The organism is Novosphingobium sp. 11B, assembly GCF_054589055.1.
Genome location: NZ_BAAILP010000195.1, coordinates 2,859 through 60,529, shown reverse-complemented (window position 1 = coordinate 60,529; position 57,671 = coordinate 2,859). Strand labels below are relative to the sequence as shown.

Here is a 57,671-nt window from a genome sequence, read left to right as displayed (position 1 = left end):
AGCCTGTAGTTCGATAATGACGCAACCAGCGCAAGGCAATTTGCGTTACTCAAGTTAATGATCGAGCATGCATCCAATAAGACATTCATTTCAAACGTCTCATTTGATGACTTGCAATCATTTCAGATATTGAAATGCCTAAGCGATCAGCAGCCCAGCCTGCGGAGATAGATCCTTCATCAAGCGCTGCAATAATCGCCTCGGCTAGCCAGCGACTGGTGAACTGAAAATCAGGATCCACTCGTGGCGGCAAACCAAGCTCATTTGCTCTTTTCTCGGGCGATCCGTGACGTTTGCGCAACTCGTCAGCGAGAGAAAAAGCCCCTCCGCTGGGCAACAACTCCAGATCTTCGCAACGCTTTGCTGCCACATCGAAACTGACACCAAAAAATCTAGCGAGTAGCAAAATCTCGATATCGCCGAGAGGTGCAGCGCTATCAATTTCGTACTGCGATCGTACGTATCCAAGAAATCGCAAAATTCCTTCTTCCGGGACAAGAATGCTGCCAGCAATCAGATCGACGAAGCGCTCATTACGACCCGATTTCTTATAGTTACCTATCTCAGACGCACCCTCAATTAATGCTTCCCCTTCTTTTACCTGCCCGGCAATGCAATGTCCTAATTCATGAGCTAAGGTAAAAAGCATTCTTGCTTTAAAACGAGGAGATACAAATATGAAAAGATAGTTCCCGGAAATCAAAGAAACGCCTTCAAAACGCGAATCTTTTAGCAAAGATATAATAACGCCATCAATACTCCCCACTTTTGAAAACAAATCTTCCAGCGGTGAGGCGCTATCCAATCCAAAATTCATCCGAAATTGCTCTGCAAGCAACTTGGCTCTGTGAGCAGACGGCTCGAATTCATTTTGGGGTAATATTTCCGGTAACTTACTTCTCGGAGGTAAAATCGCCAAAGCGGCGTCAACGAATTCAGTTACTCGTTCGACGGTAGGGTTATAATCAACCGTTGACCTCTTGGTTGATCGGAATTGCATCGACGTAGGCGAAATGCTTCGTTTAGAAATATTTGGCGAGAAATATCGAACTGGCAAACGAAGGCCAGCACTCAAGGCTCGAACTTCCGATAATTTAGCAGACCCGCCAGAATATAAAACGCGAACGCGCTCTACAGCCAGCTTAGATCGGCTAGCTATTTGCTCGGGGCTTAAGCCAACTGATTTCAAGGCTGATGAAATATTAGTCAATCTTGGCTACCCAGCAGCAGTTAATTTTATTCCTTCAAGCCAACCAACTACATCATTGACTTGCATAGAATCCAATTTGGACCAACGCCCAAATATATCAATCGGCCTGTTACCTTGCTTCCCAAAAAGATCACTCAGCTTATTGAGTGATTGCTTCCTTCCGAGCGCGACTTCATTGGCACTTTCCAGCGAAACTGGGTTAGTTCCAACAATAAAATTTTTTATTCTATTTTCAAAGGTATCAGATGGATGCGTATCAAGCTTGTGTTGCGATCCGTCCGCATCGACAATTATATTGCCTTTGACCAGCCCATCATTGCCAAGCCGCAATCGATTTTTTGGAAATCTCGTATAAGCTTCTAAAGTGGAGATTTTCTCTCCAACCTGCATACCGCCTATCACATATTGCTGAACGCCCGACGTACGACCCGAAACGACAAAGATGTAATCGCCTTGCTCTACAAAACGTCGGATGTTGGGCATACAAGCCCCAAGGCTTGGATCTTCGCCAAAAATCGGATCATTCAGGTTGTTCCGCAGCGCAGGGTCAGCCCCAGTGCTTGTGATATATATGTACCCCTTCATCTACCCTCACTCGGCTCGCTTTGATCGATGCAATTTCTTTAACTCAGAAATAGTGTCAACGAAAGGATTTGAAACGAGCAACTTGCGACGACCTTCCGCCCTAAACGTCTGCCCACAGTCACAAGTTCGCACATTTCGCGGACGAAATGCCGCGTCGCCGCGATCAAACTGCGCACGATGGCATGCAGGGCAGCGCACAGACTGAACCTTGTTGCGAAGGTAGGCCAACGTGTTTTGAGCCATGTAGTGGCGCAATTGATCCTCGTCCAAACGCAACCCATCAATCTCGACCAAATCGAAAGTGTCATCTAAGTCAGGCTTGCCTTTTAACCGTCCCTTCCAGCCATGAACGTGTATCCCCTCCTCTTCAAATAGGCGCGACGTCCAAAGTAATGCAGGATTAGAAGCCCAAATCTGCAATCCTCCTGGATAATCCGATTGAGCAATACTGATAGATTTCTTCGCCCGGCGGGGGCGCCGTTCGACCGGATTACCGAATTTAAACTGTACTGCCGATAAGGGATTTGAAACACTCCTATCATCTCTAACAAATATCTGATTGCAGCTATGACAGAGATGCCTCTTGTGGGGCTTTACTGCAAACCAATCAGAGTCTAAATGCGGCTCGCCGCACTTATCACAAAAAAGATGCTCAATTTTTCGCTTTAGAAATCGGCTTATATAAAATGCAATTGCAGTTTCTTTAGTTATTAATACTGCCTCTTCGCTAAGCAGATCCTTACGAACCACGACTTCCACGGCGTCATAGTTTCTATCTATTTCTTTTTTTCCACCGGGTGCGCGTCGCGCGTGAACGTGAACACCCATATCAACAGCGGCGCCAGTGGAATCGTAGACTGGTTCAACAGCACCCCACAAAGCGACCCCACCCGGATAACTGCTAGGGTCCAAAGCAAACCGCCGGATCTCAGAGATGGTACGGTAAGCCCCTTCGCAGCGATCAAGCTTTCCACCAAACCGCGCCGTAGCAGAAGAGTTATGCGACAAGCACCAATACTTCGGTCTTCCGCCATCAGGATGGGCGAAGCGATAAATATGGCAGTCGTCGCTATTAGACATTTTCATATCAGCGCTCTCCAAGCGCCACACAATTAACGGCAATTATTGAAAAGAAAATAAGATCTAATAATTTGTCTCGAAATGGGTCGTTAACGGGCCGTTTTCCGGGGCCATAACGAAATGTAGGGGCGGCGCCATTCAGCGCCGCCCCTAATTTCGATGAGCCTTTGCGATCCGAAGAAGGTCTATGCAGCAGCGCAGTACCGCTTCACCGTTGCTGGCGACAGGTTGAAATGCGTTGCCGTCCCTTGGATGCTTGCTTTGTTTTCGGCGCGCCAGAGGGCCACAGCCTTCGCATCGTTTGCCATTGGTCGCCCAAGGCTGGCCTTACCCCTATGGGTCTTGCCGGTTGCGGCAAGGGCAGCGCGAGCAGCTACTCGCCCAGCATCGCAGCGCTCTCTTATCCGGTTGCGCTCCATATCGGCAATCTGCGCGAGGACGGCGACGATCAGTTCACCAACGCCCTTACCGATTGCACCAAGTCCCAGGACTTCGACGGTTACGCCCTTCGCTATAAGGGTTCGGACGGTGGATTGAATATCGAGCGCGTCGCGACCTAGCCTGTCGATCGCTGCGATATGGACCACGTCCCCCTCGCGGGCATAAGCGAGCAGCGCTGCAAATCCGGGTCGGTCGGCGGCTGGAATTGCGCCGGAGACGCCTTCATCCAAAAACTCTTTATCGAAAGGCCCCGGTAGCGATGCCCGTTGCGCGTCGATGGTCTGATTGTCGGTGGAGCAACGTAGATAAACAAGCTTCGACATAACACCCCTTCGACTCGCTCATAAGATACCGATATATTATTGAGCTAGGTCATATATGCAAGAGGGTATCTTCTAAGCCGTCCAGAAGCGGATTTTGCGATGGGCTCATCACTTACAACTTTCGAGCCAACAGCAGATTAGGCATCCGTTGACCTATATCGACGATCATATTCCGAGGAGGCAGCGACATTACCAGCATAGGCATGGAGGGCAGGCACCGGCATCCACTTCCATCGCCAGCATGAGCATGGCGAAGGTCGTAGGAATAGCCATTGCGGCTGGCGTGATGATCGCCGCAGGGATTGTGGCGTTTGAAAAAGCCGAAGCTCGCAGTGACGCCCGCGCCGCTGCACTTGCCGCCCTACCGCTAGGCTATGAGTTCCGGGGTGCAATGAGGTCCGTAGGCTTGGCCTTGACCCCCTCTACAGCAATGAACCCGGATATTCCGTACATATGGATGGCGATGGCGATGGGATCGCCTGTGAGCGTTGCTGACGACTACCAGCAGCGGAACGTCGCCTTACAAAGATTTAATCCCAAAACTTGCCGAAAGGCCTACCGCCTATTGTGAACGCCATTCTTATCCTCGAAAACCAAGATAAGTGCGCGGCCTCGATCTGGATCGGTCTTGGAGGGAGGGGGATGAATGCTTTTGCTGTTTCTTGCCGCAGTCTTGGCCGATGCCAGCAGTCAAGCTGGGCATCAACATAGAGAGTTTTACGCCTCAAAGAGTCACAAAACGGGCTCTTATGCTCCCCCGACGCGGATTAGTAACGTTAGGCGTACCGATACCCCGGATCAGGCTTGCGGTACTCGGCGATACGGCAGTGACAAGGATTTGTGCGCGCAGTGGAAGGCGGCCGACGCGGCGTCTGACAGCGCGATATGGGCGCGCGCTGCCGGTTTACTCGGCATTGCCAGCTTCATAGGTACTGTATTGGCGGTCGGTCTCGCATTTCATTCCAACTGGATCGCGAGAGATACTGCTAGGCGTCAATTAAGAGCCTATCTAATGATAAGTTATGGAGGACATCGGAGAATAAAAGAGGGTAAGCCACTGGTAGTTCGTGTCGGGATCAAAAATGTCGGCCAAACCCCAGCTTTGCGTTTTTGGGGTAGTATCAACACGTATATCCGTCCGACAACCAATCCGCCGCGACCTATGGTAAAAATAAACGTAGACGACGCAGAGGGCGAGTTTCTAGGACCTACTAAATGCAATGAATTCAGAAACGAAGTTTCAAATGAACTGAGCCATGAAGATTATATGGCCTTAAAAAGCGGTGAAAAAGCAATTTTTACAGTGGGGCTCTTTCGATACAAAGATATATACGGATGCTGGCACCTGTTCGAAATAAACCTTCGCAATGATGAGGACTTGAAAATAAGAGGATTTATGTCTTTTGGTTCTGGTGTCCGAGAGCATCGAGCGAAGGCCGACAAACCGAGTGCATTAAATCTGAATTCCTCTGGTTGGAGAACGTGGATCGCCCGAAAGATATTGGGCCTGCCACCTCGCAAGCCGAAATGACGCTTGCCCTCTACGATTGCCTTCCAGCCGAGGATCAAGAAATCCGGAGGTCTGCACGGGCCATGCCCAACCTCGAATTTCTATTGAAAGGCCCGGCTCCCTTGTTCGCCTTACAGCAGGCGCTAGGACGCTCTTGATAGCAGACAGACAAAAGGGCAGTCAAAGAGGCAAAGATAGCTGGTCGCGGTCTGCGTCCCTTTGCCGGGATATGCCTTGCGCAACATGGTCCGCTAAACTGGAAACGGACTCCAACCGCACCCTGCGCGATGGTGCCGTAATGCCAACACGAACCCATCCGGGCGCAGACATGATAAGGTCTGCGATAAGCTCCGATGTGCTTGATGATGCCGACTCTAGCCATAGGGCATTTCTAGAACAAAAGAAGAACAAACGGCAAGGATGTTTACGTCTCCATGCCTATGTTGCCGGTCAGGCCTTGAAGGAGCGCAGTTGGGTCCAGCCCAAGCAAGGCAGCTACATCATAGAACTCTACGGCATCTAGGCGACGTTGCCCCCCTTCGTACCGTGACACAAATTGCTGGTGTCGGTTTAACCGGGCGGCAAGGGCCTCTTGCGTTAATCCAAGGCTTTTCCGCGCTGCTTTCAGCTTCGCCAATAGCTCCCGATAGCGAGGGTCATGAGCCTTATCGCCCCGTACTGTCGATTGCGCCTCCATCCGAAGGCTATTCGACCGGGTTGAAATTTATACAAAAAGTGTATGAAAGAGGTGGCTTACCAAGGGGGGAATCATATGCGCTTACGGAATGCTGTCGCGGCTGGTGCGACATTGCTCTCGATATGCGGGTGGGTATCCCCTGCGATCGCCGGACCTAAGGCTATCCAGCGCTATAAAGCCGTTGTCGAAGGCGAAGCCTTTAAGGTCATCCGATACGAAAACGGCACTGTCAAAATCGTAGATGGCGGCATGTTTGGTCCCAATTACAGCTTCAAACAGCGAGATCGAATGCGCCGGGCTGCCAAGCAGGCTACCGGTTGCGATGTTGACGATGACTTCGATCAGGACGGTAAGCTCATCGGCAAGCTGGTATGTGGAACGGCATCCGCATCATGAGTGAGGAAAGCGGCGGCAAGAAGCACACAGGCTGGTGGGACCGAATGTTTGACGATGGGTCCGCTGCCAAGTGGGGCTGCACAATTCCGCTTGGGGCAGGCGCAATCCTCCTTTTCGGCTACATCATCCACTCGAACCAACAAGCGGCGCTGCAAAGGGTCGCAGATGAACAAGTTGCTGCGGCTGAAAAGGCATCCCGTGGGCCTAACGAAATCGACACAGGCGCTATTTGCGACTTGGCGGTGAAGGGCGCTTTGGTATCGGAAGACTCATTCGATCCCGAATGGGGCGGCTCCTTCCATGCGGAAGGCGATATCGGAGTCATGTCGAGGAAGTTTGATTCCACCAACGCTTTGGGAGCGAAACTTACTTCGCGCTACACCTGCAAGTGGAATTCGAGGACCGACACTATCGTATCCCTTGAGGTTACCGACCCGTTCGGTGAAACGAAAAAGCTCAAATGAGGGTTGGCGGGATGCCCCTGCCGATGCGTGATTACCTACAAGACCGATGGAGATCAGATAGAGGTCAGTGAGAGGTTTTGATCGGTCAATGTGCGGCATGGGATGTCTTAGCCATATGGGTTAATGGCCATATCTTTGCGCTTCCACTCGCCGCCCCATAATTCCCGAAATTCACACCGGAATACCCAAGCCATTAAATCCCGCGCTTGAAGCCTTTCTTGCTCTTCAACGCATCGAAAATCTACCTACCCATCTGGAATATAGCTTAAATTGTCCGCTAAGCCCCGTACAGCGACTTTACACAACCTTAGGCTCGTTGCACCTTTCATAAGTAGAAAGCGCTGTACGGGCTCGATACGGGCTATTTGACTGTCAGAGTTGGGCATGTCCCCACATGCCGCTCAAAACAGGACGATAAAACCCTCTGTACAAGTTCTGCCTTCGATTTTGGAACGATGACGGCATCATGCAAAGGCAAAGCAGGGACGCCATAGCGTGTTGCCAATTCATGGATCGTATCCACCACGGCACTGCTTTCAAGGAATTGCAAATCTGCCCAAGTAATTGGATTTGAAGGCCAATCTTTCAGCAGGGTTAGCGATTCCAGGATTTTCCGCTGCGTCTTCCTGAACGGATAGTCCCTTTGAAGATCAGCGGGTCCGTTCTCATGATTACTCGTATACCGACGCTTTGCGGCTTCGGGCCAGCGGCTATGAAAGCCGGCATGCCCTAGGGTGATAGTTGCCCATATCTTGACGACCTTACGCGGTACGCCGGGAATGTCATAAGGATCGGCAGGCAACGGCACCCCCATTAAGGTGTGCAGGATGGTCAGATAGCTTGCCGAGATATCGACCTCCACCACGCTTTCGCCGTTGATGGTGATATCCTCCCGTCCAGTATACTCCTTGCGTTCAGGGCGGGCCACATGCGGCATCTGCTGATAGGATTTACCGAAGGCGTAGGAGTAGAGTCGCGCGCCCTTGTTCCAACGAAAATCAGGGTGATCGCCTTGGGCAAATATCCGGGTGAATGCGAAATGACACTCGGCAGGTTGGATATCCTGATCCGCCATGAAGGCGTTAATATCGTGGACCTGCTTCGCATACCGGGCAGCAGATTGATCGGATGGATCGAAGTCCATTTTGCCGCCCTTGTTCTTTTTCCGCTTTTTGTCCGTCCATGAGTCAGCCCGGAGTTGGATGGGCTCCCTAACCCGCTTGGGCTTGGGCAACATGGTGAAATGCGATGCCCAATCGGACAGCCTTATGCCGTACTGCTCGGCAAGGGTGATGAGCTTTGGTGTCGCCCGGAACCGCGTCGCAATGCCTTTGTCATGGATGTTCGTGGACTCTTTGAAGCCAGTGATGACTTCTAGATATCCGCTTTTCTTAAGGCCGATTTCAGCGGCTTTGAATGGACGGTATCCAACTGGACTATCTGTTAAGATATTATTTTTGAATGAATCTCTCCCCATAGACCGGAAGAGATAGCCCTCTGGCCTGATAGACGCTTCCTTTAGGAGAGCCGCTACAATCATCCCTAAGGTTTGATGGAATTGCATAGAGGGCTTCTTCCTACGCCCCATGTCAGGAGCAACCTCTTCCAATAGAAAAGAGATTAGAGAAGAGGATTCAATAGAGGTGTGGATAAATAATAGAGAAAGATACCCTGCCTCTATGATGAGGGGGTTGAAACTTAATATAGACATAAATGCAATAGAAATTCTAATAATATTGATATATAGGTATTATAGTATACGTGGTACACTTTCGCGTTACGTAAACAGATCATGGGGTGGAGGGCTTTCGCCAGCCCGAAGCCGCAGATAGCGCATCGATTTCGCAGCGCAACCGTTAGTGCATTACTTAGGGAACAGCTTCTTAAACTGACCTGTCTATATTTAGGTATGTTTAGGTAACTATATGAAATACAGTGATTTATAAATTTAACCCGGATAAAAATCCGTTTAAAATCTGGAAAAATTCACAAGTCGTCATAACGGTAGCGCCGGGAACCCTAGGGTTTTGGACGGGTCATCGAAGGTCGAAAACGCTCAATTTCAGCAATACATGAGCATTTTCTCAACGATCACGCTTACGGCACAGCCACAACGCTACCGCCGAGCCAGATGAGAAGGATAAACCCTCGGTTACCGCGACGGATAAAGGTGACTAAACGCCACACCTTCGAATTTCGCGGAGTTGATGATTTCAGACAAGCGCGCAGCAGTCCCCTGTCGTAGGGTCCCATATCCACTTGTGACGCTTGCCTGCTGATGCCCTAGCACAACCGCTATTTCGGAATCATGGTATCCTGCGAGGCGCAGTTGATCGGCCATTCCGTGACGAAATGAATGTGTTCCATGACCGTCCGCGCCTTCTTTGACACCGATCCTCGCAAGGTATGTCCGCCAAAAGCGTGAAGCTCGCCCATGTTGCTCGCGTTCATTCAACATAAGTTCGGGGAAAAGCCTTTGATCTCCTGATCCAAACGCGCGCTTCTGTTGATCCTGCGCAAACTCGACAAATCCGATCTTTTCCAAAATGGAATGCATCGGCGCAATGCGGCTTTTTCCGTTCTTCGTCCGCTGACCGGTTCGTTCTGAATGCCGGATATGAATGAACCAATGCCCTTCGTGGCATTCGACGTCATCAACGCGCAATTGGGCGATCTCGCCTATCCGAGCCCCTGTGAACAGGCAAATCAGCGGTATCCAAAAGCGCCAGTCGCGCGTGCTTTGGTTACCCCGTTTATGCTCTTGCCCATCCTCAGCGAAGCCGACGAACAACGGGCTTTTTAGCATCGCGTTCAACTGATCGACGGTAAAGGGTGGACGAGGGTTTTTCCGTTTATCAGCATCATAGCGAAGACCATCGCAAGGGTTACCCTCGGCATAACCTTCACGCTTCGCCCATACGAAGAAGGACGACAGGCCAGAGAGATTTTTGTTGACCGTAAGGAGGCTTGGCTTCTTCGCGCCAACCTTAGCTGCCACCTCTACCGCCTGCCTGAGCGACAATCCGCTAAAGTCCTTTCGCTTCCGATAACCTACCGGCACCGATGCCATAGCATTGCGCCATTCTCTTACTTCGATCGGCATCACCGAGCGAAGGTTGCGATCGGAACCGATAAACTCAACAAAGCTCGAAACCGCTATGCGGTCCTGTCGAAGTGTATCATCTCCTTTTTTGCCCTCAGAGCGTCGCTGAGCAGCATAAGTGTCGAATAGGTCCAAAATGCGCTCCCCTTGCTTTGCGCGCTCCTGACGCCTCGTAGAAAGCCCTCGGGTATGCTCACTAGGATGGAAATCGACGATAGGGTTTCGCAGGTTTTCAACTGCTTTGCGGAAAAGGTCCAAACCGCACAACGACAGTTGCTGGATGAGAAAGGCAAACTCGGGCGAAGCCTCCGGCAAGTCCCATTGCCGATGGTTGACCATCTTGATCGCTCGCTCCCTCCAATAGTTGTCTTCACCTGCCAATTGCCTACGGCATAGATCAAGGTATCTCCGTTCGAATTCATCTTGCATCTGCGCGAAGGCGTCAGGTCCGAGCTTAGCCTTAGCTCTGATGAGCGCTTCCAATCTGCGGCTGGACTCGTCGAAGCCAACCCAAAGCGCCGCATCTTCAATCTCCGCTTTGGTAGGCTGGTGCTTTGCTCCGCCGAGAATGCCAAGATCGTCATTGACAGCGCTTAGCTGAAAGACACGGATTTCCTCTCGCCAGCCCGCCAGAATTGGGAGCGCAAGGGCCTCCGCTTCCTTACGATGGGGAGTACCCAAGGACATGATAAATTCGCGCTTGCCGATAGCCTTTCGGAGAGGCTGGGGGACCATCATCCGGGCATAGTAATTTTGCGACCCACGCCGCTTATGAATGAGTTTTACGCGGCCCATAGACACCGCCGAGGAGAAGGATAACGTATCATAGGAACGCCGCATGCCACGAAACGGAACGGCGGAAAACCGCTAGTCCAAGGCATTCTGCGGGGTGAAGAACCGCAGTGCTACATCAACTTTTACCTCCTGTCTCCCCGACCAACTTCTAACGTCTCGCAGCAGCTCGTACCGCTCCCAATTGTCTCAAATTTCGAGTCATTTGCGAGCCAAGAAGCAGCCGTTCACGAAATCATGAGAACGGCTCCTGCCTTGCCAGGCTGGCGATTGCCACCGAGCAGTAGCCCAGTGCGCCTATAAGGTTCTACTGGGAATTAAATTACTATAATTTCTTGTCTTTTTCGGCTTCCGACTTGCCTGTAAGCTCGACTTGCACCTTGTGGATTGCGCCCGGAAACGGACCATTGGCCGCATAGTCCGTGGATACAGGCGCACCGGTGTCGATGCCGATGTCCATAGTCTCGCCCTGGCCCGCATCCTTGACGTCGGCATAATCGAGATGGCCGCACCCTGCCTCGGCACCATTCACGGTCATGCACATCGTACCGCCCGCTTTGCCGGCTCCGTCCGGAGTGAATGCGAACCCGATGTTCGAAGCGCCACGACCAAGGGCGATCTTGCCGACGATCTCGGCCTGATCCTGCGGGCGCTGCGTATAGGCCTGACGCACAACGGGCACGCCGTCGCGCAGATAGAACGCCCAACCGCCAAAGCGGCTGCCGCGCGCCAGGATCGGCGCGGTGGCGCGCTCGACGTCGAGCGTCACGTCGGCGGAGATGGTGAATGCACGGCTGCGGAAGCTGGGCGCCTGGTTCTCGCTGATGCTCAAGTTCCCGCCCCAGTACGCAAACGAGGTGCGCCCCGAGGCATAGTGGGCATGCGAGGCGCCGAGCCGCGACTTCGCGAGGTTGTCGTCGAGCGGCAGCACGTGGTTGCGCCGCGCCTCCTCCAGCCACAACGCCTGCATCTGCGCCAGCTTGGCGGGATTGGCGGTGGCCAGGTCGCGGGACTGGCTAAAGTCCCTGGCGAGATCGTAGAGTTCCCATTTGTAGTCGGTGTAGGGGTTGCCGCCGGGATTGCCCATTTCCCAGGGCATCCGGCGCGGGGTGGTGTTCGCCATCCAGCCGTCGGCGTAGATCGCGCGGTTGCCGAACATCTCGAAGTACTGGACCTTGTGCTGCTCGGGCGCGCGGGGATGGGTGAAGGTGTAGTCGAGGCTCACACCGTCGACCGGCTGTTGATCGATGCCGTTGACCTGGCGAGGGACCGGCAGGCGCACGGCTTCGAGGATGGTCGGGAAGATGTCGGTCACATGGGCGAACTGCGTGCGCACTGTCCCGGTATCGTTCAGGTGCCCCGGCCACGACACGACCATGCCGTTGCGGATGGCGCCGAGGTGCGAGGACAACTGCTTCATGTAGCGGAACGGCGTGCCCATCGCCCAGCCCCACCCGGCGGGATATAGCTCGATGGTGTCCGGCCCGCCCATCGTGTCGATCACCCCGGCCACTTCCTCGGCGCTCTGCTCGAAATCATGGCTCATGTGCTGGACCTGATTGAGCGTCCCGGTCGGTGCGCCCTCGCCGCTGGGGCCGTTGTCGCCCACGAGGTAGAGGACCATGGTGTTGTCGGACTGGCCCATGCGGTCGAGTTCGTCGAGGATGCGGCCGACCTGCGCGTCCTGATAGGCGATCATCGCCGCGAACACTTCCATGTAGCGGGCATAGACCCGCTTCTGCACGGGGGTAAGCGAGGACCACGCCGGGATTTCGGCCGGGCGCGGGGTCAGCGTGGCATTAGCCGGGATCACCCCTTCGCGCTTCTGGCGCTGGAAGTTCTCTTCGCGCAGCGAATCCCAGCCCCTGTCGAACCGGCCCTTGAAGCGGGCGATCCATTCGGGCGGGGCCTGGTGCGGCGCATGGGCACTGCCGGGCGCGAAGTAGGCGAAGAACGGACGGTCCGGGCCAGTCGCCTTCTGCTGGTGGATCCAGTGGATCGCGTCATCGGCCAGCGAGAAATCCAGCGTCTGGCCCTGCGGCAGCGCCGGTGCGTCGACCGAGAGGGTATTGCGATAGAGGCGCGGGTTCCACTGGTTGGTATCCCCGATCACGAACCCGTAGAAATAGTCGAAGCCCAGCCCGGTAGGCCAGTGGTCGAACGGGCCTGACAGCGAGGATTCCCACGAGGGAATGTTGTGGTGCTTGCCGAAGAAGGCGGTGTTGTAGCCGTTGTCGCGCAGCACTTCACCGATCGAAGCGGCGCTGCGCGGGATGATGGAACTGTAGCCCGGATAGCCCGACGCCACGTCGGTCACCGCGCCGCTGCCCACCGCATGGCTGTTGCGCCCGGTCAGCAGCGCCGCGCGGGTGGGCGAGCACATGCCGGTGGTGTGGAAGTTGTTGTACCGCACGCCCCGCTTGGCGAGGCGATCGAGATTGGGCGTGGGAATGGCGCCGCCGAACGCGGAGGTCGCCGCGAAGCCGACGTCGTCGGTCATGATCAGCAGGACATTGGGCGCCCCGGCCGGTGCGGCGACAGGCACCGGCCAGTCGGGACGCGATTCGGCAACGGTGGTCCCGGTAACGCCGCGAAACGGGCTGTCGACGATCGGCAATACTTCGCGCGAGCGGCCGTCAGGCGTGCTGGTCTGGATGTTCGACGCGGGTGCCACGGGTACGTTGGTCTGGGCACAGGCCGCGGCGACAATGCCGCAGCTTACGGTCAGGATCGCACTCGATCGCGCGAGTGCCTTGCGCAGAGATCCGTTGCCAAACATGCCTGCCTTCACTCCTTGTTGTCTCGTCCGGTGGGGCACCGCGCCTGCCGCGGCACGGCGCCCCCGTCAGGTCAGAACTTGAACTTCGCGCCGACCCGGAAGGCGCGGCCCACTTCGTCGAAGTAGGCAACATTGGTTACCGTCGTCGTCTGCGGCGCGATCGAGGGATCGGTGTCCAGCAGGTTGTTGACGACGCCGTAGATCTGCACCGAACCGTCATCGGTCAGGTCGTAGCGCAAGTTGAGGTTGAGGTAGAACCGCGAGGACACGGTATTGTCGTTGATATCGACGCCCTCGACGAAGAGGTTGTCGTACTTGCCCGCCCCCACGAAGCGCCCGACCAGCGAGCCGCCGACGCGGCCGTGCTGGTAGGCGATGGTCGAGTTGCCGGTCCAGCGCGCTACGCCCGCGCCGTTGAACTGGTTGGCAAGGTTGGTGACGACCGCGCCATTGCTCTGTTCGAACTTGTCCACGTACGTCAGCAGGTTGCGCCAGGAGAACCGGCCGCCCAGCAGATCGGTCGAATACGACAGCTCGAAATCGACGCCGGCGGTGGCGAACGAGGCGAGGTTGATCTGGTTGATGTTGATCTGCGAGATCGTACCACCCGAACGAACCACCAGGCCGCACAGGCTCTGGTCGCCGGCATAGCAGCGATCGACGATGTTCTGCGCCGTCAGGCTGGTGATGGCGTCGTTTATCTTGATGTCGTAGTAGTCGACGGAAAGCTGGACGCCATTGATCCAGGTCGGCGCGTAAGTGACGCCGGCGGTGAAGGTGTTGGCTTTCTCCGGCTTGAGCGCGGTGCTGCCCGAGGTCAGCGTGGGAATGAAGATCGAGGCATTGCCGTTCTGCGGGTCGGTCACGCTGGTGATGCGTGTAACGGACGAGGCGTAGAGTTCGGAGATGTTGGGCGCGCGAATGTCTCGCGATCGGGTGGCGCGCACCATCAGGCCCGACCCGATATCCCAGGTGCCGCCCAGCTTCCAGGTCACGTAGCCGCCACTGGTCGAATAGTCGGCGTAGCGGACCGCGCCGTTGAGGTCGATCGCCTTGGCAAACGGCAGGTCGCGCACGACCGGCAGTTCCATTTCGAGGTACGCCTCCCTGACGCTGTAGCGACCGTCGATCGGCTTGTAGTTGCCGGCCGCATAGGCGCCGGCGATCGAAGCGGCATCGGCGGTGGCGCTAGCTTGTTCGTGGCGGTATTCGGCGCCGAGCGATGCGGCCAGCGGGCCGGCCCACAGTTCCGCGACGGGGCCGGTGAAGTTCACCGCCGCGACGTGCTGCTGGGTGACGAGGTGATAGTACTGGTCGCCCGTCACGTATTCCTTGGCGGCGGTCGAATTGGTATCGCCGAACGGGTTGTAGGCGATGCAGCCGTTGCCCGGCGCCGTCAGGGTCGATCGGCACACCGCCTTGCCGGTGGCGGGGTCGATGACCGAATCTATGGCAGCCAGGTAGCGTGCATTGTTGCGCACGCCGTTGAAGCGGCCGACATAGTCGGTCTTGCCGTACTGATAGTAGGCGTCCCACTTCCAGGCGCCGATGCGGCCCTTGGCGTCGGTGACCGAGCGGTAGGTTTGTGTGGTGTTGTCGGACGTGTTCGGCCCGACGTCGAGCGACAGGCGCCCGAAGGCGAGCTTGGTCAGGCCCTTGGCATCCATTGCTGCCGCAAGCGCGGCGGGCAGGTATGCATTGTCGCGCTGGATCGTCAGCGTGCCGAAGTCGAATGGCGCGATCGCCTGTCCCGACGCGCGCGAACGGGCGTAGTAGAACGCGGTGCCGAACTCCAGCCCGTCGCCAGCGTCATAGTGGATGTCGCCGCTGGCCAACTGGCGCGAGATGCGCGGTGCGAGCGAGAAGTCGCTGAGGAAGCCCTGGCCAGCGCCGTCGCCGCCGATCATATACTGCGAACCGGCCAGCGTGCCCTGATTGAAGGGCACCGGGGTCCCATCGGCCGCGAACTGGATGCGGCGGGCGTCGGTGGTCCCGGTCAGGTCGCCGTAGGTCAGACCCGAGGTGACGAGACCGTAAGGCGTCATCGTCGAAGTGCGGACATGGTCGGAGATGATGCGCACCGGCAGGCCATTGGTGGCGCGCGCGGGATTGGTCAGGATGCCGTATTCGCGCCGCCCCCAGTCACGCGTATACATGCTGCCGATACCGTCGTTGTGGAACACCTCGACCGCGCCGGAGACGTGAAGACGGTCCTCCAGGAAGGCGGTGCCGCCATGCAGCGCGAAGCGATAGCCTTGCGCATCGCCCACTTGCGCCACATCGTACTGCGCATCACCTTCCAGGCCCGTGAAGTTCTTCTTGTAGATGAGGTTGACCACGCCCGCGACCGCATCCGAACCATAGACCGCCGAAGCGCCGCCGGTGACGACCTCCACCCGGTCGATCAGAAGCGTCGGGATCATGTTGATATCGACCTGGCCGGTGATCGCGGTGGACACGTGGCGCTTGCCGTCGACGAGCAGCAGCGTGCGGTTGCTTCCAAGGCCGCGCAGATCGAGGAAGTTCGTACCGGCCTGCGTCGCGGTGGAGCTGGTGCTGGCCGACGAGGTGGTGGCGCGGAACGAAGGCAGTTCATTGAGCGCATCGGCGACGTTGCTGGTCGCCCGGGCAGCGAGGTAGTCGCCGCCCAGTACGGTGAGCGGCGTGGGAGAAGATGCACCATCGCGGGCGATGCGGGTGCCGGTTACGACGATATCGCCGGCAGGCGCCGGGCTTTCGGCATCGGTTGCAGCGGACTGTGCCCCCACCGGCACTGCAACCTGCGCCGTCGCAGGACTGGCCAGAGCGACCGACAACGCAGCGAAACTGGCCGTGCAGCTCAGAACGTCGTACCTCAGATGCAATTTGGAAAGCATGATGTTTCCCCCCATTTGTCCAAGAGATGAATGCGCGCCTTGCCTCGCGCTGGCACCTTGAGCTCCGCCCCCGTTTTATTTCAGCATTGAACTATATAAGCCCGACGCCGGAGCGTCGGGCCTTCCCGGTCAGGCGTGCGCGGCGACCTTGCGCGCGGCCTGACCGGCCTGCGCGAACCCGTGCAGGAGAATGTCGACGTCGTTCGCGGCTACGGTCATGGCGTAGCCCTGTTCGATCCGCGCTGCGGCGGCTTCGGCAGTCGTGGTGAAGATACCGCACGGCGTATCGGCACGCTTGCAGGCTTCGAATACGCTCTGGCATGCCTGCTCGTGGCGCTCGTCGATCTGCGGGAAGCAGCCGAGCGACAGCGCCAGGTCGCCGGTCCCGATGAAGACGAAATCGACCCCGTCGACCGCCGCGATCTCGGCCGCATTGTCGACGCCGGCGGAAGTCTCGATCATCACCCCGATCAGCGGATTGATGCTGCGCTTGTGATAGCGGGTGAAGCCTTCCGCAAGCGGGCGCACGCCGCCGCCCGAACGGATGCCGTCCTTCGGGAACGTGGCTGCAGCCACCGCTGCGCGGGCCTGCTCGGCCGTTTCGACCAACGGCACCAACACGCCCTCGGCGCCGCTGTCGAGCGCTTCGCCGATCGCCGGCATGGTGTTGGCAGCCACCCGCATGATCGCCGGCTTGGGGCCCAGCACGCTCACGGCGAGGTGCGAGGTCATGCGATCCCACAGGCCATGCTGGAGATCGATGATGGCAGCGTCGAAATAGTCCATCGCGCCGATCTCGATCAGCGGCACCGAACCCATCGCGAACCACGATGTGATCATGCCCCCGCCCTTGAGAGCCGCGCGCATGTCGCTCGCATTGGCGAGCACTGGATTGAGGGTGGTCATGTACATCCTTGAATAGATCCGGCTTGAATGGGGTCCGGCTGGAGGCGAATTCAGAGAGCTCCGCCCGAGACAATGTCCTTGTTGTCGAAATCGGCCCGCGTCTTCTCCATCAGTGCGAAGAAGCGCCCCTGCGCGACATCGACGAAGCGGGTCATCGAATCGTAGACGGCGATGGAATTGCGGACGCGGAAGCCTTCCAGCAGGTCGGTCAGCAGCGCGATCACCACCATCTGCGTTTCCTTGTCGTGGAGCGTGCCGATCCGCACGGTCTGGACGTGGTCGACGAAGCGGCCGATCGTCGCGGCCAAGCGGGGGTTAGGCACGGCGTTGAGCCAAGCCTGGCGAAAGCGCGTGTTGGCCTGCATCAGGGCGAGCGGCTCATCCTGCTCCACCGCGTCGCAGGCCATGCGATAGGCCGCTTCGAGATCGGCCACGGCCTGCGCGTCAAGATTGTATGCGGCAGCCGCCGCAGCGCGCGGTTCGAGCATCTTACGGATCTCGAAGATGTCGGCGATGTCCTTCTGGGACAATTCAGGCAGCATGAAGCCGCGCGTGGTGCCGACGAGGTATCCTTCATGGACCAGCCGCAGCAGCGCCTCGCGCACGGGCATACGCGACACGCCCAGTTCCGTGGCCAGCGCGGTATCGACCAGCTTGTCCCCCGGCCCCACGTCGCCGCGCTGAATGCGGGCGAGCACCTCCATGTAAGCGGGCGTTCCGCGCGCCCCACGATCGAGCTGATGCACTGTCATATCCGTATTCTCTTTCAAGACACGCTGCCTAGCAAGTGAAAAACAGAATACGGTTCATAAGCGGCTTGTCCATGCAAAAATGCTCAATTTTGGTGTTTTCGGCGAAATAATTACGAAATGCGCCCTTGACGGCCACCCAAATCCATATTCTGTTATGCCAATCAGTATTCGAAACGATGAGGGAAGTTTCCAATGCATACAGGGATCGCACATAACCGCTGGCTCGGAGCCAGCGCACTTGCACTCACACTGGCCGCAGCCACACCTGCGCTGGCGCAGGAAGCGTCCGCGCCGAACCCCGAGATCGCCGAGGCGCCCGCCGGCGACATCGTCGTCACCGGCTCGCGCATCGCCCGCGACGGCTCCAGCGCACCCACTCCGGTCACCGTGCTCGGCGCCGACTATATGAACCAGCGCGGCCAATCGAACGTCGCCGATGCGCTCAACGAACTGCCTTCGTTCCGCCCGGCGCAGACGCCGCAGGGATCGTCGAACCGCTCGCAGATCGCAGGCTCCAACTTCGTCGATCTGCGCGGCCTGGGCAGTTCACGCACGTTGCTGCTGGTCGACGGCAAGCGCTTCGTGCCGTCCGCCGGCACCGGCCAGGTCGATCTCAACAATATTCCCTCGATCCTGATCGATCGCACGGAAGTTGTGACCGGCGGCGCTTCGGCCAGCTACGGGTCGGATGCCGTGGCCGGCGTGGTCAACCTGATCCTGAAGAAGGACTTCACGGGGATCCAGGGCGATATCCAGTATGGCCAGTCGCAGAAGAACGACGCCAACGAATACCGCGCCGCGCTGCTCGTCGGCGGCTCGCTGCTCGACGATCGCCTGCACATCATGGCCGCCGGCGAATACTACGACAACGAAGGTGCGGGCGACCAGTTCACCCGCGACTGGGGCCGCCGCCAGCCCGGCCTCGTCGTAAACCCGACTCCGGGCAACGGCACGCCGACCCGCGTGATCACCAACAACGTCCACGATTCGCGCCAGACCGACGGCGGCCTGATCACTTCGGGCCTGACCTGGGGCTCGCTCACCGGCACCAGCGATTCGCGCCTCGTGCAGTTCGCCGCCGACGGCACGCCCACGCCTTTCACCGTTGGCCAACTGGCCGGCAGCCAGCTGATGATCGGGGGCGACGGCGCCAGCTACTTCTACCGTGGCTTCGACCTGCTGCCGAAGATGGAGCGCAAGATCGGCTACGGCCGGGTGGCCTTCGACGCCACCGATTCACTGCGCCTGTTCGCCGACGTGTCCTATTCGGACAGCCAGGTGAACGGCCAGAGCGCCAACGCCTACAACTACGGCAACCTGAAGATCGCGGTCGACAACGCCTTCCTGCCTCAGGCGGTCCGCGATGCGATGGTGGCGAACAACCTGTCGTCGGTCAGCTTCGGGCGCTGGAGCGGCGATATCGGTCAGGTCACGACCGAACTGTCCACCCGCACTTTCCGCACCGTCCTGGGTGCCGAAGGCAAGATCGGCTCCGACTGGACCTATGAAGCCTCGTACGAATACGGCGAGACCAAGTACGAATCGCAAATCCACGGCCTGCGCCAGTCCGCCCTGTTCAGCCAGGCGCTCGATTCGGTGATAGACCCGGTGTCCGGCAAGCCCGTGTGCCGCATTGCGCTGACCAACCCGGGCACGTCCTGCCTGGCGTTCAACCCGTTCGGCGTCGGCAATTTCAATCCGGCCTCGACCGACTACTTCACCGGCACCGCCTGGCTGCGCCAGAAGACCGTGCAGAACGCCGCCGCCTTCAACATCCAGGGCAAGGTTCTGGAACTGCCCGCCGGGCCGCTCCAGGTGGCGCTGGGTGCCGAGTACCGCAAGGAGCAGGTGAACGCCGATTCCGATACGGCGTCCCAGGCCTCGCTGTGGGACTATGCCAACCCCAAGCCGCTGCACGGATCGTACAACGCCAAGGAATTCTACGGCGAAGTCAACGTGCCGCTGATCAAGGACTGGGCTTTCGCCCAGCGCCTCGATGTGACCGGCGCCGTGCGTTACACCGACTACAGCACCTCGGGCAGCGTCGCGACGTGGAAGGCGGGCCTCGATTGGGCCGTGAACGACTTCCTGCGCCTTCGCGCCACGCGCTCGCGCGATATCCGCGCGCCCAACATCACCGAACTGTTCAGCACCTCGGTGTTCGGCCAGAACACGCTGCGCGATCCCAAGACCGGCGGCAGCTACTTCATGCCCACGATCACGTCGGGCAACACAGCGCTCAAGCCGGAGAAGGCCGATACGCTGACCGCCGGCATCGTCCTGACGCCGGGCACGCACCTGCGCCTTGCGGTCGATTACTTCGACATCAAGATCAACGATGCGATCTCGACGCTGGCTTTCCAGTCGATCCTCGATCGCTGCCAGACGGGCGAAACCGTGCTGTGCAGCCAGATCGTGCGCAATAGCAGCGACGTGGTGACCTCGGTGACGAACAAGTACATCAACGTCGCCAGCCTGAAGAACCGGGGCGTGGATGTCGAGTTCAGCTACCGCCAGCCGCTGGACGAGATTTCCTCGCTGCCCGGCACCATTAGCCTGCGCGCCTTCGCGACCTACACGATCAAGTCGACCACCAGCGACGGCCGCGTCACCACTCGCCTCGACGGGCAGGTGGTGAACACCGTCGCCAGCGTGCCGAGCTGGATCGTCAACACCAACCTGGGTTACGATGTCGGTCGCTTCGGGATGCAGTTGCAGGGCCGCTTCATCAGCGCCAGCAAGTACGACAACACCTATGTCGAAGGCGTCGATATCAACGACAATTCCGTGCCGAGCCGGCTCTACGTGAACCTCTCGGCACAGTACAAGCTGCTGGACAGCGACTTGGGCAACGTGGAAATCTTCGCGGTGATCAACAACCTGCTGGACAAGGACCCGCCGCTGGTTCCCGTCTACGGCGTGGGCGCCACCAACTTCGCATATTACGATGCGATCGGCCGCGCCGGCAAGGTGGGCGTCCGCTTCAAGTTCTAAGCTCCCAGCCGCGAGGGTCCGGTCGGCCATGACCGGCCGGGCCCTCGCTTCCACGACCCCAGACGCCTTTAATTGGTGACAGTTTTACGAGATGGAACGAGCCACACCCATGGATATGCCCGCCCCAGCGTCCACTTTGGCGGGGGATGGCGACGCCGCCCTGTTCGCCAAGGTCGCGCGCCGCCTGCTGCCGTTTCTGTTCGTGTGCTACCTGATCGCCCAGGTGGACCGCATGAACGTCGGCTTCGCCAAGCTCACCATGCTCAAGGACCTGGGGTTCAGCGAGCTGGTCTACGGCATCGGCGCGGGCACGTTCTTCATCGGCTACGTGCTGTTCGAAGTGCCCAGCAACATCGCGCTGAGAAAATTCGGCGCGCCGATGTGGCTGGGGCGGATCATGATCACCTGGGGCCTGCTGTCGATCGCGATGCTGTTCGTGCGCACGCCCGCCAGCTTCTACACCTTGCGCTTCCTGATCGGCGTGGCCGAGGCCGGGTTCTTCCCGGGTGTGATCTTCTATCTCACCTTGTGGTTCCCGGCCGCGCGGCGCACCCGCATGACGGCGATCTTCATGACCGCGATCGCGGTGGCCGGCGTCGTCGTCGGACCGGTCTCCGGCCTGATCCTGGAGACGCTGCATGATTTCGGCGGACTGCCCGGCTGGCAATGGCTGTTCATCATCGAAGGTACGCCGGCAGTGCTGCTGGGCATCGCCTGCATGAAGCGCCTCGACGCCGGACCTGCCAGCGCGCTCTGGCTCACCCCCGCAGAGCGCGACCGCCTGGCCGCCATCGTCGCGCAGGATGGCCCCGCAGCTGGCCCCGCAACTGGCCATGCCCCGCTGTCCTCGGTCATGACCAACGGCCGGGTCCTCGCGCTCAGCCTCGTCTACGGCTGCTACGGCACTTCGTTCTTCGGCTTCGTGTTCTGGCTGCCCACCATCATCCAGAGCGCCGGCATCGCCAGCCCGCTGATGATCGGCGTGCTCAGCACCATCCCCTGGCTGGTCGGGGCGGCCACCATGCTCACCCTCGCTTCGCGGGTGTCGAGCTTGCGCAACGTCGGCCCGCTGTTGATCGCATTGGCGCTGGTCTCGGCTTTCGGCTGGGCCGTGAGCCCGGCGGCGCTCGTCAGCATGCCGCTGGCGATGCTGTGCTGCTCGCTGGCGATGGCGGGTACGATGGGTTCGCTGCCGGTGTTCTGGAACCTGCCGACGGCGATGTTCACCGGCACCGCTGCCGCCGCCGCTATCGCGCTGATTTCGGCGCTGGGCAACATTCCCGGCTTCCTTTCGCCCTATCTCGTCGGCTGGATCAAGACTGCCACCGGCGCCTTCGATATCCCGATGTACGTCTTCGCCGCGACCATGCTGCTCGCCGCGATAGTTCTTTCGTTCCTGACGCGAGCACCCGCCCATGACTGACACCACCGCCCTTTCCACCACCACCACCACCGACGTCGTCGAGCGCCTGCTCGCCGCACTTGGCCTCGACATCGTCACGCTCGCACAAGAAGCAGACGGGCGCCGCTTCGCCGACTGGAGCGGTATTCCCTCGGGCGATGTCCTCGCCCTGATCCGCCCCCGCTCGACCGAAGAACTCTCGCAGGCCATGGCGATCTGCCACGCCGCCGGGCAGCCGGTGACCGTGCAGGGCGGACTTACGGGCCTTGCCGGCGGTGCCAGCGCGCTCGATGGCGAGATCGCCGTCAGCCTGGAGCGCATGAAGGCGATCGAGGAGGTCGATGCGGTCTCGGCGACGATGACCGTCCAGGCAGGCTGCGTGCTGCAGAGCGTTCAGGAAGCCGCGCTGGCGGCGGGCTACTTCTTCCCGCTCGACCTCGGCGCGCGGGGAAGCTGCACCATCGGCGGCGTGCTGGCGACCAATGCGGGCGGCAACCGCGTGATCAAGTACGGCATGACCCGCGACCTCGTGCTCGGCGTCGAGGCGGTGCTCGCCGATGGCCGCGTGATCAGCGGCCTGCACAAGATGCTCAAGAACAACAGCGGCTACGATCTCAAGAACCTGCTGATCGGCAGCGAGGGCACGCTGGGTATCATCACCCGCGTAGTCCTGCGTCTGCGTCCTCGCCCGTTGGGGGTTTCAACCGCGTGGTGCGGACTGGACGACTTCAAGGCCGTCACCACGCTGCTGCGGCGTGCGCAGTCCGAACTCGCCGGCGGGGTATCGGCGTTCGAGGTGATGTGGCCGAGCTACTACGACTATGTGCTGGGCAACTTCCCCGAACTGCGCCGTCCTTTGGCGGGGAGCCACGGCTTCTATGTCCTGCTGGAAACGGACGGCGCCGATCCAGAGGCGCAGGGCGAGCAGTTCGAGGCCTTTCTCGCCCGCATGTTCGAGGAGGAAGTGCTGGAGGACGCGGCGGTCGCGATGTCAGAACGCGCCGCGCTGGATTTCTGGGCGGTGCGCGATGCGCCGGGTGAATTCCCACGCCTCATTCCCAACATGATCGCCTTCGACATCAGCTTCGCGGTCAGCGACCTGGCCGAAGCTGCAGGCCGCATCACCCAAGGCCTGGAGGCGCGCCATCCCGGCTCGCTGGCGCTGGTCTACGGCCACCTCGGCGACGGGAACATCCACCTCATCGCCGACGTGCCGGGTGCGACGGCGGAGACGGTCGAAGCCGTCGAGGCCTTCGTCTACGGCGTCGTCTCCGACCTGGGAGGCTCGGTTTCAGCGGAGCACGGCATCGGCCTCAAGAAGCGCAAGGTGCTCTCGCGCACGCGCACGCCCGACGAACTGGCGACGATGAGCGCGATCAAGCAGGCGCTCGATCCTCGCGGCATCCTCGGGCGTGGGCGCATCCTGGGATGAGCGCGACTATCCCTCCCTTCCGCGATCGGCTCGACTGGAGCGCGGTGCCCGGCCAGGTGGTCGACGGCGCAATCCGCTACATGCTGATCCGGCCCGACGCGCTCATGGGTGCAATCATGCGCCTGTCGCCCGGTGCGCAGGCCGAGATGCTGGCGGCGCTCCACGCCTCCGTGCTGGACTTCGGCGGGCGATCAGCCGGCACCTACAACAAGACCGCCAGCCGCCCGCTGGTCGAGGTGGTGGCTCAGACCGCGCCGGACCTGGGCTGGGGCCTTTGGACCGTAGCCCACGAAGCGGACGCCATCCGCGTCACCGTCGAGGACAGCCCCTTCGCGGCCCCCTTGACCGGCGCGGCGCAGCCTGTGTGCACGGCGATGACCGGGATGCTCTCGGCCGTCGGCACGATCATGAGCGGCTCGCCCGTCACCGCCACCGAAACCCGGTGCGCCGCGCAGCACGGCGGCACCACCTGCCACTTCGCCATTCCAATGGAGCATAATGCATGAATCCGATGCTCGGCCCCAACCGCCTCAAGCTCGGCACCTTTGCCAGCAACGCCGACGGCGGCTTGTCCCTGACCACCGTGCCCGAACGCTGGACCGCCGCCTGGGACGACTGCCTCGCCGCGGCACGGACCGCCGACGAGGCAGGCCTCGACTTTCTGCTGCCGATCGCCCGCTGGCAGGGTTTCGGCGGTGCCACCCGTGCGCGCGAATGGTCGTTCGAGACGCTGACCTGGGCCTCGGCGCTTGCGGCTGCGACCAGCCGCATCGCGCTGTTCAGCACCGTGCACGTGCCGCTCGTCCACCCGCTGTTCGCGGCCAAGGCGCTGGCCACGATCGACCACGTCTCGCACGGGCGCGCCGGTCTCAACATCGTGTGCGGCTGGAATCCGAGCGAGTTCGGCATGTTTGGCATGACGCTGGACGACGACGGCTATGCCCGCGCCGCCGAATGGCTGGATGTGATCGAGAAGCTCTACGCCGCCGATGGTCCCATCGACTTCGACGGCCGCTTCTACAAGCTGAAGCAGGCGATCACTCGCCCCGTCGCCCTGCAAAGGCCGCGCCCGGTGACGATGAACGCCGCCTTCAGCCCGCCGGGCCGCGACTTCGCCGCCAATGCCTGCGACCAGCTGTTCACGACCTTCACCACGATCGAGGAAGGCAAGCGCCACATCGCCGACATCGCCACGCGCGCCGCCGCTGCCGGGCGCGAGGTCGGCGTGAGCACCGTTTGCCACGTCGTGTGCCGCCCCACCGACGCTGAGGCCGAGGCCTATTACGAGGACTATGCCCTCACCAACGCCGACCACGATGCGGTCGAGCAGCATATGAGTTCAAAGCAGAAATTCTCCGGCTCGCACGATGACGAAAGCTATCGTCTCTACCGCCAGCGTTTCGCCGGCGGGGCCGGCAGCTTCCCGCTGGTAGGCTCGCCCGGGACGATCGCACGGCAGATGGCCGAGATATCGCAGGCCGGCTTCTCAGCCATCGCGCTGTCGTTCGTGAACTACCGCGAGGAGTTGCCTTACTTCTGCGAGAACGTCCTGCCGCTGCTGGTCGAGATGGGCTTGCGCGAGGATGTCCTGGCCGTGGAAGCGGCCTGATGCGCAAGCAAGCCTTGATCGGTGGCGTGGCCCTGGTCGCCGCGATGATGGCAACGGCAATTGGCGCCGCGCCGGCACCGGCCTCGGCTCCTGACCCGAAGATGCGCAGCGCCGAAGCGGTGGCGGGCAAAGACCTCCGCGCACTTTACGAAGTGCTCTGCCCCGTCGATGTCGTCCACCCGCCGGCGGAGAACGTGGCCGATCGGGCGAGCTGGTACTCGCCCCCGGCAAAGGCGTTCGACGATCTCTATTACGTCGGTCAGCAGGGCGTTTCCGCATGGGCGCTCAAGACCGACGAGGGCCTCATCCTGATCGACGCTCTGTTCGATTACTCGGTCGGTCCCGAGATCGTCGATGGGCTCAAGGCGCTCAGCCTCGATCCGGCGACGATCCGCTATGTCGTCGTCACTCATGGCCATGGTGATCACTACGGCGGCGCGCGCTACCTGCAGGACACTTACGGCGCGCGGGTTGTGGCGAGCCGCAAGGACTGGGACGTGATCGCGCAGACCACCCGCTGGACCGATCCCAAACCTCGCCGCGACATCGTTGTCGATGGGGCGATGGACCTGGCCCTGGGCAGGACGGTAATCAGTCTGATCGAAACGCCCGGCCACACGCCCGGCACGCTGTCGCTGCTGTTCCCCGTCCACGACGGGGCTGAGCGCCATGTCGCCGCGCTGTGGGGCGGCACCGCGTTCAATACCCGAACGCGCGAGCAGTACGCGGGCATGGCCGCCTCGGCCGAGCGGTTCGCGGGGCTTGCGCGCCAGCGGGGCGCGGACGTCTGGCTGTCCAACCATCCGGTGTTCGACGATACGTTCGCGAAGATCGCCGCGGAGCGGAAAGGGGCGACCTCTCCCTTCGTGACGGGCCAGGCGACGGTGCAACGGGCCTTGAAAGTGGCCGCGCAGTGCAGCCGGGTCGCCCTTGCACGCGACTACCCATAGACCTCGAACCGGGTGGGCCATGACCTGCCGGACGGGCCGCAAGAACAGAAACGGAGCTTCCATGACTTATACGAGAACTCTCATTCGCGCGGCCGTCGTAGCCGCAGGCGCTACCTTGCTGCCGAGCGCAGCATCGGCGCAAAGCGCCCCGCCGCCGCAGTTCGCCATGTGCAAGGTCTGCCACAAGACCACCGACAAGGCTCCTTCCGCCATCGGCCCGACCCTTTGGCGCGTTGGCGGCCGCAAGGCCGGGACGCTGCCCGGCTATGCCTACTCGCCGGCGATGAAGCAGTCGGACCTGGTGTGGGATCGCAAGACGCTGATGGCCTTCCTCGCCAAGCCGCGCACCGTCGTGCCGGGGACCAAGATGGCCTATGCCGGGACCTCCGACCCCAAGGCGGCCGCCGCGCTTGCGGACTACCTGCTGGGGCTCAAGTGACCGTGCGCCGGATCGCGACCCTGCTGGTCGGCCATGCTACCCTAGCAGCCATGCCGGCGCTCGCCGCTCCCGATAAGGACGGGATCGAGATGCGCGAGATATCGCCGGGTCTCACCTTGCCGTTCCGCGCGCTCGCGCCCGGATTGCCGCCGGTGCCGGACTACGGCAAAGCCAAGGCACCGCCGCTGCCGGTCGCTATTCCCGAGGGCTTCACGCCAATTTTCAACGGCCGTGACCTCGCCGGATGGCACGTCAGCAAGACATCCCGCCACGGCACCGCGCCCGACTTCGCAGTGCGTCAGGGCGTGCTGATGGGGATGCAGGGCGCGCCCGGCCAAGGCGGGCAGTTGGTCACCGATCGAAAGTACCGCAATTTCGAACTCTCTTTCGACTTCAAGCCGGACTGGAGTGCTGACAGCGGCGTATTCTTCCGCACCACCGAAGAAGGTGCAGGCTATCAGGTAACGCTCGACTACGTTTCGAGCGACCGCGCCTACACGGCCGGGCCGGGGTTGAACCTGGGCAGTTTCATCGGTGAAGGCGGCGTCCAGGTGGGTGACGTCCCGGCGACCTCGCCCAAGCTCGATCCCGCGCAGGCGGCGGCGAAACCGCAGCCCGACTATGCGCATCCGCCGATCGAGCCGGTTCCCGACTTCTGGAAGCGCGAGCAGTGGAACGACATCCGCATCCGCGTGGCCGGAGATGTCCCCCATGTAACGGTGTGGATCAACGGCACGCAAGTGAGCGACACCACCGACACCGCCAACCATGCGGTCGGCGGCATGGTGGCGGGACCGATCGCGCTGCAGGTCCATGGCGGCTGGCAGCGCTGGCGGCCGGGCGACGTGCTGCGCTGGCGCAACATCGCGATCCGCGAACTGCCCAAGGACGCGAAGTAACATGGACCGTCGGCTGTTCCTCGTCTCGGGCCTGTTCGCCGCCTCGCTCTCGCTGAGCGGTGCGCGGGCGGCATGGGCTGCACCGGCGCCTGCGGCAAGCGCGCTGACGGCGCCGCAGATGCGGTTCCTGTCCGCCTTTTGCGACACCATCATCCCGGCCACGGATACCCCCGGGGCCCTGGCCGCCGGCGTGCCCGCCTTCATCGACCGTATTGCCGTGCGCGCCAGCGACGAAGCGCAGATCGCCGCCTTGCGCACCTCGATCGACGGGCTGGAGCGGGTGCTCGACACGGCTGCGGGCCGGCCCTTCGCGGCAGCCCCCGCGCCCGTGCGGCACACCGTCCTTGCACAAGTGGACGCCGCCTCGATGCTGGGCCGCAAGGATTGCCGCGTGCCCGCCACCAGCGCGGACGATGCCGATGGAGCAACCTACCGGCTGCTCAAGGCTATCACGGTCTGGGCCTTCTATACATCCGAAGCCGGTGGCTCGCAGGATCTGCGCTTCGAACTGGTGCCCGGCGGCTATGCGCCCGATATCGAGCTTGCCGCCGACTGGCGAAACTACTGCAACGAAACGGTGCTTGGCCAATGAGTATCTCGAAGGACTTCGATGCGATCGTGATTGGCTCGGGCATCACCGGTGGCTGGGCGGCCAAGGAACTGACCCATCGCGGCCTCAAGGTCGCGATGATCGAGCGCGGCCGAATGGTCGAGCACGGCACCGATTACGCAACCGAAACGCTGGCGCCCTGGGAGTTCGACTACCGCGCCCAGCGCGATCCCGCCGCCACTCATGAGGGCCTCGCCGGCTATGGCATGAGCAACGCCAACCTCAACGGTGCGTCCTCGCTCTACCCGCTGACCGAGGCGCCGGGCTTCTTCGTGGCACCGGAGGATCATCCCTACCAGACGCCGCAGGACGCACCGTTCAACTGGACCCGCGCCTATGTGATGGGTGGCCGCTCGCTGGTTTGGGGCCGCAAGTGCTTCCGCATGAGCGACCTCGACTTCACCGCCAACAAGCTGGACGGCCATGGCACCGACTGGCCGATCCGCTACGCCGACCTTGCACCCTGGTACGACCATGTCGAAAACTTCATCGGCGTCTCGGGCAGCACCGAGGGGATCGCCCATCTGCCCGACGGCCAGTTCCAGCCGCCGATGGCGCTCAACCACGTCGAGCAGAAATTCAAGGAATGGATGGAGGCGCACTATCCCGGTCGCAAGTTCATTCCCAGCCGCCTCGCCAACATGACCGAGGCAAAGCCGGACGAAGGCCGCTCGAACTGCCAGTACCGTAACCTGTGCGCGCGCGGCTGTTCCTTCGGGGCCTATTTCAGCACGCAGAGTTCCACGCTCCCCGCCGCGCAGGCGACCGGGCTGCTGACGGTGCTGACCGACAGCCGCGTCGTGTCGATCGAACACGATCCCGCAACCCGGCGCGCCAGCGGCGTGCGCATGCGCAATACCACTACCGGCGCGACCACGACGGTGACCGGGCGCACGATCTTCCTGTGCGCATCGAGCTTCAACAGCACCGCGCTGCTGTTGCAATCCACCAGCGAGGCGTTCCCCACCGGCCTTGGCAATACCAGCGACGTGCTGGGCCGCTACATCATGGACCATGCCTCGGGCGTGCAGGTCGTCGCGCATGTGCCGGGCTATCAGGACCGCAACTACACGGGCTTCCGGCCGACCAACCATTTCATCCCGCGTTTCCGCAACGTCGGGGGCGACACCTCGCCGGCTTTCCTGCGCGGCTACGGCATCCAGCTCGACGCCGCGCGTGCCAACTGGGAAGCGGGGGCTTTCGGCGCGGGCATCGGTGACGACCTCAAGCGCAAGGCCCGCCAGCGCGGCGACTGGCGCCTGCGCTTCAACCTGTTCGCCGAGACTTTGCCCGATGCCGAAAACCGCCTGACGCTGGACCCCGCGGCTCGCGACAAGGACGGTATCGCGCAAATCCGCGTCGCCCTGCGCTTCGGCGCCAACGAGCGCAAGTTGCTGGACGACGCCATCGCGCAAAGCGTCGAGATGGCCGAGGGCTTCGGCGCCACGGTCGTCTCCCGTCCCGGCGAGGGTTATGCGATCAAGGGCGCCATCCACGAGATGGGCGGTGTGCGCATGGGCCGCGATCCGGCCACCTCGATGCTCAACGGCTTCAACCAGATGCACGCGGTCGAAAATGTATTCGTGACCGATGGCTCGGCCATGGCGTCAAGCGCCTGGCAGAACCCTTCGCTCACCTACATGGCGATGACCGCGCGGGCTGCCGCATATGCGGTGGACGAGATCAAGCAAGGGAAAATCTAGCTATTGTTTCAATGTGTTCGGGCGGAATTTTTGCTGTGCAGCTTACGTCCAAGGCCGCCCGAAAACATAGGTCTGGTTTCCCCGCCAGCCTTTGGCCAACTTGAAACAGCAAACTCATCACCGACGCCATGCCTTATCAGGTACCGATCCCAGGCTGTGTGAAAACGTCTTCGCCGTCGTGGTCGATGGATCGTCCGAGGCCGAGTTTGCGCGACATGGTCTTAGCCGGCGATTACTCTTTGGCGACTTGAGGGCGCGAAAGGGATGCTCGGCGGTCTGGCGCCAGATGCGCACAGCGTCCGGATTGGCAAGACGGGGCTGCCTCGGCGGGATGGCGGCCGCAACTTTGCCGGGCACCAGCCGTTGGCATGATAAGCGCAGCAGCGGAGAACCACGCACCGATGATCGTCGTCCACCATCTGGAGAACTCGCGTTCGCAGCGCGTCCTGTGGCTGCTGGAAGAGCTGTCCCTGCCCTACGAGGTCAAGCGCTACGAACGCGATCCGAAAACGATGCTGGCGCCCCCCGAACTGCGCCGCATCCACCCGCTCGGCAAGTCGCCGGTGATCGTCGATCGCGATCATTTCGGCACCGAACGTATCCTGGCCGAAACCGGGGCCATCGTCGAATACCTCACCGGCAAGGCCGACGGGCGGCTGGGCAAGCCTTATGGCGAGGATGCGACGCTGCTCTATCGCCACTTCCTGCATTATGCCGAAGGATCGCTGATGCCGCCGCTGCTGGTCAATCTGGTACTTGGCCGGATCCCGCTGCTGGGCAAGGCCGCGCAGAAGAAGCTGCAACCGATGATCGACGTCCACCTCGATTTCGTCGAGCATGAACTGGCGTTCCGCCCCTGGTTCGCGGGCAATACGTTCACCGCGGCCGACATCATGATGAGCTTCCCGCTCGAAGCTGCCCGCGATCGCGGCGGTCTCGAGCGCGGACGCCCAGCGACGATCGCCTGGCTCGACAAGGTTCATCAACGACCGGCCTATCAGGCCGCGCTCGAACGTGGCGGCCCTTATCGCTTTGTCTGAAAGGGGCATCCGGCATCAGGAGGCCGATTCCGGAAACCGGCTCCATCACTCGTTCGCCGGGTGGCCCGCGCCAATGGGCTGAAGCCGGAAGGCCTGCAGCGACGGGCGCGTGGATCGCAAGGCCTTGAAACCCGGCGAACGCGGAAACAGCCCCAGCTTGGCGATATAGTCTGCGTAGCGGATGGGCGTCGGCATGGCCGCCGATCTGTTCGGGCGCCGGGCTTTCTCCGCCCGGCACCGTGCCCCCTTCTCGATTGCGCGGAGCACGGCGGACACCGCGCCGGCAAACAGCTAGAACTTGCGACTGATGCCAAGGCCGACGCGCACGTCGGGCGTATCGGCATTTAGGCCCATCGTCGTCTGGAAATCCAGCTGGGTGAGATCGTCCGTGCGCCATGCCAGCGAAAGCGCCGCGCTGGTCATCGTCGTGCTGCCTTGCGGGTCGCGGTCGCGGGTGAGTTCCAGTTCCGGCGCGATCCGCAGGTTCTCGGCAATCGTGAACTGGAAGCCCGCTGCCGCCCCATAAGCCAGATGCCGTCCCGATCGGTCCTCGTCGGTAGCCGCCTCGATGCTGGGGGAAAGGGCGAATGCGACCGTATCGCTGAACTTGTAGCTCAGCGGCACAATCAATCCGGCGCTCCAGTCGCCGTCACCCACGCCGTTCGTCGCGGTTGGAAGCGTGGCATAGGCAAGAAGCCCTGCAGCGACGCCGTTCGCCTTTTCCTGCGGATGGCGCAGGTTCTGCTTCAGGCCGATCGTCACGTCGCCGATACCGCTCGAGCGCTCAGAAACGCCGCCACCGTAATCCTTGCGCGCCATCCGCGTGAAGGCCGTCCAGCCGACCTGAAGCTCTGTCGTCGCCGCAAGGCCGTAACGCACCTGGGTCTGCGCCAGTCCCAGCGTCGTCTCCCTGCCCTCGCCGTCCGTGTTGCGCTCCCACTCCGCAACACCGAGTTCGATCTGGAAATGCCCCGGATCGACGGTACAGGCCGCAGTCGTGAGGCCGGGACGTTCGGTGCACAGTTCGCGCAGCCTTGCCGCACCGTCTCCCTGATCCTGGGCCAGCGCCGGACCGGGCAGCACAAGCAGCAATGGCATCAGCAGCCCGGGTTTCCGCATCATTTCCCTATCGTGTCCATTCTTGGCTCGAAGCGAAACAACACGGCGGCCTGCTCGTTCCTCCGACCATGCAGGAAAAAGGGTCAGGGACCATGAAAGGGGCCGTCGTCGGGATGATGATGCTGGTTGCGGGCTGCGACGGGCTGCCGCGTGACCCCGCACACACATCGACCCGCATCGAGGAGACAAGGCGCTTCGATGTCGGGCTGGTATCCGGAACTCCCGAAAGTCCGGACGCAAGGCGGCTCGTTGCCGAAGTGGAACGTCGAGCGCACGCCCGCGCCCGAATACACGAAGCCACGGGGGACCGATTGTTCGGCGATCTGGAAGCAGGCAAGATCGATCTCGTCGTCGGCGCCTTCGCCCGGGACAGTGCCTGGAAAACCGACGTGACGTTCGGCCCGGCCGTGCAAACGTTGCCAGGATCTGCGGCACCGCTGGAACTGAAGGCGGTGATGCGCAACGGCGAAAATCGGTGGATCATGCTGGTCGAGCGCGCCTCCCGCGCGGTCTCGGCGGAAGCGAGGGCGCAATGAGCAACAGCCTCCCCGACGAACTGCGCCCGGCCATGCACGCCGCCATCAGGCTGGAGTACTGGAACCTGTTCTGGACGGCGACCATCATCGCCGTGATGGGGCTGGTCCTCGGCCAGAGCCAGACGATGAAGACCGCGTGGGTGGAGGACACCCTGGGCGTGGTGCCGCCGATCATGTTTCTGATCGCGGCGCACATGGAACTGAACGGCAGGCGATCGCGAAAATTTCCCTTCGGCTTCGAACGGGTCAACGGCCTGGGATTCTTCGTTGCCGCCGTCGCATTGACGGCCGTGGGCCTGCTGCTCCTCTACAATGCCGCTGTCGCGCTGGCGACGCAGGAACACGCCAGCGTCGGATCGATCGTGCTGCTTGGCCACGACTTCTGGCTGGGCTGGCTCATGATCGCGGCGCAGATCTATTCGCTCGTGCCCCCGATGCTCATCGGCCGCAGGGAACTGCCGCTGGCCGAGAAGCTCAACGACAAGCTCCTGCACACCGATGCCCTGATGAACAAGGCGAACTGGCTGACGGGCGCGGCAGGTCTCGGAGGGATCATCGGTCTTGGCCTGGGCTGGTGGTGGGCGGACTCCCTGGCCGCCGCGATCATATCGCTCGACGTCATCAGCGACGGCGTCAAAGCCTTGCGATCTTCCACCGCAGAACTGATCGACGGCGCTCCCCGCGCGCTCTCCAGCCCGAAACTCTCGGGTGACGCGCTCGAACTCGAACAACGCCTTCAGGACGAATTTCCGGAAGCGACCATCCGGCTGCGGGAAACCGGCCGCCTGGTCCGGGCCGAAATCCACGGCGTCCATCCGCCCGGCGAAAAGCGACACCCCCGGCACTACTGGCCTGGAAAGGCCGATCGATCCTGGCGCCTTGCCCAGGTCGGCTTTGTCCCGCCCGCCGAGGAACCGTGAAGAGGTGGGCGGTCAGCCGGGCATGGCTCGGCTGCGCTCGCAAGGGCGTTTCAGGGCGATGGCCGGACGGCAGGCTTCACCAGCAGTTTCGTCACGCCCGCTTATCGCCGCCATGGGCGTATCAGCCATACGCCTTGATGAAGAACGCGGCGGTCACGAAGAACGCAAGGGCCAGAGTGGCCGCTCGCACCAGTGCCGGCGACAACCGAATGCCCAGCAGTGCGCCCAGATAGCCGCCGACCATCGCGGAGGGGGCAAGGATGGCCACTTCGCGCCAACCGACCGCGCCCGCCAGAGCGAACAGGATCATCGCTGCGGTGTTCGCAGCGGTGACCAGCAAAGTCCGCAGGCCCTGCAGCCGCTTGAGTTCCTCCCGCGTCGCAAGGCTCCAGAATGCCATCATCATGATGCCTACAGCCCCGCCGAAATACCCTCCGTAGATACCCAGAACCAACTGGCCGCCAAGGATCGCGGGGCCGCTCGCCCCGCTCCATCCGTGAACTCTTGCGGTAATTCCGCGCCCGAAGGCGAGCGCAAGGCTCGCCAGCAGTAGCAGCCAGGGCAGAGCCTGAACGAACAGCGCCTGCGGCGTCGCCAGCAGCAGGATGCCGCCTGCAAGGCCGCCTGCAGCCGACACCGCCGCCATCCAGCGCAGCGGGACCGCCGCGATCGGCACCAGCCCCTCGCGATAGACCCAGGTGCTGACGGCGCCGCCGGGGTAAAGCGCCAGACTGCTGGAGGCATTCGCCGCCACGGGAGACAGTCCGACCGCCATCAGCGCCGGCAACGAGACGAAGGACCCGCCGCCGGCCAGCGCATTCATGGCGCCGGCCAGCACACCTGCCGCGATCAGGAGAAGATCTGTGTTCACGAGCGCGGATATGCCGCGCTCCGGAACGCGGCACAATCCGGATGATGCCGGGCGGCGGCTTCACCCGGGACGAAGGCCGCGCGATTTTCAGGCCGCGTCCAGCGCGCCCGACACCAGGTTGCCCGCGTGGAACACCGCCTTGCGCGGCGACTGGCGCGCCACCGCCTCGGCCGAGCAGGCGGCCGGGACCAGCACCATGTCGGCGGCGTCGCCTGCCTTGGGCCAGACCTGCTTGCCCGCGGCATCCAGCGGGGTCGGGCCGCCGGTGGCGATCTTCAGCGATTGCGAGATGGTGTACTCGTCGCTCCAGCCATAGAGCTGGCACGCCAGCTTGGCCTTCTCCAGTACGTCGCCGCTGCCGAAGACCGACCAGTGATCCTCGACGCTGTCGGTGCCGGTGTAGACCTTGACGCCCTTGTCCAGCAGGATCGGGATCGGCATCATCCGCGTGCCGAACGGCAGCGTGGACGCCACCGACATGTCCAGCGCGGCGAGGCGCGCGGCCAGTTCCTCCATCTCGGGCGCGGGCAGCGACATCATCGAGAACGCGTGGCTGAGCGTCACCTTGCCGCGCAGTTCGGGTTCGCGCTCCACCGTGTCGGCGATGCGGCGGATCGCGGCGATGCCGCTGGCGCCGGGCTCGTGCAGGTGGATGTCCACGCCCTTGTCCATGTCGAGCGCGACCTGCATCATCGCATCGACCGACTTCTCCATCCCGCCGTCGAGCGCGGTGGGATCGATGCCGCCCACATGCGTCGCCCCCGCCGCCATCGCCGCGCGCATCGTCGGGATCAGGTCGGCGCTGACGAAGCCGTGCTGCGGGAACGCCACGATCTCATGCCCGAACCCGTCGGCGCGGCTGTCGAGCGCGTGCTTGAGCAGTTCGACGTGCTTGGTCCCCACCACCGGATCGACGTTGCACTGGCTGCGCGCGAACGTGGTGCCGTTGGACTGCAGCAGATCGACCAGCTTGCCCGCGCGCTCCTCCAGCGTGGGGAGGAGCTGCGGCAACAGCGTCTGCTCCAGCTTGATCTGCCCGCGAATGCCCTCGGTCCGCTTGCGCGGGGGCACCCACGGGCCGCCGTAGAAGGTCTTGTCGAGGTGGATGTGCATGTCGCGGAACGAGGGCAGCAGCAGCATGCTCTTCGCATCGCGCACCGCCACGCCCATCGGCGCAGGCGCATCGGCGGGGAGGATCGCGGCGATCTTCCCGCCCCGCACCAGCACCGAGGCTTTCGCCGTCTCGGTGCCGATGACCTCACCGCCCTCGCGCTTGTAGCCGGTCTCCAGCGTCACGCCGCGCAGCAGGAAGCTCGCGCCCTGCGCCTCGGCGGGCTTCGCCCCGGCCGGCTTCATTTTCGCCGCCAGTGCCGGAGCCGCGACCCCGGCCGCCCCCGCCACCAGGGCGGCGGCAAGGATACCCCGGCGGGAAAGCTGCATGTCATTGCGATCCATCATCGTCGTCCCTTCCCTAAGCCTTAGAACTTGAACCGCGCGCCGATCTTCATCTGCCAGACCGACTGCGTGTTGAAGCTGGTCGCCGCGCGGCCGACGAAGCTGTCGTACTGGTAGAAGTTGCCCTGCGTCGGGCAAGCCCCGGCGATCTGGCAATTGCGCGCCACCACGTTCGCCGAGACATAAGGCGACGGGATCTGCTGCAGCACGCCCCACTTGCGGTTGATGAGATTGCCCAGGTTCTCGACGTCGAGATAGATCTCCGCCTTCGCCCCGTCGGGGAAGAAGCCCGGAATCTCCTGGCTGATCCGCATGTCGATCGTCGTCAGCGCAGGCGCGGTGAAGGCATTGCGCGGCGCGATCTTGCCCGCATACTTGAGCAGCCCGTTCTGCTTCAGGAAAGCATTGAACGCAGCGATGTCAAAGCCCGGCGCATACGTCACGATCGCATCGCTGCCCGCCGTCACCTGCCCGCCGCTCGTCTGCGGCACATAGAGCAGCTGGCGATTGCGCGTCGCCAGCGCGCCGTTCTCGCCCACCAGCATGTCGGCGGCCATGTTGGCATTCGCGCCCACATCGAAGGTATAGCTGAACACCTGCCCCGAGCGCCTCTGCCCGAACAGCGTCAGGCGCGTGCGGTTGTCGCCGAAGAAGGCATGCGAATAGCTGACCGACAGCTTCGACAGATGGCGGAACTCATAGTTCGAGGTCGCCAGCGCCGGATCGTTCGGGTCCGAAGTCGCCACCCCGCTGTAGTTCGACGCAGCCACCGTGGTGATACCGGGATTGACGTCCTTCGAACGGATGTAGGTGTGCGAGAACATCGCCTCCAGCCCGTCCAGCGGCCCTTCACGCCAGGTCTTCGCCAGCGCCAGACCCAGCTGGTTGGCATAGCCCTGCTTGGTGTTGGTCACGAGGATGTCGTTGCGGTTCTCACGCCCCGGCAGATACGTCGGCCGCCCGTCCGGCGCATCCGGCCCGCGATTGGCGCCTGCGTACAATTCGTACCACGCCACCGCGTTCTGCACTTCGGAGTGGATGAACTCACCCGCCACGCGCCAGCCGTTGCCGAACGCACCCAGATCGAACTCCTTCTGCGCCCCGATCGACATCTTCCACGTCGACTGCGGCTTGAAGTTCTTGTCCAGCGCATTGATGAGCCCCTGCCCGCGCGCCGCGCTGGCGGTATTGGCCGCCTGCAGCGCCGGGTTGACGTTGAACCCGTCCACGTTGCTCAGCCCCGCAAGGCATGCCGCGCTCGCCGTGGCACTCCGGGTGCAGGTCACGTTACCCAGCATCTGCCCGGTGTTGTAGAAGGTGTTCGCCGTCCACACCGTGGGCGAGCCGCCGCCGAACAGGCCGACGCCGCCATAGACCGTCAGCGTCGGATCGGGCTTCCAGTTGAACCCGAAGCGCGGCTGCAGCAGGTGCTTGCCGTCGAGGTTCTCGGTATTGGAAATGCCGTAGCGCGCCATCACCACCGGGTTCTCGTCCGGCCGGTCGGACTGCTCGAAGAAGTCGTAGCGCACGCCCGCCTTGATCGTCAGTTCGGGCAGCACCGCCCATTCGTCCTGCAGGTAGAGCGTGTTGGTCGTGGTGTGCAGCGTGAAGCCCGCATCCGCCTTCTGGTTGCTGCCCGCATTGGCATAGCTGACCGAAGAGGCATTGCCCGCGCGCAGATCGTCCAGCGAGTTGAACACGTAGGAGCCGTTGGCGTTCTGCACGAACAGATCCCAGATCTTCAGCGCCTCGCGCTCGTACCCGGCGGTGATGCGGTGCGATCCGGCGGTGTAGGTCGCCTTGGCGCGGTACTGCTGCAGGTACGTCGTCAGCTCATTCGCCTGATACGAGGCATTGGTGCCCGCATAGACGCTCGGGCCGGTCGTCGTCCCGTTCAGGTAGACGCGGAACTGCGCGAAGTCGTTGCCCGCCAGCGGGAAGCCGGGATTGTCCATCTTCTTGTAGGACGCGCTGATTTCGGTGCTGAAGTTGTCGGTCCAGTCGGAGAACACCTGCGCCTTGTAGACGTCGAGGTTGTTCTGCCGCTCCACCCACTGCGACAGCAGCCCCAGCGAGGTGCTCGACCCGGTCAGCGTGTTGCCGTTGGCCGAGATCGAGGAGCCGCGCGTGCGCTGGTACGAAACCGTGGCGCGGTGGCCCGGCGCGATGTTCCAGTCCAGCTTGCCGAAGAACTTCTCGTCGCGCGAAGGCAGCTTGGTCGCCTCGTAGCCCAGCGGGTCGTAGCCGTACTGGTCCTTCAGGATCTGCCGCACTTCATTCGCCTGCGCCACGCTGACGCCGGGCACCTGGTTGGCGAAGTCCGAACCCGAAGGCCCGACCAGCGACGGCTCCGAACGCTCGAACTTCTCGTAGTTCAGCGTGAAGAACAGCGTGTCCTTGATGATCGGGCCAGTCAGCGTCGCGCCGAAGGTCTTTTCGGAGAACTTACCGGTCAGGCGGCGGTCCTGCTTCGATCCGTCCTGGAAATCGGTGTAGCCGAAGCGGCCGCCCTGCAGCGCATCGCCGGTATATTCGTAGAAGACCTGACCGTGGAAGCTGTTGCCGCCCGACTTGGTGGTGGCATTCAGGGTGCAACCGCCGAACGCGCCGTAGTTCACGTCATAAGGCGCCAGTTCCACGCCCAGCGTCTCGACCACGTCGATCGAGATCGGCGAGCGCTGCGTGGGATAGCCATTGGCCTGCAGCCCGAAGTCGTCGTTCTGGCGCACGCCGTCGATGGTCAGCGAATTGGTGCGGTTGTTGGCGCCGCCGCAGACCAGCGCATCGCTGTTGCTGGGGTCGACCGCCACGAAGGGGTTCATCCGCGCCAGATCCTTGAGATCGCGGCTGATCGACGGCGCGGCCTCGATCTTCTGTGCGGAGAAGTTGGAGCTGGGTCCGGTCTTCAGGTCCCCGCCCTCGAACGATTTGCCGCTGACGACGATCTCGGTGACTTCGCCCAGCGCGAAGTTGAGCTGGAAGGCGTCGCCGGTGTTGATCGCGGGTACGTCGACCGACTTGGTGCCCAGTTCCGGCGACGTCGCGGTGACGCGGTACGGCCCGCCGGGGCGCAGGTTGCGCACGGCATAGACGCCGTCGGCGCTGGTGGTGGCGGTGGTCGTCGTGCCCGAGGGAACGTGGACCACGGTGACCGGCACGCCGCCGACGGGATTGCCGTCAGGATCGGTCAGGCGGCCGTTGATCGCGCCTGTAATGATCTGCGCGTGGATCGCGGTCGGCACCGCAAGCGCGATCCCCATCGCACCCAGAGAAAGACCGAGAGAAAATCTGGCAGTCAGCTTCGCGTTACGCATGATCGTCACCCCCATGGCTGTGTCGAGATCACGACCGGAATGCGGTGCGGCGGGCTCTTGCCCTTGCCGCACCCGGCGACCCGATCGCTCGTTGCGACTCATGTCATAAGGCGATTTTCGTCGATGATCCAAGATTAAATCGTCAACGATCTAACAATTTTTCGCGAACGTTGATTTTCTGCGGGTTTCTTTTGCGATGCAGCAACGGCAAAGCCGCCGGTGCCGAAATCACAAGGCGATTTTTGGGTTCCATGGAATCGAATCGTTCACGATCAAGCGGCTGGCTTAGGGTCTATCTGCCACCACCAGGCCGCCCTTCCGGAGCGCGCTTGCGCACTTCCGGGTGCCGCCAGAACCCCCGCTAGACCCCCGCTAGGTGCCGTTGAGTGCCGCTTGGATGCCGCTTGAGTGCCCATCGAGGCGCCGTGAATGGAATGGTTCACGCAGAGACGCGGAGGCGCAGAGGTGCCGATTGGCGCCGCAGGCTCTTTCCTCATTTCAGCGTCGAGGAAAACGCACCGTGAAATTGAAAGCGGGGCCTCCGCGTCTCTGCGTGCCCGATCTTCCTGTTTGCTTCGAACCGCCCGAACGCCCGATCAGATCCGATCGATGGCGGTTTCCCGCGCCTCGCCCTGCAAGGCGAACCGGTCCCGCGTGCGGGTGTAGAAGCTCGCGCCGAAGCGGCCGACCGGGAAATAGTCCTGCAGGTTCACCCGCCAGAGTTCGGTATCGACCAGCCCCTCACGCGCATGCAGATGCAGGATTTTCCCAAGGAAGATATACCGGCTCTCAGTCTCGATCGTCTCCCACAGCCGGCATTCGAAGGCGATCGGCGCCTCCAGTATGCGCGGCGGCAGGACGCCGGTGGACGGCACCGAATGGAAGCCGACAAGGTCCAGCTCGCTCTGCTCGGGCGGCAGCGAAGTGCCGCAATCGTGCATCTGCGCGGCAATCTCCTCGTCCGCCATGTGGACGACGAATTCCTGCGATTCCAGAATGTTGGCAGCGGTATCCTTGAGCGCGCCGTCCTGCAGCCGGTTGATCGATATCATCACCAACGGCGGGTCCTCGCCCAGCATCGCGAACATGCTGAAGGGCGCGGCATTGACCACGCCGCCCGCATTGACGGTGGTGACCAGCGCGATCGGCCGCGGCACGATCAGGCTCGCCATCAGCTTGTAGCGCTGATAGGCGCCGATCGCATCGAAATCGACGTGCGTGGCGGGCGGGGTCGTACTCATCCCAGGTTCAACATCTGGGCAAGGCTCTGCGTCGAAGACCCGCGATCGAGGCTGATATTGTCCTCCAGCGCGCGCAAATGGCGCCCCATCTCCGCCCGGGCCGAGGCGACATCGCCCTTCTCCATGTAGTCGACGATGCGCCCATGCTCGGCGTGCTCGCACGCGGCATTCCCGGTCGGCTGGTACAGCGCCACGATCAGCGAGCACCGCGTCATCAATTCGGTCAGGTAGGCGGTCAGGATCGGGTTCCCCGCCACCGCTGCGATGCGCAAGTGGAACTCCCGCGCACACGCCGCCCAGGCGGGCTGATAGGGGTTATGCGTAACCTCATGCTCATGCGCGAGCAGTTTGCGCAAGTCGGCAAGATCCTTCGCCGTATGCCGCCGCGCCGCGATCTCGACGATGGAGACTTCCAGCGCGCGCCGCGCCTCGAAGATCTGCCGCGTCTCCTCAGGCGTAGGCGCGGCGATGACGGCGCCCTTGTTGGGCCTTAGCTCAACGATACGCTCATGCTCAAGCCTTTGTAAAACCTTGCGAATAACCGCCCGCGAAACCCCGAACAGTTCGCAGAGCGCAGGCTCCGGCAGTTTGGTCCCGGGCGTCAGCCGCTGGTTGAGCACGCTGTCGAACACGGTCTGGTAGATATGCTGCTCCACATCCCCGCCATGGCTCACTGCCGGCGCGACCAGATCAGGCGCAGCCTCTGCCTTGCGCGCACGGCGGCCGGCTGCAGCCTTGGGAGAAACGGCACTGGCACCTTCGTCCGACATGTCGACACTCTGCTTCATGATCCAAAACCGCCTTTCACCACGCAGCCGCAACACCGCGACAACGCCCCACCCCTCACCGACACTCCACTCTCAAAACACACGATGGATGCGCCGGATTCGCTTTGCACCAGAATCAACGATTATGGCAAGTAAAATCATAGACGATTTGATATATAAATCGTTGACGATTTTTGTGTTGAATTGTTGCGCGAGAATGATAGCCAGATTGCGAACCTCAATGAAGGCGGACCATGGCGATTCTCGTTCCCAGGCGTACCATCCTCGCCGGCATGATTGGCGGCGCGGCGACGGCTCTCTCCGGATGCGCGCGCCGCAGCGACCGGATCGGTATCGGCCTGATCACTGCGCTCACCGCCCAGTCGGCCAAGTCCGGCCAAGCGATCTCGCGAGGGCTGAGCATTGCCATCGACGAGATCAATACAGGCGGCGGCTTGCTTGGCCGCAAGCTCAAACTCATCCGCCGCGACGACGAGAGCAATCCCGGCAAGGGCGTAATCGCCGCGCGCGAATTGCTGTACAAGGAAGGCGTGGCGGTTCTGTTCGGTGGGCTGGATACGCCAGTGGCCCGCGCGATCGTGCCGATCGCCACCGCCGCGCGCGTGCCCTTCGTAGTGCCTTGGGCGGCGGGAACGGTGATCACGCATAACGGCACCGATCCCAATTACGTGTTCCGCGTCTCGGCCGTGGACGAACTGGTCGACAAGGCGATGGTCGCTTTCGCACAGCGCAATTACGGCATGCGCAAGCCGGGCCTGATCCTGCTGAACAATCCATGGGGACAGTCCAACGAAAAAGGCTTGAAAGCCGCCCTCGCCGCCGCTGCGCTGCCTTTGGCGGGCTCGGAGAAGTTCGAGCATTCGGACGTCGACGTCACGCCGCAACTGGGCCGGTTGCGCGCTGCCGGAGCGGATTGCCTGCTGATGGTGGCGACGGTCGGTCCGTCGGCGCAGGTCGTGAAGTCGCTGGACCAGATGGGCTGGGACGTGCCGATCGTCTCTCATTGGGGACCTGCAGGGGGACGCTTTTCCGAGTTGGCAGGCCCTCACGCGAACAAGGTGAAATTCGTGCAGACCTATAGCTTTTTCGGCCCGGACACCCCGGTGAAGACCCGCGTTCTTGCCGCTCTCAAAGCGAAGTACCCGGACATCAGGGGGCCGCAGGACGTGACCCCCGCCGTCGGTGTCGCCAATGCCTATGATGCCATGCATCTGGCCGCTCTGGCCATCCGCACCGCAGGATCGCTGGACGGCGAAGCGGTGCGGCGCGGCTTCACCCGGATCGGGCGCTATGAGGGCTTGATCAAGACCTATGACGCACCGTTCGCACATGGTCAGGACGCCCTGGACGAGCGCGATTACGTCTGGGCCGAATTCGATCAGGGCCGCATCGTGCCGCTGCCGTCGAAGGCTGCCTGAGGACATGGACATCCTGCCCGCCCTCCTCACCGGCCTTGCGCTCGGTTCGATCTACGGACTGATCGCCCTGGGTTTCCACATCACCGCGTCGGTCTGCGGTGCCGTCAATTTCGCGCAAGGCTCCAGCGCGATGCTGGGCGCGGTGCTGCTCTGGATGATGACTGAGGCCGGATGGCCGGTGCCCATCGCGGTGGGCGTGACGATCCTTGCCTGCGGCATCTACGGACTGGTCGTGGAGCGCGCGGCGATCCGTCCGTTCCTGGGCCGCAAGTCCGACGCCTGGTTGATGGCGACGGTGGCGCTCGGCCTCGTCTGCGACAACGGGATGATGCTGGTGTTCGGCGCGGAGCCGCGATCGCTCGTCTCGCCGCTGGCGCAGACTTCGTTGCGGGTTGGCGGCATGGATCTCGGCATCTATCCGTTGCATCTGCTGATCCCGGTGGTGATGCTGGCGCTGGCGGCGGGCATAGACCTGTTCCGCCGCCGCACCCTGCACGGCACCGCCATGCTGGCCGTGGCCCAGAACCGCGATGCCGCCGCGATAATGGGCATTCCCGTAGGCCGGGTGATCGCCGCCGCCTTTGCGCTTTCCTCTGCCCTTGCGGGCATCGCCGGCATGCTGGTGGCGCCGCTCACCCATGTCGAAAGCGGCATGGGCGTGGTGCTGGGCCTCAAGGCTTTCGCCGTCGCCATTCTGGGCGGGCTCGGCAGCGCCTGGGGCATCGTTGCCGCCGCCCTGCTATTCGGGTTGGTGGAGGCGCTCGTCACGCTCGGGGTCGGCTCGGGCTATACCCAGATCGTGACCTTCATGCTGGTCATCATCGTCCTTGCCGTGCGCCCCGACGGGCTGCTTGGCCGAGCAAAGGTGCGCAAGGTATGACCGCTCTCTCCGTTAATCCCGCCCTCCATCGGAAAGCGGCGCTCTCGCTCTGGGGCCTGTGCCTGCTGGGCGGCGTGGCCGGGGCATTGCTGCTCAACGGCTACTACGCCTTCGTCATCGGCCAGATCGCGCTTCTGGCCATTGCCGGTATCGGGCTGAACGTGCTGATCGGCCTGAGCGGCCAGTTCAGTTTCGGCCACGCCGCTTTCTACGCGATCGGCGCTTATGCCGTGGCGATCTGCACGTCGCACGGTTGGTTGCCGTTCTGGCTGGCCTGGCCGCTCGGCGTCGTGATCGCGATCGGCGTGGGCGGCCTGCTGGCTCTGCCTGCACTGCGCGTCAAAGGTCCATATCTGGCCATGGTGACCATCGCCTTCGGTCTGGTGGTCGAACAGACGCTGGTGGAAGCCGAAAGCCTGACCGGCGGCCAGAGCGGCATCCTGCAGATACCGCCCCTCTCGCTGGCGGGGATCGTGCTGGGCGACCGGGCGATGGCGATCGCGGCGATCATCGTCGCAGCGCTGGTGATGACGGCCTATCATGTGCTGTCCGCCAACGGCTGGGGACAGGCCATGCGCGCCGTGCGGGATTCGGAGAATGCCGCTGCGTCCATCGGCATATCCCCCACGCGCACGCGCATCGTCGCCTTCATGGTGTCTGCCGGGTGCTGCGCGCTGGCGGGCGGCCTTTCCGCACCGCTCAACAGTTTCGTGACGCCGCAGTCCTTCGGCCTCAACTTCTCGATCCTGCTGGTGCTGACGGTGGTGATCGGCGGCACCGGATCGCGCCCCGGACCGGTGCTGGGCGCGATCGTCATAGGCCTGCTGCCCGAACTGCTCTCTTCCTTCGAAGCGTACCGCGTCCTTGCCTACGCCGCGCTGGTGCTGATCGTGCTATGGCTGGCCCCCGGCGGCATCGCCGGGATGCTGCGCCTGCCAGCGACCACGACCGGCGACCGCGCCGACGAGGCCGCCACCATCGCCGCTCTGCTGCCTGCTCGCCCGCGCGCCGCCCTTTCGGCACAGGGGCTGGGGATCAGTTTCGGCGGCGTGCGGGCGATCACCGACCTCGATATCGCCATGCCTGCAGCGACCGTGACGGCGCTGATAGGCCCCAACGGCGCTGGAAAATCGACCGTCATCAACATCCTGAGCGGATTTTACCGCTCGGACACCGGCGAACGCAGGATTGCAGACACTTTGCTCGCGCCCGGCAGACCCTGGCTGTCCGCAAGGGCGGGCGTTGCCCGCACTTACCAGACCTCGGCCCTGTTCGACAGCATGAGCGTGGAAGACAACGTCCTGCTCGCCATGCGTAAGGGCCGCCTTGGCGCGCTGCACGGCAAGGCGCTCGACCGAACCGGCACGGATGTGCGGCATGCGCGCGCCCTGCTGCTGGCCTGCGGCTTCGAGGGCGCGCCATCGACGCCTGCAGGTGCACTGGCGCATGTCGACCGGCGCCTGGTGGAGATCGCCCGCGCGCTGGCGACCGACCCCCACACGCTGCTCCTCGACGAACCCGCCGCCGGGCTCTCGCAAGCGGAAAAGCGCGTGCTGGGCGATCTGCTGCGCCAGATCGCCGCAGCCGGGATCGGCGTCGGGCTGGTCGAGCACGACATGGCGCTGGTGATGAGCGTGTCGGATCAGGTTGCCGTGCTGCGCACCGGCGCATTGATCGCACAAGGCACACCGGCCGAGATCCAGGCCGACCCTCTCGTGCGCGAAGCCTATCTGGGCGAAAGACGGATCGGCGGACAGGCCCCGGCCGTTCCCAAAGGCGGAGAGCCCTGCCTTGGCGCCTACGCGATCCACGCGGGTTATGGCGCAGTCGATGTGCTGCACGGCATCGACATCGAAGTCCGCCCCGGCGAAGCCGTCGCCCTGCTGGGCGCGAACGGCGCGGGCAAATCCACGCTGATGCGCATCCTTTCCGGACTGATGGCGCCGCGTTCGGGCCATCTCCGGCTCGAAGGCACGCAGATCGGTGCGCAGGACAGCCGCGCCCGCGTACGCCAGGGGCTGGTACTGGTTCCGGAAGGACGGCAGGTTTTCCCTGAACTGTCGGTCCACGACAACCTGCGGCTCGGCGGCTATACCCGCCGTGAGAATGCGGCGGCACGCATGTCGGCGATACTGGAGCGCTTTCCCCGCCTTGCCACCATGCTGGACCGGCAGGCCGGGCTGCTGTCGGGCGGAGAACAGCAAATGCTGGCCATCGGCCGCGCCCTGATGGCCCAGCCGCGCCTGCTCCTGCTCGACGAACCTTCGCTGGGGCTGTCGCCGCAGATGACGTCGGACTTGTTCGAACAGCTTCGGCAGCTTCGCGACGAAGGCATGGCGATAATGATCGTCGATCAGATGGCCGATCTGGCGCTCAACCTGTCCAGCCGCGCCTATGTGCTGCGCGGCGGCCATGTCGCAGCGGCGGGAGCATCGGCGCAGATCGCCGCGGACGACAGCCTCGATAACCTGTACTTCGGCGGCTGAACCGAGCTCCGGACGGACACGCCTGGCTCCATGGTGACCGACCTGCCAGCTCGGCGGCAAATGCATCCGGAAAATAGAAGCTGCCCACGCAGATCAAAAGGTCGCGACGACCGGGACACCGATCGCCGCGACCGCTGCCGTTTGACAGGGGGTTAGCATTGCTGACCCGTCGGCAGCACCCCCAATCTGGGTCGCCGACGCGATCGTACCAATCCGGATTAAACGGATATGACGACTCACCATCGGCCGACTTGCAAAGGATTTGATTGGAACATATAAGGAACATATGTCTCGTTCCTCCATCATGGACCGTCTCGAAATTCTTGCCGATGCCGCCAAGTATGATGCCTCCTGCGCGTCGTCCGGTACCGCGAAAAGAAACAGTCGTGACGGACGCGGGCTGGGCTCGACGGAGGGCATGGGCATTTGCCATGCCTATGCCCCGGACGGGCGGTGCATTTCGCTGCTGAAGTTGCTGCTGACGAACCACTGCATCTTCGATTGCCATTACTGCATCAACCGCAAGAGCTCGAACGTGCGCCGCGCGCGTTTCACGCCGCAGGAAGTGGTAGATCTCACGCTTTCGTTTTATCGCCGCAACTATATCGAGGGGCTGTTTCTCTCCTCCGGGATCGTGAAGTCTTCCAGCCATACGATGGAACAATTGATAGAGGTCGCACGTATCCTGCGGGAAGAGCACGATTTTCGTGGATACATCCATTTAAAGACAATTCCGGAGGCGGACCCCGAACTGGTGGCTCAGGCCGGGCTGTGGGCGGACCGGGTCTCGATCAACGTCGAACTGCCTACCGAAGCGGGATTGTCTCGCCTTGCGCCGGACAAGAACGCGGCCACCATAGAAGGTGCCATGGGCAGGCTTTCGGGCGCGATAACCGAGGCGCATGATGCTCGAAAGCGTTTTCGCAAGGCGCCCATATTTGCCCCCGCCGGGCAATCGACTCAGATGATCGTCGGCGCGGACGGCGCCAGCGATGCCCAGATCGTGGGAAAGGCCAGTACGCTCTACGACCGCTTTGCCCTCAAGCGCGTGTACTATTCCGCCTTCAGTCCGATCCCCGAGGGCAGCGCCGTATTGCCTCTGAGGCGCCCGCCGCTGATGCGGGAGCATCGGCTCTATCAGTCCGACTGGTTGATGCGCTTTTACGGTTTCGCGCCGCAGGACGTGCAACAGGCGACCGAGGATGACGGCATGCTGCCGCTCGACATCGACCCCAAGCTCGCCTGGGCGCTCAAGTTCCGGGACCGGTTCCCGGTCGATCTGAACCGCGCCCCGCGTGAAGCGATGTTGCGGGTGCCGGGGCTTGGCGTGAAGGCGGTCGATGCGATCCTCGCCGCGCGGCGGCATCGATCGATCCGGCTGGAGGATCTCGCGCGGCTCAGCATCTCGGTGAAGAAGCTGCGGCCTTTCATCGTCACCGACGACTGGCGCCCCACCCTGCTCCTCGACCGCGCGGACCTGCGAGCGCGCCTTGCTCCACCGGCGCAGCAGATGGAATTGTTCGCATGATCGCCGCGGCCATCGGGCAGCCCGACGACTTCGAGGCCTGGCGCGACGAGGCCCGGCGGCTGGTCGCGCGCGGCATAGCGCCCGAGGCGACGGCCTGGGGCGATGCGGACGGTTCGGCGGATCTTTTCGCCGCACCGTCGTCGCCCCAGTCTACGGAACCCTTGCGTCAGGTGCGGGCGAGCCGGGCTTTTCTCGACCTTGCCGGAAGCGTCGTCCTGCACTGCGACGCCGCGCGGCTGGGGCTGCTCTATCGCGTGCTCTGGCGGCTGCAGGACCGGCCTCGCCTGCTCGAGGATGCCGCCGATCGCGACGTCGCAGCGCTGGAGCGCATGGCGAAGCAGGTCCGGCGGGACATTCACAAGATGCGCGCTTTCGTCCGTTTCCGCAGCGTGGCCGACGAAGACGGGATCGAACGCTTCGTCGCCTGGTTCGAGCCCGAACACCGGATCGAGCGCGCCAACGCCGACTTCTTCGTCAACCGCTTCGCCAGCCAGCGCTGGTCGATCCTGACGCCCCGCCTTTCCCTGCACTGGGACGGGGAAGTATTGCTGGAAGGCCCGCCCGCATCGCGTGCGGACGCGCCGGCTGAAGACGCGACCGAGGACCTGTGGCTCGGCTACTATCGCTCGATCTTCAATCCGGCGCGGCTCAAGGTCGGCATGATGCTCAAGGAGATGCCGCGCCGGTACTGGAAGAACCTGCCCGAAGCTCGCCAGATTCCCGATCTCATCGCGGGGGCGCACAAGCGCGAGGCTGCGATGATCGCCAGCGGTGCCGATCTTTTCGAGCAGGAAGCCGCGCCCTTCAGCCTGCAGGCCATCGCCGAAGGTATCGTACAATGCCGCCGCTGTCCGATCGGGTGCAACGGCACGCGCGCCGTCATGGGCGAAGGGCCGCAGACCGCCGACCTCATGATCGTCGGCGAACAGCCCGGCGATACCGAGGAGCGCGAAAATCGCCCCTTCATCGGGCCAGCCGGGCAATTGCTCGACCGCGCGCTCGGCGAGGCAGGCGTGGACCGGACGGCGGCTTACGTCACCAACGCGGTCAAGCACTTCAAGTTCGCCCCGCGCGGCAAGCGGCGATTGCACCAGGCCCCTACGGCGGGCGAGATAGATATGTGCCGCTGGTGGCTCGACAACGAACGCGCGCTGGTAAAGCCGAAAGTCGTGCTGGCCCTTGGCGCGAGCAGCGCGCGCGGCTTGCTGGGGCGCACCCCGGCGATCGGACGCGAACGTGGCCGGGCACTTTACCTGCCCGACGGCACACGTGTCTGGCTCACCGCGCACCCCAGTTACCTGCTTCGTCTCGACGGTGAGAGCCGGGAGCGCGAACAGGGGCGCTTCGCTGAAGATCTTGCCGGTCTCGCGCAGTTGCTTGCGGCGAGTGGAGTCGGCTGAGTGCAACTCCGAAGGCCTCCGCGCGTTCAACAGGACGGCAAACATTGAAGGGGAATGGTCATGGCCAGCGAATGCACTGCCTACCGCGATACCAAGGGCGGACTCCACAGCAGCCCTGAGCGCGCGACGCTCGAAGACCTTGCCGGCGTATTGGGCCGGGTCGGGGACGAAGGCGGGATGACTTCGGGTGTGGCCCGCATGATCTTCGACAAGCGCAGCGAAATCGAACGGATCTTCGCCGAACATGACCACATGCTGGAAGCAGCTCCCCCGGCAGCGATCGAGCCGGGGCATCATATTCGCGCAGTGAACTGAAATTCTCTCGACCTGATCTTTCCTCGTCCCGGCACCGCGGTCGATGTCGGGACGACGGTACTTCCCCGAAGGCGTGCGAACGTCTATCAGGCTGCCCGACCAAGAGTAGCCCCAGACTTCGCGCCCCTTCTTCGTGACCGCAGAAACTTCCCCCACAGCCGGCCTTGAAGCGGCTTTTCTCGAACATCGGGAGAAGCTGCTGCGTTTTATGCGCGCGCGCGGCGCGGGGGATGCGGCTGAGGACCTCGTTCAGGAGGTCTGGCTCAAGATTGGCGCCAGCCGTCCCGGTCCGGTTGCATCACCGCTGTCCTATCTGTTCCGCACCGCCGACCTGCTGATGATCGACCGTTTCCGTTCGACCCGGCAGGCGGACGCGCGCGCTCGCGACTGGACCGAGGTGAATGCGGGCGATCCGCCGGGCGTTTCCGCCGAGCCTTCCGCCGAACGCCGCCTCGCCGCCGCGCAGGAAGCCGCCAGCGTTCTTGCCCTGCTTGACGGCCTGGGCGCGCGGGTGGCGACGATCTTCCGCCGCCACCGCATAGAAGGCACGCCGCAGAAAGTCGTGGCGAGCGAAATGGGCCTGAGCCTCAGCACCGTCGAAAGCGACCTGCGCGTCGCCTACCGGGCGCTCGCGGAATGGAAGGAACGCTCGAAATGAAGCCTGCGATGAGGCTGCAGCCGATCGGCTCCGTCATCGCCGGTGAAGGAGCGCCCGATGGCGAACGACATGGCGAATAAAGATGTGATCCGGGACGAAGCGCTCGGCTGGGCTGTGCGAGCCGGTGACCCCGCGTTCACCGACTGGGAAGCGTTCACCCTCTGGCTGGAGGGCGATCCGGCGCACGCGCGCGCCTATGACGACATCGCGGCCTCGGTGGCCGATGCAGCCGAACTCGTCGCCGCCTCCGCTCCGGCCAACGACGACGCCTCCTCCGCCGAACCGCCGCGCCGCCGCCGTCCCTGGCTGGCAAGCGCGATCGCCGCAAGCCTCGCGGTCGTGGCCGGGTTCTGGGCCTTCCAGAGCCAGCAGCGCGATCTCTACACCATCGAGACGACACTGGGCGAGACCCGACGGGTCACGCTCGACGCCGATACCCGCATCGAACTCGCGGGCGGCACCGCCGTCGAGTTCGACCGCAAGGACAAGCGTTATGCCCGGCTCGAACACGGGCAGGCGCTATTCACCGTGCGCCACGATGCCGCGCACCCCTTCGAGGTCGCCGTGGGCGAAGAACGGCTGGTCGATATCGGCACCGTCTTCGACGTGCGCCGCGATGCACAGGGGCTGAGTGTCGCGGTCTCCGAAGGCGCCGTGCAGTTCGATCCGGATGGCGCCGACGTGCGCGTATCGCCCGGCGAAGTCCTGCGCCGCCCGGCTGGGACGAGCGAATACACACTTGCCCGCCTTCCCGCCGAGCAAGTCGGCGAATGGCGCGAGGGTCGGTTGACCTTCGAAGGTGCCACGCTGGATGACGTCGCCGCGCAGCTCAAGCGAGCCACCGGCATCGAGTATGTCGCGGCATCCGGCGGGTCGGGCGCGGTTTCCGGCTCGATCCTGGTGGCGCCGCTGCGCAAGGATCCGGGCTCCATCGGGCCGCTGCTGGGACTGTCGGTACGGTCCGAAAACGGACGCTGGGTGATCGGCTCGCACTGAGGCGATGCGCGGTGCCATCTGTATCGTGGCGGCCGCAATGGCCATGCCCGCTACCGCCGTCGCCCAGGAGATGGCGGTCGATACGCGCGCCGGATCGGCAGGTCAGGTCGCGATCGATCTGGCCCGCCAGACCCGCTCCAGCATCGTCGTGTCCGATCCCTCAGTGGCATCCCGCATGGTCCCCGCGATGCGCGGACGGATGGGTGCGGCCGAGGCGGTGCGCCTGCTCGCGCGCAAGGCGGGCGGCCGGGCCATCGCCGTCGCGCCCGGCGCCTGGCGCATCGAGGCAAGCGCCGCGGCAAGAACACCCGTCCGGGGCTTTTCCCCTCCCCCCGCGGCAGCGCCGCTTGCCGTCGAGACCGAAGCGGCCGATCCTATCGTGGTGGTGGCCTCCAAGCGCGACCTCACCCTCGGACAACTGCCCGGACAGGTGACCATCCTCGACGGGGAATCGCTGGAGGCAGGGGGTATCGGCGGCACCGAGAAGATCACCCAGCGCGTCGCCACCGTCACATCCACGCACCTTGGCAGCGGGCGCAACAAGCTGTTCATCCGGGGCATCGCCGATTCCAGTTTCACCGGGCCGACGCAGGCGACGGTGGGGCAGTACCTCGGCGACCTCAGGCTCAGCTACAATGCGCCGGACCCGGACCTGCGCCTCTCCGACATGGCGCGGGTGGAAGTGCTGGAGGGGCCGCAGGGCACGCTCTACGGCGCCGGATCACTGGGCGGCATCATCCGCCTCGTGCCCAATGCCCCGGTTGTCGGCGAGACCGAAGGCGCGATTTCGGTCGGCGGATCGCTGACCCAGAGCGGCGCGCCTGGCGGCGATGCGGCGGCGATGGTCAACCTGCCGCTCGGCAACTCGGTGGCCCTGCGCGCCAACTTCGACGCGGCGACGCTGGGCGGCTACATCGACAAGCCGCTGCTCGGCCGCAAGGACGTCAACCGTACGCGCATCCTCGGCGGCCGCGCCGGGCTTCGCGCGGAGGTCGCGCCGGACTGGACGGTCGATCTGATCGGCCTCGGCCAGTCCACGGATGCGCGCGACAGCCAGTATGCGGGACGCAATGCCCGCCCGCCGCTGACCAGTGGTGCGCAAGTGCGCGAGGGTTCGGACGCCGACTACCTGATGGGCCAGTTGGTGATCTCCGGCCGCATCGGCGAGGTGCGCGTGCGCTCGACCACCGGCGCGGTGCGCCAGCATCTGGAAGAGCGCTACGACGCCACGATCGATCCGGACGCGCCGCGCCTGTTCTCGCAAGGGAACCGCACGCGCATGATCGCGCACGAGACGCGGATCTGGCAGCCCGAGACGCATGGCTTCGGGTGGCTGGTCGGCGCCAGCTATACCCACAACCGCACGGTGCTCACGCGCAGTTTCGAGAACTTCGTGACGACCACCGCCGCCACCGGCGTGCGCAACACCATCGACGAGTTCACGCTCTACGCCGAAGCCAGCCTGCGCATCCGTCCCGGTCTTACCGCCACCGCAGGCGGGCGCCTGACCCATTCGCGGCTCGGCGGATCGGGCGAGGATATCCTGCCAGCGGTGTCGTTCGCGATGGCGCAGGCCCGTGCACAGGTCACGGCGGACCGGACGACCACCACAGTGCTGCCCTCGCTGGCGCTCAACGCCGAAGTGATGGAGGCCACTAACCTCTACATGCGCTATCAGGAGGGCTTCCGTCCCGGCGGCTTCGCGATCGAGAGCGACTTCGTGCGCCGCTTCCAGAGCGACCGGACGCGCACGTTCGAATTCGGGGTGAAGCACGGCCAGCCCGGCGTCAGCCCCTTCGATCTTTCCGCCAGCGTCTCCTACACCCGCTGGCAGGACATCCAGGCCGACTTCATCGACAACTCGGGCCTGCCGAGTACAGCCAATATCGGCGACGGCCGCGTGTGGTCGGCCAGCGTGACGGGCGGCGTCGAGCTGTTGCAAGGCCTGAGGCTCGAGGCCGGCGCGACGTGGAACCAGAGCAAGGTCGATCAGCCGCCCGTAGAACTGCTCGGGCTTGTCGCGCGGTCGATGGCGGCCAGCAACTTGTCTCCGACCAGCCTGCTCGACGCGACGCTTGCCCGGTCGATGCAGGTGCCGAACATCGCGCAGTTCTCCGGCCGGATGAGCCTCGGCTGGAACCGCGAGATCGGCGAGAACCTGCGGCTGACCGCCAATGGCTGGGCCAGCTATGTCGGCAAGTCGCGCCTCGGCATCGGCCCGGAACTGGGTGATCCGCAGGGGGATTACCTTGACAGTGGTGCTGACCTGCGGGTTGGGACCGAGCGTTACGGTGTGACGCTGACGCTCAGCAACATCACGAATTCGCGCGGTAATCGCTTCTCACTCGGGACGCCGTTCGGGACCGGGCGAGACCAGACGACGCCGCTGCGGCCGCGTACGGTTCGGGTCGGGCTGGACGCGCGGTTTTAGGAAAGAAGGAAGGCCAACCCCCCGGCCCCTCCCGCAAGCGGGAGGGGGGAAAGACGGGTTCACCCTCCCGCTTGCGGGAGGGTCGGAAGGCTTGGCGATTTATCGCCTAGCCGGACGGAGTGGGCGAGAGCGCAGCGCCTCGATCTCCATGCGGATCACGGTAAGCACCCCGTCAAGCTGACCGAACACCGCTTCGTTGGAAAAGCGCAGCACCCGATAGCCCTGCTCCGCCATCCACCGATCCCGCGCAGCATCATAATTCAAGCGAAAACCGTGAGAGTACCCATCAAGCTCCACAACAAGCGATAACTCACGACACAGAAAGTCGGCGAAGTATGGCCCCACCGGCATCTGCCTGCTGAATTTTGCCCCCAGCGCCGAGCGGGAAATATATCGCCACAACCGCCGCTCCGCTGGCGTCGCTTCTCTGCGTAGCAAACGCGCCCTGCCCGTATCCCGAAGTCCAACCCCCGCCATCCGCCGAATTTCGCGCCGAAACCCAACGGCACGAAATGAAATGTCGGCAAGCCGGAACTTTTTTCCAAGGCTGCCTCCCGGCGCCTCCGTCTCAAGGGTCAGACTACAGACCTAAAAGGGACGAAGATGCCTTCCCAGCTTACCGCCAGGACCCTGCTTGCCACCACCGCCGTGCTCGCCTTCGCGACCGCCGCGCATGCCGAGGACATCAAGACCAAGCTCACCGCCCCCATCCGCACCTCGACCATCAAGAGCGGCGCGGCGGATGCCATCAACATCACCGCCGAAGGCTCGGTCGTCCTGACCTCTGGCACCGCAGTCACGCAGGACAGCAACCACGCGGTCACCAACGCGGGCAACATCACCATCACCAATGCCGACGGCGCAGTCGGCATCAATTCGGTCGCAGGCGCCAGCGGTGACATCACCAACACCGGCACGATCACCGTCGATGAAACCTACACGCCGACCGACACCGACAAGGACGGCGACCTCGACGGTCCCTTCGCGCTGGGATCGAACCGCGTCGGCATCCGCACCCAGGGCGACCACACCGGCAAGCTCACCCAGAACGGCAAGATCGTTGTCGAGGGCAACGATTCGGCGGGTATCCAGCTTGGCGGCAAGCTGACCGGCACCTTCACACATGATGGCTCCACCACCATCGTCGGCGACCGCACCATCGGCGTTTCGGCGCAGGGTATCGACGGCAACGTGCGCCTTGCGGGCACCGTCTCGGCGCAGGGCAAGGACGCGATCGGCGCGCGCTTCGCAGGCGACGTCAACGGCGCGATGGTCGTGCAGGGCACGGTAGCCGCCACCGGCTATCGCTACACCACCCCGCCCGCAGATCCGTCGAAGCTCGACGCCGACGACCTGCTGCAGGGCGGCTCGGCGCTGATCGTCGAGGGCAACGTGACCGGCGGGATCATCCTCGCCGCCGCGCCTAAGGCCGACCCCGCGAAGCCGGACTCCGATGGCGACGGCATCGACGACAGCAAGGAAGGCACCGCCAAGGTCGTCTCCTACGGCAGCGCCGCCGCCATGCAGGTGGGCGCGACCGATCACGCCGTCACCATCGGCCCTGTCGCCAATACCGGCAGCAAATTCGGGCTGATCATCGAAGGGTCGGTCGAGGGCCAGGGCCTCTACTCCGGCGTGGCCGCCAACGGCCTCGTCATCGGCGGACGCGGCGGCGCGGTGACGATTGCCAACGGCATCGGCGTCTCCGGCTCGGTCGTCGCCAATGCCAACGGTGCCAGCGCCACGGCCCTTCGCATCGGCGCCGGCGCGACGACGCCGCTGCTGCAGAACACCGGCAACATCGCCGCAGCATCGGGCAATGCCGACAATGCGCTGGCGACTGCCGTGCGCGTCGACGCGGGCGGCAACCTGCCGACCATCCGCAACAGCGGCACGATCAAGGCGGTCGCGGGCGAAAAGGGCTCGGCCACGGCCATCGTCGACGCCAGCGGCACCCTGAACCTGATCGAGAACGCAGGCACCATCTCGGCCACCGGCGCCAAGGACGGCGCGCGCAACATCGCCATCGACTTGCGCGCCGGGACCGGCGACGTCACCGTCAAACAGACGCAGGTGGCGTCCGGCGTGACCGCGCCCGCCATCGTCGGCGACGTGTGGTTCGCGGGCGGCAACGACACGCTCGACCTTGCCGACGGCACTCTCACCGGCAACGTCGCCTTCGGTGCGGGCAACAATACGCTGAACCTCTCGGGCGACGCGGTGCAGACTGGCAACGTGACCTTCGGCGCGGGCACCGACACCGTCTCGCTGGCGGGCACCAGCGGTTTCAACGGCGCGATGGACTTCGGCGGCGGCGCGGACGTGCTGAACATTTCGGGCACGGCGTACTTCTCCGGCTCCTTCACCAATTCCTCGCAGCTGGCGGTCAAGGTGTCGGGCGGTCTGCTCGACGTCAGGAAGCCCGCAACGATGGCCTCGCTCGATGTGGGCAGCACCGGCATGGTCCTCGTCACGCTCGACAAGACCGCAGGCGCCGGTTCGTCCTACACCGTATCGGGTAACGCCACCTTCGCGGAAGGCTCCAAGCTGGCTATCCGCCTGGCCGACGTCTCGACCGCCGAGGGCTCCTACCAGGTCCTGACCGCAGGCAGCCTGACCGGCCGCGACAAGCTGGCCACCAACACCGACCTCGTTCCCTTCATGTTCAAGGCGGAACTGGACAAGGACGCGGCGGCCAACACCATCGTTGTCGACGTCTCGCGCCGCACGGTCAGCGAACTCGGCCTCAACCGCTCGGGCGCGGCCGCCTATGACGCGGTGTTCAAGCAGCTGGCCAAGGACGACAAGATCGAGCAGGTCTTCCTCGGCCTGACCAACGGCGATGCCTTCCGCTCGGCCGTGGGCCAGATGCTGCCCGACCACGCGGGCGGCGGTTTCGAGGGCATCAGCCTGGGCACCCGCGCCCTCGCCCGCCAGATGCAGGACCCGCAGGGACCGATCACCGCGAGCGGCCGCTTCTCCACCACGCTCAACATGGCGATCTGGGGCAGCGACCGGAAGGCCGGCAACACCGCCGCCTACAAGCTGAATGGCTATGCATGGTCGGCGACCGCCGAGTACCGCACCGGCCTCGGCAAGTTCGGCGGCACCGTCGCCTACCTCAACAACAACCACAAGAACGGCGCACTGACCGACGTGAACTCGGACGCATTCGAACTGGCGGCGCACTGGCGCGCCAAGTTCGGCCCGGTCAGCGCCTTTGCACGCGGCTCGGTCGGCACGGCCAAGTTCGACGGCGAGCGCAACTTCTACGGCGCCATCGGTTCGGAAACCGTGCGTCGCACCATGGACGCCAAGTGGGACGGCAAGTTCGTCACTTTCGCGGGCGGCGCGGCGATCGAGGGCGGCTCGCAGTTCTTCTTCTTCCGTCCGGGCGTCACCGTCGACTACGTGCGCCTGAAGGAAGACGGCTACTCCGAGACCGGCGGCGAGAAGCTGAACCTCACCGTCGCCTCGCGCACCAGCGACGAACTGGCGGTGAACCCGAGCATGACCGTGGGCATCGACTTCCTCGGCATGAAGGCACGGGACGAGAACTGGTTCCGCATGGAAACCGAGGGCGGCTGGCGCGAGATCGTCAATGGCGGCATCGGCTCGACCACCGCGCACTTCGAGGGCGGGGACAACTTCACGCTGGAAGGCGACGGCGCGACGAGCGGCTGGTTCGCGCGCCTGCGTGCGATCGGCGGCTCATCGGGCTTCACGATGGGCGGCGAACTCTCGGCCGAGGATCGCCACGGCCGGGTCGATCTCGCGCTGCGCGGCTCCGTGACCATTGGCTGGTAAGGACAGGACGATGCGTGGACCACTCCTCTGCGGCATCGTACTGGGCGCCGGGCTGCTGTTAAGCTGCGCCCCCCGCGTGCGGCCCGGCGCCGCCTCCCCCGCTCCGGCGGGGGAGGAATTGCGCATATCGCGCGGTCCGTGCTTCGGGTTTTGCCCGGTGTACAAGGTGGCCGTGACGCCCGCCGGACGCGTTGACTTCACCGGCGAGCGGCATACCGCCGTGCTGGGCCAGCGCGCCCATTCGGTCGGCCGCGCGACGTACGAGGACGTGCGCCGCGCCCTCGCGCCGATGCGTCCGCAGACCGGCGAGGAGCGTGCCCACGCCTGTACCGAGGCCGCCACCGACATGTCGAGCGTGACCGTCGAGTGGATGGGCGCGGACGGCCGCCGCACCGCCCTCACGTACAACATGGGCTGCCGTTCGCCGGAAGGGTCTGCGATGGCACGTACGGTGGAACAACAACTCGGCCGCCTCGGCGTCGAGGAATGGGCAGCTCAGAAGACCTGGCCGGGCGA

The 57,671-nt window shown here is 63.3% G+C and carries 49 protein-coding genes (1 of these 49 only partly in view); 28 read left to right on the top strand and 21 right to left on the bottom strand.

All coding sequences use genetic code 11. The features are described from left to right. The 5 genes from ACYPYD_RS17870 to ACYPYD_RS17850 form a co-directional block, all read right to left on the bottom strand. On the bottom strand, window positions 1-89 hold the 5' end (the start) of the coding sequence (locus ACYPYD_RS17870; protein WP_459664568.1) for a hypothetical protein. The gene continues 403 nt to the left of window position 1, outside the view; the window shows 89 of its 492 coding nt (coding positions 1-89); its start codon is at window positions 87-89; its stop codon lies off the left edge, out of view. Further along, the gene (locus ACYPYD_RS17865) at window positions 86-1,210 is read right to left on the bottom strand and encodes an ImmA/IrrE family metallo-endopeptidase (protein WP_459664566.1); all 1,125 of its coding nucleotides are present in this window, start codon (window positions 1,208-1,210) and stop codon (window positions 86-88) included. The genes ACYPYD_RS17870 and ACYPYD_RS17865 overlap by 4 nt, the downstream gene beginning before the upstream one ends. Before the next feature lie 6 nt (window positions 1,211-1,216). Continuing rightward, window positions 1,217-1,795, bottom strand: coding sequence for a hypothetical protein (locus ACYPYD_RS17860; protein ID WP_459664564.1), 579 nt, complete (start codon window positions 1,793-1,795; stop codon window positions 1,217-1,219). Window positions 1,796-1,801: 6 nt separating this feature from the next. Next, window positions 1,802-2,875: a hypothetical protein gene (locus tag ACYPYD_RS17855; RefSeq protein ID WP_459664562.1), complete on the bottom strand. Its 1,074-nt coding sequence runs from the start codon at window positions 2,873-2,875 to the stop codon at window positions 1,802-1,804. A 185-nt stretch (window positions 2,876-3,060) separates the two neighbouring features. Continuing rightward, window positions 3,061-3,639, bottom strand: a complete 579-nt coding sequence (locus ACYPYD_RS17850; RefSeq protein ID WP_459664559.1) for a recombinase family protein — start codon at window positions 3,637-3,639, stop codon at window positions 3,061-3,063. 148 nt (window positions 3,640-3,787) lie between these two features. Here ACYPYD_RS17850 and ACYPYD_RS17845 point away from each other — a divergent pair, with 148 nt between their 5' ends. Continuing rightward, window positions 3,788-4,210 carry a hypothetical protein gene (locus ACYPYD_RS17845; protein WP_459664556.1) on the top strand — a complete coding sequence of 141 codons (423 nt, stop codon included), beginning with the start codon at window positions 3,788-3,790 and terminating at the stop codon, window positions 4,208-4,210. 75 nt (window positions 4,211-4,285) lie between these two features. Next, the gene (locus ACYPYD_RS17840; protein WP_459664554.1) at window positions 4,286-5,170 is read left to right on the top strand and encodes a hypothetical protein; all 885 of its coding nucleotides are present in this window, start codon (window positions 4,286-4,288) and stop codon (window positions 5,168-5,170) included. Between the two features lie 159 nt (window positions 5,171-5,329). On the opposite strand, the gene ACYPYD_RS17835 is transcribed toward ACYPYD_RS17840, so the two are convergent. Next, window positions 5,330-5,560 carry a DUF6771 family protein gene (locus tag ACYPYD_RS17835; RefSeq protein WP_459664551.1) on the bottom strand — a complete coding sequence of 77 codons (231 nt, stop codon included), beginning with the start codon at window positions 5,558-5,560 and terminating at the stop codon, window positions 5,330-5,332. 13 nt (window positions 5,561-5,573) lie between these two features. Beyond that, window positions 5,574-5,846: a helix-turn-helix domain-containing protein gene (locus ACYPYD_RS17830; protein ID WP_459664549.1), complete on the bottom strand. Its 273-nt coding sequence runs from the start codon at window positions 5,844-5,846 to the stop codon at window positions 5,574-5,576. A 42-nt stretch (window positions 5,847-5,888) separates the two neighbouring features. Between ACYPYD_RS17830 and ACYPYD_RS17825 the strand changes: the two genes are divergently transcribed. Both ACYPYD_RS17825 and ACYPYD_RS17820 read left to right on the top strand, forming a co-directional pair. Beyond that, window positions 5,889-6,242, top strand: coding sequence for a hypothetical protein (locus ACYPYD_RS17825; RefSeq protein WP_459664547.1), 354 nt, complete (start codon window positions 5,889-5,891; stop codon window positions 6,240-6,242). Beyond that, window positions 6,218-6,706 (top strand): hypothetical protein, encoded by a 489-nt coding sequence (locus ACYPYD_RS17820; RefSeq protein WP_459664546.1) that lies wholly within the window; start codon window positions 6,218-6,220, stop codon window positions 6,704-6,706. Before ACYPYD_RS17825 ends, ACYPYD_RS17820 begins: the two co-directional genes overlap by 25 nt. Window positions 6,707-7,067: 361 nt before the next feature. Here ACYPYD_RS17820 and ACYPYD_RS17815 read toward each other — a convergent pair whose 3' ends face one another. From ACYPYD_RS17815 to ACYPYD_RS17790, 6 genes are all read right to left on the bottom strand, one after another. Beyond that, window positions 7,068-8,270 carry a hypothetical protein gene (locus tag ACYPYD_RS17815; RefSeq protein ID WP_459664544.1) on the bottom strand — a complete coding sequence of 401 codons (1,203 nt, stop codon included), beginning with the start codon at window positions 8,268-8,270 and terminating at the stop codon, window positions 7,068-7,070. Between the two features lie 588 nt (window positions 8,271-8,858). After that, window positions 8,859-10,649: a tyrosine-type recombinase/integrase gene (locus ACYPYD_RS17810; RefSeq protein ID WP_459664543.1), complete on the bottom strand. Its 1,791-nt coding sequence runs from the start codon at window positions 10,647-10,649 to the stop codon at window positions 8,859-8,861. Between the two features lie 277 nt (window positions 10,650-10,926). Continuing rightward, window positions 10,927-13,380 carry an arylsulfatase gene (locus ACYPYD_RS17805; RefSeq protein WP_459664542.1) on the bottom strand — a complete coding sequence of 818 codons (2,454 nt, stop codon included), beginning with the start codon at window positions 13,378-13,380 and terminating at the stop codon, window positions 10,927-10,929. A gap of 71 nt (window positions 13,381-13,451) precedes the next feature. Beyond that, complete coding sequence (locus ACYPYD_RS17800; protein ID WP_459664540.1) at window positions 13,452-16,256, bottom strand: TonB-dependent receptor plug domain-containing protein; 2,805 nt, start codon at window positions 16,254-16,256, stop codon at window positions 13,452-13,454. A 129-nt stretch (window positions 16,257-16,385) separates the two neighbouring features. Next, window positions 16,386-17,162: an HpcH/HpaI aldolase family protein gene (locus tag ACYPYD_RS17795; protein WP_459664538.1), complete on the bottom strand. Its 777-nt coding sequence runs from the start codon at window positions 17,160-17,162 to the stop codon at window positions 16,386-16,388. 50 nt (window positions 17,163-17,212) lie between these two features. Further along, entirely contained in the window at window positions 17,213-17,914 is a 702-nt protein-coding gene (locus ACYPYD_RS17790; protein WP_008831201.1) for a GntR family transcriptional regulator, read from the bottom strand. Window positions 17,915-18,106: 192 nt separating this feature from the next. Here ACYPYD_RS17790 and ACYPYD_RS17785 point away from each other — a divergent pair, with 192 nt between their 5' ends. The 11 genes from ACYPYD_RS17785 (at window position 18,107) to ACYPYD_RS17735 (ending at window position 30,992) form a co-directional block, all read left to right on the top strand. Beyond that, a complete protein-coding gene (locus ACYPYD_RS17785) occupies window positions 18,107-20,908 on the top strand; it encodes a TonB-dependent receptor (protein WP_459664537.1) in 2,802 nt (933 codons plus the stop codon). Window positions 20,909-21,017: 109 nt separating this feature from the next. After that, window positions 21,018-22,331 (top strand): MFS transporter, encoded by a 1,314-nt coding sequence (locus ACYPYD_RS17780; protein ID WP_459664535.1) that lies wholly within the window; start codon window positions 21,018-21,020, stop codon window positions 22,329-22,331. Further along, complete coding sequence (locus ACYPYD_RS17775; protein ID WP_459664533.1) at window positions 22,324-23,742, top strand: FAD-binding oxidoreductase; 1,419 nt, start codon at window positions 22,324-22,326, stop codon at window positions 23,740-23,742. Before ACYPYD_RS17780 ends, ACYPYD_RS17775 begins: the two co-directional genes overlap by 8 nt. Beyond that, on the top strand, window positions 23,739-24,248 hold the full coding sequence (locus ACYPYD_RS17770; protein WP_459664531.1) for a V4R domain-containing protein: 510 nt from the start codon (window positions 23,739-23,741) through the stop codon (window positions 24,246-24,248). The genes ACYPYD_RS17775 and ACYPYD_RS17770 overlap by 4 nt, the downstream gene beginning before the upstream one ends. Then, window positions 24,245-25,351, top strand: coding sequence for an LLM class flavin-dependent oxidoreductase (locus ACYPYD_RS17765; RefSeq protein ID WP_069707912.1), 1,107 nt, complete (start codon window positions 24,245-24,247; stop codon window positions 25,349-25,351). The genes ACYPYD_RS17770 and ACYPYD_RS17765 overlap by 4 nt, the downstream gene beginning before the upstream one ends. Further along, window positions 25,351-26,301 carry an MBL fold metallo-hydrolase gene (locus ACYPYD_RS17760; protein WP_459664529.1) on the top strand — a complete coding sequence of 317 codons (951 nt, stop codon included), beginning with the start codon at window positions 25,351-25,353 and terminating at the stop codon, window positions 26,299-26,301. Before ACYPYD_RS17765 ends, ACYPYD_RS17760 begins: the two co-directional genes overlap by 1 nt. Before the next feature lie 61 nt (window positions 26,302-26,362). Continuing rightward, complete coding sequence (locus tag ACYPYD_RS17755; RefSeq protein ID WP_271182234.1) at window positions 26,363-26,740, top strand: c-type cytochrome; 378 nt, start codon at window positions 26,363-26,365, stop codon at window positions 26,738-26,740. Between the two features lie 50 nt (window positions 26,741-26,790). Beyond that, window positions 26,791-27,639: a 3-keto-disaccharide hydrolase gene (locus ACYPYD_RS17750; protein WP_459664526.1), complete on the top strand. Its 849-nt coding sequence runs from the start codon at window positions 26,791-26,793 to the stop codon at window positions 27,637-27,639. Window position 27,640: 1 nt separating this feature from the next. Further along, window positions 27,641-28,231, top strand: coding sequence for a gluconate 2-dehydrogenase subunit 3 family protein (locus tag ACYPYD_RS17745; RefSeq protein WP_459664525.1), 591 nt, complete (start codon window positions 27,641-27,643; stop codon window positions 28,229-28,231). Next, a complete protein-coding gene (locus ACYPYD_RS17740) occupies window positions 28,228-29,952 on the top strand; it encodes an FAD-dependent oxidoreductase (RefSeq protein WP_459664523.1) in 1,725 nt (574 codons plus the stop codon). Before ACYPYD_RS17745 ends, ACYPYD_RS17740 begins: the two co-directional genes overlap by 4 nt. A gap of 401 nt (window positions 29,953-30,353) precedes the next feature. Continuing rightward, the gene (locus ACYPYD_RS17735; protein ID WP_459664601.1) at window positions 30,354-30,992 is read left to right on the top strand and encodes a glutathione S-transferase family protein; all 639 of its coding nucleotides are present in this window, start codon (window positions 30,354-30,356) and stop codon (window positions 30,990-30,992) included. 45 nt (window positions 30,993-31,037) lie between these two features. Here the strand turns inward: ACYPYD_RS17735 and ACYPYD_RS17730 are convergent, their stop codons facing one another. Both ACYPYD_RS17730 and ACYPYD_RS17725 read right to left on the bottom strand, forming a co-directional pair. Beyond that, a complete protein-coding gene (locus tag ACYPYD_RS17730) occupies window positions 31,038-31,187 on the bottom strand; it encodes a hypothetical protein (RefSeq protein ID WP_459664522.1) in 150 nt (49 codons plus the stop codon). 96 nt (window positions 31,188-31,283) lie between these two features. After that, window positions 31,284-32,090 (bottom strand): transporter, encoded by an 807-nt coding sequence (locus ACYPYD_RS17725; RefSeq protein ID WP_211150097.1) that lies wholly within the window; start codon window positions 32,088-32,090, stop codon window positions 31,284-31,286. Between the two features lie 113 nt (window positions 32,091-32,203). Here ACYPYD_RS17725 and ACYPYD_RS17720 point away from each other — a divergent pair, with 113 nt between their 5' ends. Then, a complete protein-coding gene (locus ACYPYD_RS17720) occupies window positions 32,204-32,647 on the top strand; it encodes a hypothetical protein (protein ID WP_008829205.1) in 444 nt (147 codons plus the stop codon). Then, entirely contained in the window at window positions 32,644-33,567 is a 924-nt protein-coding gene (locus ACYPYD_RS17715; protein WP_008829204.1) for a cation transporter, read from the top strand. The genes ACYPYD_RS17720 and ACYPYD_RS17715 overlap by 4 nt, the downstream gene beginning before the upstream one ends. Before the next feature lie 121 nt (window positions 33,568-33,688). Here ACYPYD_RS17715 and ACYPYD_RS17710 read toward each other — a convergent pair whose 3' ends face one another. The 5 genes from ACYPYD_RS17710 to ACYPYD_RS17690 all read right to left on the bottom strand — a co-directional run bounded on the left by ACYPYD_RS17710 (window position 33,689) and on the right by ACYPYD_RS17690 (window position 41,236). Further along, on the bottom strand, window positions 33,689-34,438 hold the full coding sequence (locus ACYPYD_RS17710) for a sulfite exporter TauE/SafE family protein (RefSeq protein WP_459664520.1): 750 nt from the start codon (window positions 34,436-34,438) through the stop codon (window positions 33,689-33,691). An 87-nt stretch (window positions 34,439-34,525) separates the two neighbouring features. Continuing rightward, window positions 34,526-35,896 carry an amidohydrolase gene (locus tag ACYPYD_RS17705; protein ID WP_459664518.1) on the bottom strand — a complete coding sequence of 457 codons (1,371 nt, stop codon included), beginning with the start codon at window positions 35,894-35,896 and terminating at the stop codon, window positions 34,526-34,528. Window positions 35,897-35,916: 20 nt separating this feature from the next. Beyond that, window positions 35,917-39,207 (bottom strand): TonB-dependent receptor, encoded by a 3,291-nt coding sequence (locus ACYPYD_RS17700; RefSeq protein WP_459664516.1) that lies wholly within the window; start codon window positions 39,205-39,207, stop codon window positions 35,917-35,919. Window positions 39,208-39,803: 596 nt separating this feature from the next. Continuing rightward, window positions 39,804-40,448, bottom strand: a complete 645-nt coding sequence (locus ACYPYD_RS17695) for a flavin reductase family protein (RefSeq protein WP_459664514.1) — start codon at window positions 40,446-40,448, stop codon at window positions 39,804-39,806. After that, on the bottom strand, window positions 40,445-41,236 hold the full coding sequence (locus ACYPYD_RS17690; protein ID WP_008830477.1) for a GntR family transcriptional regulator: 792 nt from the start codon (window positions 41,234-41,236) through the stop codon (window positions 40,445-40,447). Before ACYPYD_RS17690 ends, ACYPYD_RS17695 begins: the two co-directional genes overlap by 4 nt. 233 nt (window positions 41,237-41,469) lie before the next feature. Here ACYPYD_RS17690 and ACYPYD_RS17685 point away from each other — a divergent pair, with 233 nt between their 5' ends. From ACYPYD_RS17685 to ACYPYD_RS17645, 9 genes are all read left to right on the top strand, one after another. Continuing rightward, window positions 41,470-42,654 (top strand): ABC transporter substrate-binding protein, encoded by a 1,185-nt coding sequence (locus ACYPYD_RS17685; RefSeq protein WP_459664513.1) that lies wholly within the window; start codon window positions 41,470-41,472, stop codon window positions 42,652-42,654. 4 nt (window positions 42,655-42,658) lie between these two features. Beyond that, on the top strand, window positions 42,659-43,534 hold the full coding sequence (locus ACYPYD_RS17680) for a branched-chain amino acid ABC transporter permease (RefSeq protein WP_008830479.1): 876 nt from the start codon (window positions 42,659-42,661) through the stop codon (window positions 43,532-43,534). Continuing rightward, the gene (locus tag ACYPYD_RS17675) at window positions 43,531-46,020 is read left to right on the top strand and encodes an ATP-binding cassette domain-containing protein (protein ID WP_459664511.1); all 2,490 of its coding nucleotides are present in this window, start codon (window positions 43,531-43,533) and stop codon (window positions 46,018-46,020) included. Before ACYPYD_RS17680 ends, ACYPYD_RS17675 begins: the two co-directional genes overlap by 4 nt. A gap of 286 nt (window positions 46,021-46,306) precedes the next feature. Beyond that, a complete protein-coding gene (locus ACYPYD_RS17670) occupies window positions 46,307-47,548 on the top strand; it encodes a putative DNA modification/repair radical SAM protein (protein ID WP_459664509.1) in 1,242 nt (413 codons plus the stop codon). Further along, the gene (locus tag ACYPYD_RS17665) at window positions 47,545-48,948 is read left to right on the top strand and encodes a UdgX family uracil-DNA binding protein (protein WP_008830482.1); all 1,404 of its coding nucleotides are present in this window, start codon (window positions 47,545-47,547) and stop codon (window positions 48,946-48,948) included. Before ACYPYD_RS17670 ends, ACYPYD_RS17665 begins: the two co-directional genes overlap by 4 nt. 54 nt (window positions 48,949-49,002) lie before the next feature. Next, window positions 49,003-49,263, top strand: a complete 261-nt coding sequence (locus tag ACYPYD_RS17660; RefSeq protein WP_008830483.1) for an RNA-binding protein — start codon at window positions 49,003-49,005, stop codon at window positions 49,261-49,263. Window positions 49,264-49,396: 133 nt separating this feature from the next. Continuing rightward, window positions 49,397-49,921, top strand: coding sequence for an RNA polymerase sigma factor (locus ACYPYD_RS17655; RefSeq protein ID WP_036524282.1), 525 nt, complete (start codon window positions 49,397-49,399; stop codon window positions 49,919-49,921). A 69-nt stretch (window positions 49,922-49,990) separates the two neighbouring features. Next, entirely contained in the window at window positions 49,991-50,917 is a 927-nt protein-coding gene (locus ACYPYD_RS17650; RefSeq protein WP_459664508.1) for a FecR family protein, read from the top strand. Between the two features lie 4 nt (window positions 50,918-50,921). After that, window positions 50,922-53,348 (top strand): TonB-dependent receptor, encoded by a 2,427-nt coding sequence (locus ACYPYD_RS17645; RefSeq protein ID WP_459664506.1) that lies wholly within the window; start codon window positions 50,922-50,924, stop codon window positions 53,346-53,348. A 99-nt stretch (window positions 53,349-53,447) separates the two neighbouring features. On the opposite strand, the gene ACYPYD_RS17640 is transcribed toward ACYPYD_RS17645, so the two are convergent. Next, a complete protein-coding gene (locus ACYPYD_RS17640) occupies window positions 53,448-53,825 on the bottom strand; it encodes an endonuclease domain-containing protein (RefSeq protein ID WP_459664504.1) in 378 nt (125 codons plus the stop codon). A 126-nt stretch (window positions 53,826-53,951) separates the two neighbouring features. Here ACYPYD_RS17640 and ACYPYD_RS17635 point away from each other — a divergent pair, with 126 nt between their 5' ends. Further along, window positions 53,952-57,155: an autotransporter outer membrane beta-barrel domain-containing protein gene (locus ACYPYD_RS17635; protein WP_459664502.1), complete on the top strand. Its 3,204-nt coding sequence runs from the start codon at window positions 53,952-53,954 to the stop codon at window positions 57,153-57,155. 10 nt (window positions 57,156-57,165) lie between these two features. Further along, window positions 57,166-57,671, top strand: a 506-nt coding sequence (locus ACYPYD_RS17630) for a DUF6438 domain-containing protein (protein WP_459664500.1), incomplete at its 3' end; no start/stop codon positions are given.

Bases quoted from the DNA above. Each gene is read 5' to 3' on its own strand.
- ACYPYD_RS17860 (WP_459664564.1), bottom strand. From the start codon at position 1,795: ATGAAGGGGTACATATATATCACAAGCACTGGGGCTGACCCTGCGCTG.
- ACYPYD_RS17855 (WP_459664562.1), bottom strand. From the start codon at position 2,875: ATGTCTAATAGCGACGACTGCCATATTTATCGCTTCGCCCATCCTGAT.
- ACYPYD_RS17850 (WP_459664559.1), bottom strand. From the start codon at position 3,639: ATGTCGAAGCTTGTTTATCTACGTTGCTCCACCGACAATCAGACCATC.
- ACYPYD_RS17840 (WP_459664554.1), top strand. From the start codon at position 4,286: ATGCTTTTGCTGTTTCTTGCCGCAGTCTTGGCCGATGCCAGCAGTCAA.
- ACYPYD_RS17830 (WP_459664549.1), bottom strand. From the start codon at position 5,846: ATGGAGGCGCAATCGACAGTACGGGGCGATAAGGCTCATGACCCTCGC.
- ACYPYD_RS17825 (WP_459664547.1), top strand. From the start codon at position 5,889: ATGAAAGAGGTGGCTTACCAAGGGGGGAATCATATGCGCTTACGGAAT.
- ACYPYD_RS17820 (WP_459664546.1), top strand. From the start codon at position 6,218: ATGTGGAACGGCATCCGCATCATGAGTGAGGAAAGCGGCGGCAAGAAG.
- ACYPYD_RS17815 (WP_459664544.1), bottom strand. From the start codon at position 8,270: ATGCAATTCCATCAAACCTTAGGGATGATTGTAGCGGCTCTCCTAAAG.
- ACYPYD_RS17810 (WP_459664543.1), bottom strand. From the start codon at position 10,649: ATGCGGCGTTCCTATGATACGTTATCCTTCTCCTCGGCGGTGTCTATG.
- ACYPYD_RS17805 (WP_459664542.1), bottom strand. From the start codon at position 13,380: ATGTTTGGCAACGGATCTCTGCGCAAGGCACTCGCGCGATCGAGTGCG.
- ACYPYD_RS17800 (WP_459664540.1), bottom strand. From the start codon at position 16,256: ATGCTTTCCAAATTGCATCTGAGGTACGACGTTCTGAGCTGCACGGCC.
- ACYPYD_RS17795 (WP_459664538.1), bottom strand. From the start codon at position 17,162: ATGACCACCCTCAATCCAGTGCTCGCCAATGCGAGCGACATGCGCGCG.
- ACYPYD_RS17790 (WP_008831201.1), bottom strand. From the start codon at position 17,914: ATGACAGTGCATCAGCTCGATCGTGGGGCGCGCGGAACGCCCGCTTAC.
- ACYPYD_RS17785 (WP_459664537.1), top strand. From the start codon at position 18,107: ATGCATACAGGGATCGCACATAACCGCTGGCTCGGAGCCAGCGCACTT.
- ACYPYD_RS17780 (WP_459664535.1), top strand. From the start codon at position 21,018: ATGGATATGCCCGCCCCAGCGTCCACTTTGGCGGGGGATGGCGACGCC.
- ACYPYD_RS17775 (WP_459664533.1), top strand. From the start codon at position 22,324: ATGACTGACACCACCGCCCTTTCCACCACCACCACCACCGACGTCGTC.
- ACYPYD_RS17770 (WP_459664531.1), top strand. From the start codon at position 23,739: ATGAGCGCGACTATCCCTCCCTTCCGCGATCGGCTCGACTGGAGCGCG.
- ACYPYD_RS17765 (WP_069707912.1), top strand. From the start codon at position 24,245: ATGAATCCGATGCTCGGCCCCAACCGCCTCAAGCTCGGCACCTTTGCC.
- ACYPYD_RS17760 (WP_459664529.1), top strand. From the start codon at position 25,351: ATGCGCAAGCAAGCCTTGATCGGTGGCGTGGCCCTGGTCGCCGCGATG.
- ACYPYD_RS17755 (WP_271182234.1), top strand. From the start codon at position 26,363: ATGACTTATACGAGAACTCTCATTCGCGCGGCCGTCGTAGCCGCAGGC.
- ACYPYD_RS17750 (WP_459664526.1), top strand. From the start codon at position 26,791: ATGCCGGCGCTCGCCGCTCCCGATAAGGACGGGATCGAGATGCGCGAG.
- ACYPYD_RS17745 (WP_459664525.1), top strand. From the start codon at position 27,641: ATGGACCGTCGGCTGTTCCTCGTCTCGGGCCTGTTCGCCGCCTCGCTC.
- ACYPYD_RS17740 (WP_459664523.1), top strand. From the start codon at position 28,228: ATGAGTATCTCGAAGGACTTCGATGCGATCGTGATTGGCTCGGGCATC.
- ACYPYD_RS17735 (WP_459664601.1), top strand. From the start codon at position 30,354: ATGATCGTCGTCCACCATCTGGAGAACTCGCGTTCGCAGCGCGTCCTG.
- ACYPYD_RS17730 (WP_459664522.1), bottom strand. From the start codon at position 31,187: ATGCCGACGCCCATCCGCTACGCAGACTATATCGCCAAGCTGGGGCTG.
- ACYPYD_RS17725 (WP_211150097.1), bottom strand. From the start codon at position 32,090: ATGCCATTGCTGCTTGTGCTGCCCGGTCCGGCGCTGGCCCAGGATCAG.
- ACYPYD_RS17720 (WP_008829205.1), top strand. From the start codon at position 32,204: ATGAAAGGGGCCGTCGTCGGGATGATGATGCTGGTTGCGGGCTGCGAC.
- ACYPYD_RS17715 (WP_008829204.1), top strand. From the start codon at position 32,644: ATGAGCAACAGCCTCCCCGACGAACTGCGCCCGGCCATGCACGCCGCC.
- ACYPYD_RS17705 (WP_459664518.1), bottom strand. From the start codon at position 35,896: ATGATGGATCGCAATGACATGCAGCTTTCCCGCCGGGGTATCCTTGCC.
- ACYPYD_RS17700 (WP_459664516.1), bottom strand. From the start codon at position 39,207: ATGCGTAACGCGAAGCTGACTGCCAGATTTTCTCTCGGTCTTTCTCTG.
- ACYPYD_RS17695 (WP_459664514.1), bottom strand. From the start codon at position 40,448: ATGAGTACGACCCCGCCCGCCACGCACGTCGATTTCGATGCGATCGGC.
- ACYPYD_RS17690 (WP_008830477.1), bottom strand. From the start codon at position 41,236: ATGAAGCAGAGTGTCGACATGTCGGACGAAGGTGCCAGTGCCGTTTCT.
- ACYPYD_RS17685 (WP_459664513.1), top strand. From the start codon at position 41,470: ATGGCGATTCTCGTTCCCAGGCGTACCATCCTCGCCGGCATGATTGGC.
- ACYPYD_RS17680 (WP_008830479.1), top strand. From the start codon at position 42,659: ATGGACATCCTGCCCGCCCTCCTCACCGGCCTTGCGCTCGGTTCGATC.
- ACYPYD_RS17675 (WP_459664511.1), top strand. From the start codon at position 43,531: ATGACCGCTCTCTCCGTTAATCCCGCCCTCCATCGGAAAGCGGCGCTC.
- ACYPYD_RS17670 (WP_459664509.1), top strand. From the start codon at position 46,307: ATGTCTCGTTCCTCCATCATGGACCGTCTCGAAATTCTTGCCGATGCC.
- ACYPYD_RS17665 (WP_008830482.1), top strand. From the start codon at position 47,545: ATGATCGCCGCGGCCATCGGGCAGCCCGACGACTTCGAGGCCTGGCGC.
- ACYPYD_RS17660 (WP_008830483.1), top strand. From the start codon at position 49,003: ATGGTCATGGCCAGCGAATGCACTGCCTACCGCGATACCAAGGGCGGA.
- ACYPYD_RS17650 (WP_459664508.1), top strand. From the start codon at position 49,991: ATGGCGAATAAAGATGTGATCCGGGACGAAGCGCTCGGCTGGGCTGTG.
- ACYPYD_RS17645 (WP_459664506.1), top strand. From the start codon at position 50,922: ATGCGCGGTGCCATCTGTATCGTGGCGGCCGCAATGGCCATGCCCGCT.
- ACYPYD_RS17640 (WP_459664504.1), bottom strand. From the start codon at position 53,825: ATGGCGGGGGTTGGACTTCGGGATACGGGCAGGGCGCGTTTGCTACGC.
- ACYPYD_RS17635 (WP_459664502.1), top strand. From the start codon at position 53,952: ATGCCTTCCCAGCTTACCGCCAGGACCCTGCTTGCCACCACCGCCGTG.